This is a genomic window from Mesorhizobium sp. M0062, assembly GCF_040323125.1.
Taxonomy (GTDB): Bacteria; Pseudomonadota; Alphaproteobacteria; order Rhizobiales; family Rhizobiaceae; genus Mesorhizobium.
In genome coordinates, this window is sequence record NZ_JAMYUO010000028.1 from 1 (window position 1) to 57,148 (window position 57,148).

General features: G+C 63.9%; 51 protein-coding genes, 1 other RNA gene and 1 pseudogene (1 of these 53 cut by a window edge). 12 read left to right on the top strand and 41 right to left on the bottom strand.

The annotated features are described in order from the left end of the window. Positions 1-259: 259 nt before the first annotated feature. Positions 260-1,957: pseudogene (locus NKJ64_RS25375) on the top strand (ATP-dependent helicase); the annotation flags it as partial. Positions 1,958-2,275: 318 nt separating this feature from the next. On the opposite strand, the gene NKJ64_RS25380 reads toward NKJ64_RS25375, so the two are convergent. The 5 genes from NKJ64_RS25380 to NKJ64_RS25400 all read right to left on the bottom strand — a co-directional run bounded on the left by NKJ64_RS25380 (position 2,276) and on the right by NKJ64_RS25400 (position 7,263). Then, entirely contained in the window at positions 2,276-3,316 is a 1,041-nt protein-coding gene (locus tag NKJ64_RS25380; protein ID WP_352463534.1) for an ABC transporter permease, read from the bottom strand. Next, on the bottom strand, positions 3,313-4,110 hold the full coding sequence (locus NKJ64_RS25385) for an ATP-binding cassette domain-containing protein (protein WP_023668308.1): 798 nt from the start codon (positions 4,108-4,110) through the stop codon (positions 3,313-3,315). The genes NKJ64_RS25380 and NKJ64_RS25385 overlap by 4 nt, the downstream gene beginning before the upstream one ends. A gap of 86 nt (positions 4,111-4,196) precedes the next feature. Beyond that, positions 4,197-5,210: a substrate-binding domain-containing protein gene (locus tag NKJ64_RS25390; protein ID WP_023682113.1), complete on the bottom strand. Its 1,014-nt coding sequence runs from the start codon at positions 5,208-5,210 to the stop codon at positions 4,197-4,199. A 116-nt stretch (positions 5,211-5,326) separates the two neighbouring features. Then, positions 5,327-6,232 carry a sugar phosphate isomerase/epimerase family protein gene (locus NKJ64_RS25395; RefSeq protein WP_023744620.1) on the bottom strand — a complete coding sequence of 302 codons (906 nt, stop codon included), beginning with the start codon at positions 6,230-6,232 and terminating at the stop codon, positions 5,327-5,329. Further along, complete coding sequence (locus NKJ64_RS25400; protein WP_352463535.1) at positions 6,232-7,263, bottom strand: Gfo/Idh/MocA family protein; 1,032 nt, start codon at positions 7,261-7,263, stop codon at positions 6,232-6,234. The genes NKJ64_RS25395 and NKJ64_RS25400 overlap by 1 nt, the downstream gene beginning before the upstream one ends. A 194-nt stretch (positions 7,264-7,457) precedes the next feature. Between NKJ64_RS25400 and NKJ64_RS25405 the strand changes: the two genes are divergently transcribed. Then, positions 7,458-8,483, top strand: a complete 1,026-nt coding sequence (locus NKJ64_RS25405) for a LacI family DNA-binding transcriptional regulator (RefSeq protein WP_023697001.1) — start codon at positions 7,458-7,460, stop codon at positions 8,481-8,483. A gap of 161 nt (positions 8,484-8,644) precedes the next feature. Next, positions 8,645-10,120: an esterase-like activity of phytase family protein gene (locus NKJ64_RS25410; protein ID WP_023714765.1), complete on the top strand. Its 1,476-nt coding sequence runs from the start codon at positions 8,645-8,647 to the stop codon at positions 10,118-10,120. Positions 10,121-10,198: 78 nt separating this feature from the next. On the opposite strand, the gene NKJ64_RS25415 is transcribed toward NKJ64_RS25410, so the two are convergent. Next, positions 10,199-10,987 carry a L,D-transpeptidase gene (locus NKJ64_RS25415; protein WP_352463536.1) on the bottom strand — a complete coding sequence of 263 codons (789 nt, stop codon included), beginning with the start codon at positions 10,985-10,987 and terminating at the stop codon, positions 10,199-10,201. Between the two features lie 198 nt (positions 10,988-11,185). Between NKJ64_RS25415 and NKJ64_RS25420 the strand changes: the two genes are divergently transcribed. Then, positions 11,186-12,658, top strand: a complete 1,473-nt coding sequence (locus NKJ64_RS25420) for an MATE family efflux transporter (RefSeq protein ID WP_023712449.1) — start codon at positions 11,186-11,188, stop codon at positions 12,656-12,658. Positions 12,659-12,661: 3 nt separating this feature from the next. Here the strand turns inward: NKJ64_RS25420 and NKJ64_RS25425 are convergent, their stop codons facing one another. Then, positions 12,662-13,870 (bottom strand): MFS transporter, encoded by a 1,209-nt coding sequence (locus NKJ64_RS25425; protein ID WP_023712448.1) that lies wholly within the window; start codon positions 13,868-13,870, stop codon positions 12,662-12,664. Between the two features lie 153 nt (positions 13,871-14,023). Here NKJ64_RS25425 and NKJ64_RS25430 point away from each other — a divergent pair, with 153 nt between their 5' ends. After that, a complete protein-coding gene (locus NKJ64_RS25430) occupies positions 14,024-14,599 on the top strand; it encodes a TMEM175 family protein (RefSeq protein WP_023682120.1) in 576 nt (191 codons plus the stop codon). Between the two features lie 12 nt (positions 14,600-14,611). Here the strand turns inward: NKJ64_RS25430 and NKJ64_RS25435 are convergent, their stop codons facing one another. Beyond that, positions 14,612-14,893, bottom strand: coding sequence for a hypothetical protein (locus NKJ64_RS25435; RefSeq protein ID WP_023668298.1), 282 nt, complete (start codon positions 14,891-14,893; stop codon positions 14,612-14,614). Between the two features lie 131 nt (positions 14,894-15,024). Between NKJ64_RS25435 and NKJ64_RS25440 the strand changes: the two genes are divergently transcribed. Continuing rightward, on the top strand, positions 15,025-15,891 hold the full coding sequence (locus NKJ64_RS25440) for an SDR family NAD(P)-dependent oxidoreductase (protein WP_023682121.1): 867 nt from the start codon (positions 15,025-15,027) through the stop codon (positions 15,889-15,891). 26 nt (positions 15,892-15,917) lie between these two features. On the opposite strand, the gene NKJ64_RS25445 is transcribed toward NKJ64_RS25440, so the two are convergent. The 3 genes from NKJ64_RS25445 to NKJ64_RS25455 form a co-directional block, all read right to left on the bottom strand. Beyond that, positions 15,918-16,349, bottom strand: coding sequence for a low affinity iron permease family protein (locus NKJ64_RS25445; protein WP_023750938.1), 432 nt, complete (start codon positions 16,347-16,349; stop codon positions 15,918-15,920). A 382-nt stretch (positions 16,350-16,731) separates the two neighbouring features. Further along, positions 16,732-17,373 (bottom strand): LbetaH domain-containing protein, encoded by a 642-nt coding sequence (locus NKJ64_RS25450; RefSeq protein WP_023733062.1) that lies wholly within the window; start codon positions 17,371-17,373, stop codon positions 16,732-16,734. A gap of 60 nt (positions 17,374-17,433) precedes the next feature. After that, positions 17,434-17,952 (bottom strand): CreA family protein, encoded by a 519-nt coding sequence (locus NKJ64_RS25455; RefSeq protein ID WP_023753104.1) that lies wholly within the window; start codon positions 17,950-17,952, stop codon positions 17,434-17,436. A 182-nt stretch (positions 17,953-18,134) separates the two neighbouring features. On the opposite strand from NKJ64_RS25455, the gene NKJ64_RS25460 reads away from it, so the two are divergent. From NKJ64_RS25460 to NKJ64_RS25470, 3 genes are all read left to right on the top strand, one after another. Next, positions 18,135-18,710 (top strand): SCO family protein, encoded by a 576-nt coding sequence (locus NKJ64_RS25460; RefSeq protein ID WP_023697009.1) that lies wholly within the window; start codon positions 18,135-18,137, stop codon positions 18,708-18,710. A gap of 82 nt (positions 18,711-18,792) precedes the next feature. Beyond that, positions 18,793-19,665: a 50S ribosomal protein L11 methyltransferase gene (locus NKJ64_RS25465; RefSeq protein WP_352463537.1), complete on the top strand. Its 873-nt coding sequence runs from the start codon at positions 18,793-18,795 to the stop codon at positions 19,663-19,665. A gap of 105 nt (positions 19,666-19,770) precedes the next feature. Continuing rightward, the gene (locus NKJ64_RS25470; RefSeq protein WP_023753103.1) at positions 19,771-21,615 is read left to right on the top strand and encodes an aminopeptidase P family protein; all 1,845 of its coding nucleotides are present in this window, start codon (positions 19,771-19,773) and stop codon (positions 21,613-21,615) included. A 155-nt stretch (positions 21,616-21,770) separates the two neighbouring features. Here NKJ64_RS25470 and NKJ64_RS25475 read toward each other — a convergent pair whose 3' ends face one another. Together NKJ64_RS25475 and NKJ64_RS25480 are read right to left on the bottom strand one after the other, a co-directional pair. Then, on the bottom strand, positions 21,771-22,067 hold the full coding sequence (locus tag NKJ64_RS25475; protein ID WP_023826605.1) for an AzlD family protein: 297 nt from the start codon (positions 22,065-22,067) through the stop codon (positions 21,771-21,773). Next, complete coding sequence (locus NKJ64_RS25480) at positions 22,064-22,792, bottom strand: AzlC family ABC transporter permease (RefSeq protein ID WP_023668289.1); 729 nt, start codon at positions 22,790-22,792, stop codon at positions 22,064-22,066. The genes NKJ64_RS25475 and NKJ64_RS25480 overlap by 4 nt, the downstream gene beginning before the upstream one ends. A gap of 116 nt (positions 22,793-22,908) precedes the next feature. On the opposite strand from NKJ64_RS25480, the gene NKJ64_RS25485 reads away from it, so the two are divergent. Beyond that, positions 22,909-23,667, top strand: coding sequence for an SDR family NAD(P)-dependent oxidoreductase (locus tag NKJ64_RS25485; protein ID WP_023682129.1), 759 nt, complete (start codon positions 22,909-22,911; stop codon positions 23,665-23,667). A 22-nt stretch (positions 23,668-23,689) separates the two neighbouring features. On the opposite strand, the gene NKJ64_RS25490 is transcribed toward NKJ64_RS25485, so the two are convergent. The 21 genes from NKJ64_RS25490 to mraZ form a co-directional block, all read right to left on the bottom strand. Then, the gene (locus tag NKJ64_RS25490) at positions 23,690-24,382 is read right to left on the bottom strand and encodes a DUF2461 domain-containing protein (protein WP_023712440.1); all 693 of its coding nucleotides are present in this window, start codon (positions 24,380-24,382) and stop codon (positions 23,690-23,692) included. After that, positions 24,382-26,586: an NAD-dependent DNA ligase LigA gene (gene ligA / locus NKJ64_RS25495; RefSeq protein WP_352463538.1), complete on the bottom strand. Its 2,205-nt coding sequence runs from the start codon at positions 26,584-26,586 to the stop codon at positions 24,382-24,384. Before ligA ends, NKJ64_RS25490 begins: the two co-directional genes overlap by 1 nt. 111 nt (positions 26,587-26,697) lie before the next feature. Next, the gene (recN, locus tag NKJ64_RS25500) at positions 26,698-28,371 is read right to left on the bottom strand and encodes a DNA repair protein RecN (protein WP_352463539.1); all 1,674 of its coding nucleotides are present in this window, start codon (positions 28,369-28,371) and stop codon (positions 26,698-26,700) included. Positions 28,372-28,589: 218 nt separating this feature from the next. Continuing rightward, a complete protein-coding gene (locus NKJ64_RS25505) occupies positions 28,590-29,459 on the bottom strand; it encodes an outer membrane protein assembly factor BamD (protein WP_023668284.1) in 870 nt (289 codons plus the stop codon). 262 nt (positions 29,460-29,721) lie between these two features. Next, positions 29,722-30,669 carry a UDP-3-O-acyl-N-acetylglucosamine deacetylase gene (gene lpxC / locus NKJ64_RS25510; RefSeq protein ID WP_023668283.1) on the bottom strand — a complete coding sequence of 316 codons (948 nt, stop codon included), beginning with the start codon at positions 30,667-30,669 and terminating at the stop codon, positions 29,722-29,724. 271 nt (positions 30,670-30,940) lie between these two features. Then, positions 30,941-32,599, bottom strand: coding sequence for a cell division protein FtsZ (ftsZ, locus tag NKJ64_RS25515; protein ID WP_023699603.1), 1,659 nt, complete (start codon positions 32,597-32,599; stop codon positions 30,941-30,943). Positions 32,600-32,665: 66 nt separating this feature from the next. Further along, positions 32,666-33,973 carry a cell division protein FtsA gene (gene ftsA, locus NKJ64_RS25520; RefSeq protein ID WP_023688034.1) on the bottom strand — a complete coding sequence of 436 codons (1,308 nt, stop codon included), beginning with the start codon at positions 33,971-33,973 and terminating at the stop codon, positions 32,666-32,668. Further along, positions 33,970-34,911 (bottom strand): cell division protein FtsQ/DivIB, encoded by a 942-nt coding sequence (locus tag NKJ64_RS25525; RefSeq protein WP_023682134.1) that lies wholly within the window; start codon positions 34,909-34,911, stop codon positions 33,970-33,972. Before NKJ64_RS25525 ends, ftsA begins: the two co-directional genes overlap by 4 nt. Beyond that, positions 34,899-35,825 (bottom strand): D-alanine--D-alanine ligase, encoded by a 927-nt coding sequence (locus NKJ64_RS25530; protein WP_023668279.1) that lies wholly within the window; start codon positions 35,823-35,825, stop codon positions 34,899-34,901. Before NKJ64_RS25530 ends, NKJ64_RS25525 begins: the two co-directional genes overlap by 13 nt. A 302-nt stretch (positions 35,826-36,127) precedes the next feature. Next, on the bottom strand, positions 36,128-37,093 hold the full coding sequence (gene murB, locus NKJ64_RS25535; protein ID WP_031199085.1) for a UDP-N-acetylmuramate dehydrogenase: 966 nt from the start codon (positions 37,091-37,093) through the stop codon (positions 36,128-36,130). Continuing rightward, entirely contained in the window at positions 37,090-38,496 is a 1,407-nt protein-coding gene (gene murC / locus NKJ64_RS25540) for a UDP-N-acetylmuramate--L-alanine ligase (RefSeq protein WP_023668277.1), read from the bottom strand. The genes murB and murC overlap by 4 nt, the downstream gene beginning before the upstream one ends. Beyond that, a complete protein-coding gene (murG, locus tag NKJ64_RS25545; protein ID WP_352463540.1) occupies positions 38,496-39,620 on the bottom strand; it encodes an undecaprenyldiphospho-muramoylpentapeptide beta-N-acetylglucosaminyltransferase in 1,125 nt (374 codons plus the stop codon). Before murG ends, murC begins: the two co-directional genes overlap by 1 nt. 1 nt (position 39,621) lies before the next feature. After that, complete coding sequence (gene ftsW, locus NKJ64_RS25550; protein WP_352463541.1) at positions 39,622-40,773, bottom strand: putative lipid II flippase FtsW; 1,152 nt, start codon at positions 40,771-40,773, stop codon at positions 39,622-39,624. Further along, on the bottom strand, positions 40,773-42,173 hold the full coding sequence (gene murD, locus NKJ64_RS25555; protein WP_352463542.1) for a UDP-N-acetylmuramoyl-L-alanine--D-glutamate ligase: 1,401 nt from the start codon (positions 42,171-42,173) through the stop codon (positions 40,773-40,775). Before murD ends, ftsW begins: the two co-directional genes overlap by 1 nt. An 8-nt stretch (positions 42,174-42,181) precedes the next feature. Beyond that, a complete protein-coding gene (gene mraY, locus NKJ64_RS25560; RefSeq protein WP_023668273.1) occupies positions 42,182-43,264 on the bottom strand; it encodes a phospho-N-acetylmuramoyl-pentapeptide-transferase in 1,083 nt (360 codons plus the stop codon). Between the two features lie 18 nt (positions 43,265-43,282). Continuing rightward, the gene (locus NKJ64_RS25565; RefSeq protein WP_352463543.1) at positions 43,283-44,716 is read right to left on the bottom strand and encodes a UDP-N-acetylmuramoylalanyl-D-glutamyl-2,6-diaminopimelate--D-alanyl-D-alanine ligase; all 1,434 of its coding nucleotides are present in this window, start codon (positions 44,714-44,716) and stop codon (positions 43,283-43,285) included. Beyond that, positions 44,713-46,167, bottom strand: coding sequence for a UDP-N-acetylmuramoyl-L-alanyl-D-glutamate--2,6-diaminopimelate ligase (locus NKJ64_RS25570; protein ID WP_352463544.1), 1,455 nt, complete (start codon positions 46,165-46,167; stop codon positions 44,713-44,715). Before NKJ64_RS25570 ends, NKJ64_RS25565 begins: the two co-directional genes overlap by 4 nt. Before the next feature lie 54 nt (positions 46,168-46,221). After that, the gene (locus NKJ64_RS25575) at positions 46,222-47,946 is read right to left on the bottom strand and encodes a peptidoglycan D,D-transpeptidase FtsI family protein (protein ID WP_023690872.1); all 1,725 of its coding nucleotides are present in this window, start codon (positions 47,944-47,946) and stop codon (positions 46,222-46,224) included. A gap of 14 nt (positions 47,947-47,960) precedes the next feature. Next, a complete protein-coding gene (gene ftsL, locus NKJ64_RS25580) occupies positions 47,961-48,353 on the bottom strand; it encodes a cell division protein FtsL (protein ID WP_023682142.1) in 393 nt (130 codons plus the stop codon). 4 nt (positions 48,354-48,357) lie between these two features. After that, positions 48,358-49,374, bottom strand: coding sequence for a 16S rRNA (cytosine(1402)-N(4))-methyltransferase RsmH (gene rsmH, locus NKJ64_RS25585; protein ID WP_023714771.1), 1,017 nt, complete (start codon positions 49,372-49,374; stop codon positions 48,358-48,360). After that, positions 49,371-49,844 carry a division/cell wall cluster transcriptional repressor MraZ gene (gene mraZ, locus NKJ64_RS25590; RefSeq protein ID WP_352463545.1) on the bottom strand — a complete coding sequence of 158 codons (474 nt, stop codon included), beginning with the start codon at positions 49,842-49,844 and terminating at the stop codon, positions 49,371-49,373. The genes rsmH and mraZ overlap by 4 nt, the downstream gene beginning before the upstream one ends. A 402-nt stretch (positions 49,845-50,246) precedes the next feature. Here mraZ and NKJ64_RS25595 point away from each other — a divergent pair, with 402 nt between their 5' ends. Next, positions 50,247-51,362 (top strand): cystathionine gamma-lyase, encoded by a 1,116-nt coding sequence (locus tag NKJ64_RS25595; protein ID WP_352463546.1) that lies wholly within the window; start codon positions 50,247-50,249, stop codon positions 51,360-51,362. Between the two features lie 8 nt (positions 51,363-51,370). On the opposite strand, the gene NKJ64_RS25600 is transcribed toward NKJ64_RS25595, so the two are convergent. The 7 genes from NKJ64_RS25600 to NKJ64_RS25630 all read right to left on the bottom strand — a co-directional run bounded on the left by NKJ64_RS25600 (position 51,371) and on the right by NKJ64_RS25630 (position 55,352). Next, positions 51,371-51,664, bottom strand: coding sequence for a type II toxin-antitoxin system RelE/ParE family toxin (locus tag NKJ64_RS25600; protein WP_023668265.1), 294 nt, complete (start codon positions 51,662-51,664; stop codon positions 51,371-51,373). Then, positions 51,661-51,945: a type II toxin-antitoxin system ParD family antitoxin gene (locus NKJ64_RS25605; RefSeq protein ID WP_023688026.1), complete on the bottom strand. Its 285-nt coding sequence runs from the start codon at positions 51,943-51,945 to the stop codon at positions 51,661-51,663. The genes NKJ64_RS25600 and NKJ64_RS25605 overlap by 4 nt, the downstream gene beginning before the upstream one ends. 180 nt (positions 51,946-52,125) lie before the next feature. Beyond that, an RNA gene (gene rnpB / locus NKJ64_RS25610) (RNase P RNA component class A) lies at positions 52,126-52,523 on the bottom strand. A gap of 50 nt (positions 52,524-52,573) precedes the next feature. Beyond that, entirely contained in the window at positions 52,574-53,278 is a 705-nt protein-coding gene (locus NKJ64_RS25615; protein ID WP_352463547.1) for a lytic transglycosylase domain-containing protein, read from the bottom strand. A gap of 184 nt (positions 53,279-53,462) precedes the next feature. After that, a complete protein-coding gene (locus NKJ64_RS25620) occupies positions 53,463-54,230 on the bottom strand; it encodes an N-acetylmuramoyl-L-alanine amidase (protein WP_023753535.1) in 768 nt (255 codons plus the stop codon). Further along, entirely contained in the window at positions 54,227-54,946 is a 720-nt protein-coding gene (locus tag NKJ64_RS25625) for a J domain-containing protein (RefSeq protein ID WP_023699613.1), read from the bottom strand. Before NKJ64_RS25625 ends, NKJ64_RS25620 begins: the two co-directional genes overlap by 4 nt. A 208-nt stretch (positions 54,947-55,154) precedes the next feature. Then, complete coding sequence (locus NKJ64_RS25630) at positions 55,155-55,352, bottom strand: hypothetical protein (RefSeq protein WP_023668260.1); 198 nt, start codon at positions 55,350-55,352, stop codon at positions 55,155-55,157. A gap of 177 nt (positions 55,353-55,529) precedes the next feature. On the opposite strand from NKJ64_RS25630, the gene NKJ64_RS25635 reads away from it, so the two are divergent. Continuing rightward, positions 55,530-57,148, top strand: partial view of a hydantoinase B/oxoprolinase family protein gene (locus NKJ64_RS25635; RefSeq protein WP_352463548.1) — the start only. 2,341 nt of this gene lie beyond the right edge of the window; only the first 1,619 of its 3,960 coding nucleotides appear in the window; it begins with the start codon at positions 55,530-55,532; its stop codon lies beyond the right edge, outside the window.

Here is a 57,148-nt window from a genome sequence, read left to right on the forward strand (position 1 = left end):
CAACCCCTCCCGCGCGGGCGTGGGGGGGGGGGGCGCCGGGGGGGCCGCCCGGGGGGGGGGGGGCGGCCGCGCGGGCGCCAGTCACCCCGCCCCGCCGCTGCGGGGCGACCCTCCCCATCCAGGGGAGGGTAAAGCGCGATCGGCCGAAGGCCGCAAGCCCGACCGGGCGTCCGAGCCGTTGCGAGGCGACTCCCGCGACGCCGAAGGCGCGCAAAAAAGAGGGGGCGGAGGGCCCACGCCGGCAGGCGTGGAACAGCCCGTGAGCGTGAATATTTGCTGCGTCGGCGACGACGACCAGTCCATCTATGGCTGGCGTGGCGCCGAGGTCGACAACATCCTGCGCTTCGACAAGGATTTCCCGGGCGCCACCATCATCCGGCTGGAACGCAACTACCGCTCGACGGCGCACATCCTCGGCACCGCCTCGCACCTCATCGCCCACAATGAGGGTCGCTTCGGCAAGACGCTGTTCACCGAGAAGGTCGCCGAGGACGACGAGAAGGTGCATGTTCACGCCGCCTGGGATTCCGAGGAGGAAGCCCGCGCCGTCGGCGAAACCATCGAGACCTACCAGCGTGCCAAGCACAAGCTGAACGACATGGCCATCCTGGTCCGCGCCTCCTTCCAGATGCGCGAATTCGAAGACCGCTTCGTCACGCTCGGCCTCAATTACCGCGTCATCGGCGGCCCGCGTTTTTATGAGCGCATGGAAATCCGCGATGCGCTGGCCTTCTTCCGCGTCGTCGCGCAGGGCGCCGACGACCTCGCCTTCGAGCGCATCGTCAATGTCCCCAAGCGCGGCCTGGGTGAAGCCACCATCCGCCAGATCCACGACACGGCGCGTGCGTTGCGCATCCCGATGCTGGAGGCAGCCTCCAAGCTCGCCGAAAGCGATGAATTGAAGCCCAAGCCGCGCGCGGCCTTGCGCGAAGTGGCGGCCAATTTCGAGCGCTGGCAGAAGGCGCTGGAAACCACGCCGCACACCGAGCTCGCCGAGACCATTCTGGAGGAGAGCGGCTACACCGACATGTGGAAGAACGACCGTTCGGTCGAGGCGCCGGGCCGGCTGGAAAACCTGAAAGAGCTGATCCGCTCGATGGAGGAGTACGAATCGCTGCGCTCCTTCCTCGAACATGTCGCGCTGGTCATGGACGCCGAGCAGAACGCCGAGCTCGACGCCGTCAACATCATGACGCTGCATTCGGCCAAGGGCCTCGAATTCGAGACGGTTTTCCTGCCCGGCTGGGAGGAAGGCCTGTTTCCGCACCAGCGCGCGCTGGACGAAGGCGGCCGCTCCGGCCTGGAGGAAGAGCGCCGTCTCGCCTATGTCGGCCTGACCCGGGCCAAGAAGAACCTGCATCTGTGGTTCGTCTCCAACCGCCGCATCCACGGCCTGTGGCAGTCGACCATCCCGTCGCGCTTTCTGGACGAACTGCCGGAAGCCCATGTCGAGGTCGCCGAAAGCGGCAACTCCTATGGCGGCTACGGCAATTCCTATGGCGGCAGTTCGTTCGCGTCGGGCCGTGGCGGCCAGGGCGCAGGGCGGCAGAACCCCTACGGCGCCTCGCGCTTCGACAATGTCGGCGCGGAAAAATCCGGCGCCTTCTCCAACACCTATGCGACGCCCGGCTGGCAGCGCGCGCAGGCCAACCGCACCGAGGCGACCGACCGCAACTGGGGCTCGCGCTCCGGCCACCAGGTCGAGCGCATCGGCTATGGCGAGACCGACTCCGGCTACGGCGCCGGCCGAACCAGCGTCAAAGGCCGCACCATTGACGGCGAACTGGTCGCCAAATCCGTCGCCGACACGCCGTCACCCTTCAGCGTCGGCGACCGCGTCTTCCACCAGAAATTCGGCAACGGCAACATCTCCAACATCGAAGGCAACAAGCTGACCATCGACTTCGACAAGGCCGGCCAGAAACGCGTGCTGGACGGGTTTGTGGCGGCGGTGTGAGCGCCCGCTTGTCCTGTTGTCCTACAAGCGACCACATTGTTGTAGTCTGGCGGAGCCCTCCCCGCCTCGTCATCCACGGGCGGAGCAAGGAGCGTAGCGACGCAGCGTAGACCCGAGGATCCATCCCGCGTCTTCAACGCGTTGCCACGGTGCGGAATCCTGCGCAGCTGCACGCCAAGGTCGCGGAATGGATTCCAGGGTCTACGCGACGGAGCTTCGCTCCTGCTCCGCCTTAGAATGACGAAGCGACGGGCGTCTGCCCAGTCGTCGGGGCATGCGGTCCGCAACATGAGCGTCCCCGTCAATTTAGCCCGCCCCTCACCTGTACCGCGCCTGGTTCCACTTGTGCCCCAGCAGCGACAGGATGATGATCAGCCCGTTGAAGAACTGGACGTAGAAGCCGCTCAGGCCCGCCGCCACGACGCCGGTCTGGATGAACGACACGGTGACCGCGCCGATCGCTCCACCGGCAACCGTACCGATGCCGCCCCAGGTCGGCGTGCCGCCGACGAACACCGAAGCCAGCACCGGCAAGAGATAGCCGTCGCCCGCGGTCGGCCACCAGGTGAAGTTGATCATCACCGAAAACGTGCCGGCGATCGCGGCCCCGATGCCGGTGAAGATGAACACTTTCACCCGCACACGCTTGACGTCGATGCCCATTTGCTGGGCGCTGTCGGGGTTGTCGCCGACGACCCTCACCTGCGCGCCGAAGCGGTGCCGGTTGTAGAGCATTGCCGAAAAAATGACGAAGGCGAGTGCCCATAAGACCTGTACCGGAAAACCCCACACCTGACCGGAGAAGATGGTGTACGCCCAGCTGTCGCTGAGACCGGTCAATGCCGTCGATCTGCCCTCGTTGATGATCTGGATCAGTCCCCGCAGCAGGAAATTCATGCCGAGGGTGGCGATCAGCGACGACAGCCCGCCATAAACGACCAGGGATCCGACGAGAAAGCCGAGCAGCGTGCCGGTGAGAATCGCCGCTGCGATGCCGAGAAACGGATCGTAGCCGGCCTGCACCACCAGCGCGAACACCCAGGAGGCAAAGCCCATGGTTGCGGGAAACGACAGGTCGATCTCGCCGCAGGTGACGACGAAGACCAGCGGCACCACCGCGAACAGGGCAACCGGCAGCGTGGTCAGCACGGATCTGTAGAGATACCAGGTGGTGAACACGGTCGGGTTGGCGATCAGGAACGCCGCCATCATGATGATGAACACGGCGAGCGTGCCGAGCGCTGCGCGGTTGTCGATGACGAAACCGCGCAGCCAATGGTCGGACGGGTGCTTCCACTCAGGCCGGGCCGCCTTGCCGCCGAGCGGGCTCTGCAGATCGGGTTCCATGGTCTTGCTCATCGTGCTGCCCTCTCCGCGTCGCCGGCCTCGTGCAGCCCCGGCAATCCTCCGGGATGCGCAACGTCTTCCATGAAATTGATCAGCTCTTCGGCCGACTTGACCTCGGTGCGATCGGCGGTCAGCGCCACCTTGCCGCGGTCAATCACCACGAAGCGGTCGGCGATGTCGAAGACATGGTGGATGTTGTGGCCGATGAACAGGATCGAACGGCCGCTCGCCCGCACCTGGCGCACGAAATGGAAGACCTTGGCGGTCTCGGTCAGCGACAGCGCCGTCGTCGGCTCGTCAAGGATGATCAGCTCGGCCTGCTTGTAGATGGCGCGCGCGATCGCCACGCCCTGGCGTTCGCCGCCGGAGAGCTGGCCGACGATCGAATGCGGCGTGAACACTTTCGAGGTAAAGCCGATCTCGCGCATCAGACGGCTCGCCTCCTCTATCTCTTTATTGACCTTCAGAAAGCCCATGAAGCCGGTGAGTTCGCGGCCCATGAAGATGTTGCGCACGATGGTCTGCTGCACGGCCAGCGCCCGGTCCTGGAAGACCGTCTCGATGCCGGCGTCGCGCGAGCGTGCCGCACTCCAGCCGGTCACCGGCTTGCCGCGCACCAGGATCTCGCCGCTGGTCGGCTTGACGACGCCGGACAGGATCTTGATCAGCGTCGATTTGCCGGCGCCATTGTCGCCGATCAGGCCAACCACCTCGCCGCGGTCGACCGAGAGATTGACCCCGCCCAGCGCATAGACCTGGCCATAGGATTTGCTGATGTCGCGCAGTTCGATGATGCGTTCGGCCATGGCGATCCTCGCTCCTGTGGTATCATCCCGGCCTGGTGCCGGCGGTCCTGCCGGCCGGGCTTGCGCCCAGCCGGCAGTTTGGGAGGTCAGCGCAGCGCCTGCTTGGCGAGCTCGGCGACGATCTCGTAATTCTGCGGCGTGACGAAGCCGGCGCCAGTGTCGACATTCATCGGCGCCAGGCCCAGCACCACCTGCTGGCAAAGGCTGAGGATCGGCAGATAGCCTTGCAGAAACGGCTGCTGATCGGCCGTCAGTTGCACCCAGCCGCCCTTGAACGCCTCGACGATCTGCGGGCTGGTGTCGAAGCCGAAATTGAAGATGTCGCCCGGCTTGCGCCCCGCCGCCTGCATGTAGGTGGCGACGTTGCCCAGCATCTGGCCGCCGGGATAGCCGACCGCCTTGACGTCGGGATTGTTGAGCAGGGCCGCGGTGATCACCGGTATCGCCAGATTGGGGTCGGACGCCCATTCGCCGCTCGGCGGCGACGACAGCTGGATGACCTCGACGCCGGCTTCCTTGAGTGCTGCCACCGTGCCGCGCTCGCGCGCGCCGCGGGCCTCGTTCTCGAACGGGCCGATCATGATCGCCTTGTCGCCGGACTTGAGATTGCCGAGCTTGAACGCTTCGACGCCGAGCGCGCGGCCCTGCTGCTCCTGCTGGGCGCCGACATAGCCGCCGCCGAACGCAGCCACCACCGTCGGCACCGGCACGTTCTGGTACATCATCTTGATGCCGTCCTTGTGCGCCTGTTCGGCCAGCGGCATGATCGCGGCGTCGCCGGGATGGCCCATCATGGCAATGCCGTTGGGCTTCACGGCGACGGCCTCGCGCAATTGCTGAACCATCTTCTCGACGTCCCACTGCGAGAAGATGTAGTCGACCTTGGGTCCGAGATCGGACGCCGCCTGCTTGGCGCCATTGTAGACGATGGTGCCGAAAGCGTCGCCCTCGGCGCCGCCGACGAAAAAGCGGATGTGGACATCCTTGCACCACTGGGCGTCGAGCGCCTGCGCCGGCAGAGTGGAGATGGCAGCGCACAGCGCCGTGGCGGCGGCCACGACGGTCGAGCGCAGAAGTGTCGTTCTCATTGCGATGCTCATGCACGTTCCTCCCTTTTGTCCTCGGTGAGCCGAGGGGTTTCGTCGTTCGCCTGTCGGCAGTGCTTGTCGGCAGTGCTTGGGAATCTGTCAGGCCGGCTCCTCCCACCGGCCCTCGGTCACGCCGGGTTCGGCAGGTAGGTCGCTCCTCCCCGGCATTGCTTGAGGTATTCCAGCCCGCGCACCTGGCCTGTGATTTCGAGGTCGCCGCGATAGACCGGGTCGTGCCAGCCCTCGATGTCGATGGCGCCCTTGTAACCGGCCAGCCGCAATTCGCTGATCACCCGCGTCCAGTCGCTGTCGCCAAACCCGGGCGTGCGCATCTGCACGAAGGGCAGCTTGCCGAACACGCCGTGCTCGCGGATCACATCCCAGCGCACCGTCGCGTCCTTGCCGTGGACATGGAAAATGCGCGGCGCCCATTTGCGGATCTGCGGCATCGGGTCGATGAGGTAGACAAGCTGGTGGCAGGGCTCCCATTCGAGGCCGAGATTGTCGTCGGGCAATTCGTTGAACATCAGCTCCCAGGCGTCCGGATTGTGGGCGATGTTCCAGTCGCCGGCGGCCCAGTTGCCGTCCATGGCGCAATTTTCGAAGGCAATGCGCACGCCCTTGTCGGCGGCGCGTTTGGCCAGCGGCCCCCAGACCTCACGGAAGCGCGGCAGGCTGTCGGTCAGCTTCTTGCCGCGCAGGCGGCCGGTGAAGCCGCTGACCGTCGAGGCGCCGAACAGATGCGCATTGTCGATCACCGTTTCCCAGGCCGCGAGCACGCCGCGATCGACCTCGCCATCCTCCAGCGGATTGCCGAACACACCGATCGACGACACGACGACATCGGCATCGCCGATCGCCTCGCGGATCTCGCCGGCGAGCCGCGGCAAATCCTTGCCGCCCAGCGTCTGCCAGAAGAAGGGCTGGATGCTCTCGAAGCCGAGCGGCAGAATCTCTTTGATGTAGGCGGCCGGGTCTTCGAGATTGGCCCGCACCATGGTGCCGATCCGGATGTCGAGAAGCGGGTTTGGCATCATGATGCTTCCTGTGTGATTGCGACGCGCCGTCCGGTCTCGGCGCTTTCGATGGCGCCAAAAACCATGGCCAGGCTTTTGATGTTGTCGCTGCCACGGGTTTCCGGCTCGCTGCCGGTCTCGATGGCGTGGATGAAATCCTTGATGATGCCGAGATGACCGCCGACGCGGTCGGCGGAATCGAGCGGCGGTACTGTGATGGGCTGGGTCAGGTCGAAGAGGCCGTCGCGGACCGACAACACAACCTCGGCCTTCAGTCCGTCCTCGCCGTCCCAGACCAGGCTGCCGTGCTCGGCGACGATGCGCCACGTGCTCTCCCAGCTGGTGCGGAAGCCCGCCGCGCACCAAGAGCCTGCGTAGGTGAACACCTTGCCGCCGCCGAGATCGAAGATAGCGGTGGCCGACGAGCCCTGCCGGTACCAGGAATTCGCCGGATCCCATTCCTGGCAATAGACGCCGGCGGGATCGCCTGCGACCATGTAGCGGGCGGCGTCGAATGTGTGGATCGCCATGTCGAGCAAGAGCACATGCGCCATCTCCTCGCGAAAGCCGCCGAAATGCGGCGCGACGAAGAAGTCGGCATGGATGCTGGTTGGCTTGCCGATGGCGCCGGAGTCGAGAAAGCGCCTTATGCGCCGGACATTGGCGACATAGCGGCGGTTCTGCACGACCGCATGGACGCGCCCCGCGTTACGCGCCGCATCGACGATGGCGCGCGCATTTTCCGGAGTATCGGCCAGCGGCTTTTCCGTCAGCAGATGGCAATTATGGGCAAAGGCGGCAAAGGCGACATCACGCCGGGCGGCTGGAACCACGACATCGAACACCGCGTCGGGCCTGGTCTGGTCGAGCACCGCGTCGAGGCTGGTGCCGATTACCGCGCCGTCGAGCCCGTATTCGTGCGCCCTCGCCTTCGCCCGTTCGGCGTCGAGATCGACAAGGCCGACAATGGCCAGCCCGTCGATCTGCCTCGCGGCATCGAGCCAGGCCTTGCTCATCGCACCACAGCCGACGAGGACGGCATTCATCATCCGGCATTCCTCCCGTCCGGTCCCTCCAGACCGAATGTCACGGCATTTCCGGCATCACCGTAAACGTTTCTCCGTAAACGTTTACGAGAACACACCCGATGGCGTAGAATGTCAATCGGCTGCCAGCGAAAATCATCCCGAAGCCTTGGCCTGGGCGGCAGCCGGTGCTAGCCAAGACAGGGGGAGAACTGTCCTTGGCGTCCAGCATCCATGACCTTGCGCGTCACCTGAACATTTCGATCGGCACCGTGTCGCGGGCGCTGAACGGCCGCGCCGACGTCAATGCCGACACCCGCCAGCGCGTGCTCGCCGCCGCCAAGCAATTGAACTATTCGCCCAACCAGTCCGGCCGCAGTCTGCGGCAAGGCACCACCCATTCGATCGCCTTCATGCTGCAGCCGCATCCGGGCGACCAGCAATATGGCGAACCGTTCTTCATCCCGTTCCTGATCGGTCTGCAGGGCCGACTGGCCGAGGATGACCTGGATCTGATGGTCGTCATGGGCGAGCCCGGCCAATATCAGCAGGAGAGGCTGCGCCGCGTGGTTGAGACGCGCCGAGCCGACGCGGTCGTGTTGGCCAATACACGGCGGGAAGACGATCGGATCGACTATCTCAGCAAGGCTGGCTTTCCCTTCGCCACGCTTGGCCGAAGTCAATCCGGCGACGACACCTATCCTTCGCTCGATATCGATTTCGAGAGGGCGGGTGATGAAGCCGTCGACCGGCTGGTCGCGCGCGGCCACCGCCGCATTGCCGCCATCCGCCCTTCGCTGGATCTCAACTTCGGCTACCTGTTCCTCGACGGCTACCGCAAGGCGCTGGGGCGGCATGGCATCGAAGTCGACCCCGGCCTGATCGCCGACGGCTTCATCAACGAGGCCGGAGGCTACCAGGTGACGCCGCGCGTGATGCTCTCCAAGGACCGGCCCACAGCCATCATCTTCAACAATGACGCAATGGCGCTCGGCGGCTGCAAGGCACTGGCCGAGATGGGCATCAGGCCCGGCCACGACATCGCGGTGATCGTCATCGTCGACACGCCGCTCTGCCGTTATTTCTCGCCGGCGCTGACCGCCTTCCGTCCGTCGCTGGAGCCGATGGGCCGGCGGCTGGCCGAAATGCTGCTGGCCTCGCTTCCCGCCTTTGCCGGCCCGGAAGGTCCGCGCATCATCCGCGAAGTCTGGCCGCTGGAACTGATCGCCCGCGACAGCGATTGATCATTGCGCTCTTCCCTCTCCTACAAGGGAGAAGGAAGAGGCCCTCTCTGTCACGCAAGTATCATGTTCGCGTCCTAGACCGCTTTGCGAGAGGGCGACATCGTCGATGCGATGCGGTGGCCCCTTTGCGCCGCTCAAGGCTTGTCACAAAAAGGATCTCCATGAAAATCTCGCACCGAACCGTGTCGCTCGGCGCCGCGCTGGCGCTGTTTACCGCCCTGACCCCTGCCCTTGCCGACAGCACCGCCACCGTTGGCGGCTTCGTCAACAAGGGCCTGGTCGGCGTCGGCCGCATCCCGGCCGATCAGAAGGACAAGTTCGGCGAGACCTTCGGCTCCGGCTCCGGCATGTCCATCGACGCCGCAAGCTGGACCCGTGGCGCGGACGGCTACAAGGGCTCGCTCTGGTTGCTGCCGGACCGTGGCTACAATGTCGTCGGCACCACCGATTACCGGCCGCGCCTCAACACTATTCATATCGAATTCACGCCGACCGCACTGGGCGCCACGCCCACCTCCGGCCAGGAACAGACAGGCGTCAAGGCGACGCTTGCCGATTCCCTGCTCCTCACCGACGACAAGGGCGCTGACGCCACCGGCCTCGATCCGCTCAACGGCGTGCGCGCGGCCAATGGCGACCTGCCGATCCTGCCCGAGGCCAATGGCAAGCTGGCGCTCGACAATGAGGCGATCGCGCGGCTGCCCGACGGCACCATGTTCATCTCTGACGAATACGGCCCCAACATCTACCGCTTCTCGGCCGACGGCCATCTGTTGTCGGCAACGCAGCCGCCCGCCGCTTTGGTGCCGATGCGCAAGGGCGCGCCGAACTTCGCCTCCGACAATCCGGGCCCCGGTGCAGCCGAACCCGATCCGAAGGATCCCGAAACCGGCCGCCAGAACAATCAAGGCCTCGAAGGCATGGCGCTGACGCCGGACGGCAAGTCGCTGATCACTGTGCTGCAGTCGGCGCCCCGCCAGGATGGCGGCGATTCGCCCGCGACGCGCCAGAACACCCGCGCGCTGGTCTACGACGCCTCCGACCCGGCCCATCTCAAGCTGGTGCATGAATATGCCGTGCCGCTGCCGGTGTTCAAGGACGCCAAGGACAAGACCAAGGTCGCCGCGCAGAGCGAAATCGTGGCGCTGTCCGACAAGACCTTCCTGATGCTGGCGCGCGACAGCGGAAACGGCCAGGGGGTGAAGGGCGATACTTCGCTGCTGCGCCAGATTTTCGTCGTCGACGTCTCTGGCGCCACCGACATTGCCGGCGGCGCCTTCGATGCCGCCGACAAGCCGCTGGCGCCCAAGGGCGTGCTCGACCCCTCGGTGACCCCGGCCAAGCTGACGCCGTTCATTGACATCAACGACAACAAGGAACTCGGCCGTTTCGGCCTGCATGACGGCAAGCCGAACGACAAGAACAATCTCTCGGAGAAGTGGGAAGCAATGTCTGTGGTCAGCCTGCTCGATCCGGCGCTGCCCGACGACTATTTCCTGTTCGTCGGCAACGATAACGACTTTCTCACCCAGGACGGTTTTCAGGTCGGCGCGCCCTACAAGGCCGACGACGGCGCCGATGTCGACACCATGTTCCTGGTCTATCAGGTCACGCTTCCGGGCCTCGCCAAGAAGTAGCCGTTTACGGAAAGGCGGACGCGCCCGGCGCGTCCGCCTCTAAACGTTTGTCGGCGATCAGCGATGCCGTGAAGGCACCTATTTCAAAATCTCCGCATCCCTTGGCACGCCGGCATCGATCGGCTCGGCGGTCCGGCTCGACACGGCCATGATCTTGCCTGCGGCCGACAGGTTCGGGCGCACATAGACCTGGGCTAAGCCGTTGACCCGGCTGTAGAGGTCGATAATGTCCTGGTTCATGAAGCGCACGCAGCCCGACGACGCGTTCTTGCCGATGGAATCCCATTCCGGCGTGCCGTGCAGCCGGTACATCGTGTCCTTGCCGTCGCGGAACAGATAGAGCGCACGCGCGCCGAGCGGGCTCTGCGGTCCCGGCGGCATGCCGTCCTTATATTTCGCCAGTTCCGGCCGGCGCTGGATCATTTCGGGCGGCGGCGTCCACACCGGCCATTTCTTGCGCGCCTGGATCACGGCGCTGCCGGTCCAGCCAAACCCGGCCTTGCCGAGGCTGACGCCATAGCGCATTGCCTTGCCGCCGTCGCGCACCAGATAGAGAAAATGCTCGGATGTATCGACGACGATCGTGCCGGGTTTTTCGCCGGTCGGATCGTCCACGATCTGGCGCACGAACTTCGGATCGAGCTTGGCCACGGGGATTGCCGGCAATGAAAAGCCCTCATCGACGCGCGCCGAATACATGGTGGCGGCATCGCCCAGAGCCGGTTCGGGCGCCGGAGCGGGCGTTGGCGGCACCACGACGTCGGTCGTGGTGCAGGCTGAAAGCGCCATGGAAGCGGCACCCAAAGCGGATATTCCAAGAAACGCGCGCCGGTTCAGGCGCTCGGAAAAAAGCGGATTGTCGGACATGATCCCCCCAGCCTATTCATCATATCCAACAGGATATGCGACCCCACGCGGCGACGACCCATATCCCATTCCGAATGTTTTGAGAACTGATTAGCTTGAAGCCGCCAGGTGGCATGTTCCAATGCCGCATCGACCTTGTCCGTCAAATCGGCGATCATTGCCGGGCGGACTTTGAGATGAACCTTCGCCGAACAGCCCATGGACGAAAAAATACCACCGCGCCGGCGCACCGGCGACCTGACCAGCGGCCCGATTCCGCGCACGCTGCTTTTGTTCGCTCTGCCGGTGCTCGGCTCCAATGTGCTGCAGTCGCTCAACGGTTCGATCAACGCTGTCTGGGTCGGCCGCTTCCTCGGTGAATCGGCGCTGACCGCCACCTCCAACGCCAATCTGGTTCTGTTCCTGATTCTTGGCACCGTATTCGGCATCGGCATGGCCGCCACCATCCTGGTGGCGCAATCGGTTGGCGCCCGCGACCTGCCCGAGGCGCGGCGCATCGTCGGCACCAGCGCCAGCTTCTTCTTCCTCGTCTCGGCTATCTTCGCCGTCTGCGGCTGGATCTGGGTCGACGCCATCCTCAACACACTGGGCACCCCGCCCGATGCGCTGCCGCTGGCGCGCTCCTATCTGCGTATCATCTTCGTCGCCGTGCCGATGATGAACCTTCTGTCCTTCGTCATGACGGTGCTGCGCGGTGCGGGTGATTCGCGCACGCCATTCTTCTTCATGGCGCTCGCGGTCGTGCTCGACATCATCCTCAATCCGCTGCTCATTCGCGGCATCGGCCCCTTCCCCGAACTCGGCATCGCCGGCTCCGCCACCTCGACGCTGATCGGCCAGACGGTGAGCGTGATCGCCATCCTCGTCGTGCTTTATGCCAAAAAGCATCCGTTGCGGCTCGCCGGCGCGAACCTCGCTCTGCTGCGGCCGGATCCGGCGCTGCTCAGGATCGTCGTCTTCAAGGGCGTGCCGATGGGCCTGCAGATGATCGTCATTTCGGCGGCGGCGCTGACCGTGATGGGCATCGTCAACTCCTACGGCTCGCAGGTCGCCGCCGCCTACGGCATCGCGGCGCAGCTGTGGACCTATATCCAGATGCCTGCACTGGCGATCGGAGCCGCAGTCTCGTCGATGGCGGCCCAGAATGTCGGCGCCGGGCGCTGGGACCGCATCGGTCGCATCGCGGCGTCCGGCGTCGGCTTCAACCTGGTGCTCACCGGCGCCCTGGTGGCGCTGCTGTTCCTCTTCGACAGGCCGGTGCTCGGCCTGTTCCTTAGCCGCGACAGCACCGCAATCGACATTGCAGCCCACATCAACAAGGTGGCGTCCTGGTCGTTCATCCTGTTCGGCGTCACCATCGTGCTGTTCGCCACCGTGCGCGCCACCGGTGCCGTGATGCCGCCGCTGATCATTCTGGTGATTTCCGTGCTGGTCGTGCGTACCGGCTTTGCCTACTTCTTCAGGAGCTACATCGGCGAGGAAGCGCTGTGGTGGAGTTTTCCGGCGGGATCGATCACCTCGCTGGTGCTGGCCGCCGCCTATTATCGCTTCGGCCGCTGGCGCACCATGCACATGATCGAGGACCGGCCGGCCGCCGGCGAGCCGCCCGACACCGGCCTCGGCATCCCGCGCGGACGGGCAAACATGGCGCCCGAGACGCCAAACGGGTGAGGCTCAGCGCGCGTATTTGACGCCGAACCCCAGCGCTACGACAGAGAACAGCGTGATCATGCCGGCGAAGGCCAGGCTTGCCGTCGTCGGAGTGGCCCAACTCGACAGCAGCCCAATGCCGATCACCGGCAGCGCATTGCCGCAGAAGCAGCAGATGAAGAACGCCGACACCAATTCGGCGCGACGCTCGGCAGGTGCGATCTGGCTCACCACCTGCAGGCCGCCGCGATAGCCGAGCGCCGCCGCCACGCCGCACACAGCGGTGGCGGCAACCATCAGGGACATCGACGCGAAAAACTGAGCAGCAACCATCAGCCCTACGGCCGGGATCATCAGCGCCAGCGCGGCCAGCATGCCGGCGCGACTGGACAGTCGGGTCGTGGCCAGAATGGTCGCGGCCGCAACGATCGACAGTTCAAAGAACAGCCCGCCGGCCTCGGCATGGTTGGCCACATGCAGCTGCTGCGCCAGGATGCTCGGCGCCAGGGCTGCATAGAAGCCGACCAGCGCCATGGCGCCGAAGCCGGTGACGGCCGGCGCCACGAAAGCGGCGCGGATATCAGCGGGCACCGACAGCCGCGGCCGCAGCGAAACGTCGACCAGCCTTCCCGGCCGCGAAACGGTTTCCCTGGTGCGCCAGATCAACAGCGTCACCACCACGAGCAAGGCAAGATAGACCGCAAACGTTAGTCTCAACGGCCAGGGCGCATATTCGGCGAGCAGGCCCGATGCCAGCGCGCCGAGGCCAAGGCCAACGAAGTTGGTGCTGGTGGCGATGATTGCCGCGCGCGATTTGTCCTTACCCTCGATCAATTCGGCAAGCCAGGCCGTGCCGGTTCCCGCGCCGACGCCGATGCCAAGGCCGCTCAATATGCGGGCGACATCGAGCCATGCGACGTTCTCGGCCAACAGGAACACCAGCGCGCTGACCACCGCTATGGCCATCGACGCCAGCGCCGCAGGACGGCGGCCAATGCCGTCGGACAAGCGCCCGAACATCAGCAATGCGCCGAGATTGCCGACGACATAGACGGCGTAGACCAGCGTCAGCGTGATCTGCGAGAAACCGAAGGCCTGCTTGTAGATGACGTAAAGCGGCGTCAGCACCGTGCTGCCGGCGAACAGAGCGGCGATCATGGCGGCAACCGCGGCCATCGCGGGCCGGCCATCGAGTCCGTTGTCGCGCGTTATGGTCTCGGCATAGCTGGTCATGGCAACCTCCGGCCAATCGCCCAACGCCCAATTGCGCCCCAACGTCCATGTAAGGATGGCCGTTCCACGCGCCGAACTTCATCCTGACAACCTTGTCAGGATGGTCTTGCCCGAAATCCTCGCTTAACGTCTTTCCATCGAGAAGGAGAATCCATGGGAAAAGGCAGAGTCGAGGCATTCACCGATGGGGTGGTCGCCATCATCATCACCATCATGGTGCTGGAGCTGAAAGTGCCCCATGGGGAGGATTTTTCAGCGCTTCTGCCGCTGTGGCCGATCTTTTTCAGCTATGTCTTGTCGTTCATCAATGTCGGTATCTACTGGAACAATCTGCACAACATGTTCCACACCGTCCAAAGGGTCGACGGCCGCGTGCTGTGGGCCAACCTCAACCTTCTGTTCTGGTTGTCGCTGATGCCGGCGACGACGGCCTTCATGGGCGAGAACCATTTCGCGCCGGTCCCCGTCGCCGTCTATGGCATCGACCTGGTGCTGTGCGCGGTCGCCTACACCTTTCTCGCCACCAAGCTGCACCATTTGCACGGCAACGACACCGCCTTCGCCAAGGCGCTGGGCAATGACCGCAAGGGCAAGATCTCGGTGGCCCTCTACGCCGCCGCCGTCCCGCTTGCCTTCGTCAACCAATGGATCGGCGTTGCGATCTTCGTGCTGGTGGCCGCCGTCTGGTTCGTTCCGGACACGCGTTTTTCGCGGGTGCTGGAAAAGTAGCGTAGGACGCCTCTACTTGCGCATCGCCTTCAGCTTTTCGGCAACCGACGCGGCTAGGTCGGCATAGCGCTCCTCCAGCCGCTCGGCCGCCTTGATGATCGAAAAATCATGGCCGAATTTTTCCAGCGCCATGCGCAATTTCTCGACGAACTCGGCCTGTTTTTCGAGTGCCGAAAACAAGGTCTTCACCTGCGCTTCGCTTATGTCCGGATTGGCAAGCATCTGTGGCACCTCGCGGCCCATCTGGTCGCCGGTGGCGGTCTGCTCCTTCAGGATCGCAACCCAGTCGGTCAATCGGCAGTCTCCTGTTCAGCCGCAGCATGCACAGCCGCCGTTGATGCGGTCAACCCGAACACGCGGGACGGCCTTGCACGATGCGCGTCCCGCGCTAAGTTCGGCGCCACCCGAACCCTAGGAAAAAGATCATGACCTCCGACGCCGAAATCCAATCCGCTTTGCCCGCCCTCAGCCGAGGCAACGTCGCCGTCATCACCGGGGGCGCCAGCGGCATCGGGCTTGCCGCCGCCAAAAGGCTGGCGGCTATGGGCATGAGACTGGTGCTGGCCGACATTGGCGGCGCGCGCCTCGATGCGGCCCGCCAGGCAGTCGCCGCGATCGCCGGCGAGAATGCCGTGCTTGCGGTCGCCACAGACGTCTCGAAGGCCGACGAACTCGGCCGGCTGGCGGAAAAGACGCATGCCGCTTTCGGCGCCGTATCGCTGCTGATGAACAATGCCGGCGTCGGCAACAATCCGGGAAAACCGTGGGAGAACGGCGACGCCTGGAAGCGGCTGATCGACATCAATTTCTGGGGCGTCGTACATGGCGTCGAGGCCTTTGCGCCGGCCATGCTGGCCTCCGGAGAGCCGGGCCTGATCATCAACACCGGCTCCAAGCAAGGCATCACCACGCCACCCGGCAATCTCGCCTACAACGTATCCAAATCGGCATTGAAGACGTTCACCGAAGGCCTGGCGCACGCATTGCGCAACGAGCCGGGCGCGAAGGTCGCGGCGCATCTTCTCATTCCCGGCTTCACCTTCACCGGCCTCACCGAAGGAGCGGTCGAAAAACCCGCTGGCGCCTGGACCGGCGAGCAGGTGGTCGACTTCATGCTGGCTTCGCTGGCGCGCGGGGACTTCTACATCCTGTGCCCCGACAATGAGGTGATGCGGCCGACCGATGAAAAGCGCATGGCCTGGGCGATCGGCGACATCATCGAGAACCGGCCTGCTCTCTCGCGCTGGCACCCCGACCATAAGGACGCTTTCGCGGCCTTTATGGGAAACTGATCGTCGAACTCAGCCAAAGCCGAGACTCAGGCGGGCGCGCGTTTTTTCGCGGTGCGCTTTTGCGCGACGGCCTTCTTGCCCGCCAGTTCGGCGAGCTCGTGGTCATGGCGTTTTGCCGCCCGCTCGCATTTGTCTCTGATCTCCTCGACCTCGGATTCGGTCAGGTGCTCGATGCCGATGAAATGATTGTGGCCCTCGCTGACGCGGATCAGTTCGTCGAGCTTGGCCTGAACCGCGGCGCCGTCGCGGTTCTGGGTGTTCTGAATCAGGAACACCATCAAAAAGGTGATGATCGTCGTTCCCGTGTTGATGACGAGCTGCCACGTATCGGAGAAGCCGAAGAATGGCCCGCTTACCGCCCAGACGATAACGATGGCGCAACAGGCGATGAAAGTCGGCGGCAGGCCCGCCAAGTGCGAAACGGTGTTGGCGATTCTGGTAAACAGCTTTTCGATCATTCACATCCTCAACCGTTCAAAGCGCGACGAGCTGACCAAGGCCGCATTCATCGCTCCAACAATAAACAACCGGCAGCCGCTTCCGGTTCCCTGTCGCAGAGGGCATCGCTGGTGCAATTGTATGCACGCCAAAGGCGCAGCGCCGTGAAAAGCCGCCTTATCGGTTTGTTGCCATTAGTCACCATGCAGGCCAAAACCTGTTCGTTCCGCTTCACGGCGGATTTGTCTCCAAGCCCCTTCCGCTGCGCCACCCCCGCATGGCGGAAGGGGTCCGTTGCGTTGCCGCAGACCGGCGGAACTCTTCCCGACACGTGCCGTTCAGAATTTTGGCGCCAGGATTTCGGCCAGCCAGTCGATGAAACCGCGCACGCGCGGCGAGCTCTCAGGAATGCTCTTGCTCCCAACGATCGAGGAAATCCTCAATCGGCAAGGCCTGCATGTCGGGAACCGCTTTGGCGAGTTTCTCCGGCGGCCAGTCCCACCAGGCAAGGCTTTCGATCCGCGCCGCGATCTCGGAGGGAAAGCGCATGCGCAACGGCTTCGCCGGTACGCCGGCGACGATTGTGTAGGCCGGCACATCCCGCGTCACCACCGAATTGGCGCCGATGATGGCGCCATTGCCGATGCTGATCTCGGGCATGATGACGGCGCCATGGCCGATCCAGACATCATTGCCGATGCCGACCGCCTTGGCCTGCCGCCGCGCGCGGAACGCCGCGTCGACGCCCAGCCAGCGGAAATACTCGTTCGGCCGGTAGCTGAGCTTGTGCTGCGTGATCCGCTCGATCGGATGCTCCAAGGCATTGATGCGGCTGTTGGCGGCGATCGAGCAGAATTTTCCGATCGTCGTGTAGATCGCCTCGGCGTGGCGCTCGAAATAGGAGAAATCGCCGACATTGACCTCGCGCAGCACCACCCGTTCGCCGATCGAGGCATAGCGGCCAAGCTTGCACGCTTTCAGCTCCGCGGTCGAATGGATGCGCGGCTCGGGATCTTTCAGGACGAGGTTTTCGGTACGGTCCATCTGGCGGATTTACCCCCGCGCAATTGCGGAAGCAATTGTCGCGTTGCGCCCGGAGGATCGTTATTTCGGCTTGCCGCCGGTCCACACCACGTTCTGGCCGAACAGCGGCACGGTCGTCACCGACATTTTCGCCGAGCCGTCCTGCACTTGGCGCGAATGCGAGAGATAGATCAGCGTCTCGTTCTTCTTGTCGTAGATGCGGTTCACCACCTGCTTCTTCCAGATCAGGCTGATGCCTTGCTTGAACACCTCTTCGCCGCCCTCGCTCATGTCGATGTCGCCGATGGTGATCGGCCCGGTCTGGCGGCAGGAGATCGAGGAATCAGACGGATCCTCGAACCAGTTGCCCTTGTGCAGCCGGTCGATGACGCTGCGGTCGAAATAGGAGACATGGCAGGTCACGCCGTCGATCTTGGGATCCTTGATCGCCTCGACGATGATGTCGTTGCCGACCCAATCGACGCCGACCTTGCCGACTTCCTCTGCCGCTGCGGCACCGGCGCCAAGGGCAATGCATGCGGCCAGCGCGCCGCCGATCAGTTTCTGCCCAATCCGTCTCTGCCCAGTCCGTCTTTGCAAGGGAGCCTCCTCAGGTTCAGTTTGCCGGTCTCAGGTGGGATAAGGGCCAGCTGTTTGCAAGGTAGCGCCCAGCCCGGTTGCGGCAACGCGGCATCTTTGCCTTGCCCCCTGCGACCGGCTAAGACTGCCGGCAGAGAGGCGCCGATCCGGCGCTCGATGATTTCTGCTACGGACAATTCCTGATGATGCGTTCAATTCTGGTCGGCATTCTCGTTCTGATGGCGGCGGGCATCGGCTGGCTCACCTTTGACTTCTATCGCGGCCACTATGGTGGCGAACCGTATGGCGCGCCATTCACGCTGGTCGACCAGAAAGGCGCGCCAATCACCGAAGCCGCCTTCCGGGGAAAACCCAGCATCGTCTTCTTCGGCTTCACCCATTGCCCGGAAGTCTGCCCGACCACTTTGTTCGAAATGGCCGGCTGGCTGAAGACGCTGGGCGACGACGGCAAGAACCTCAACGCCTACTTCGTTACCGTCGATCCAGAGCGCGACACGCCGCCTGTGATGAACACTTACGTCAGCAATTTCTCCGACCGCATCGTCGGCATATCGGGCGATCCCGACAAGGTGCACGCCATGGCGAAGTCCTTCAACATCTACTGGAAGAAGGTCGACACCGGCGACGGCGATTATACGATGGACCACACCGCCTCGGCGCTGCTGCTCAATGCCAAGGGCGAGTTTTCGGGCACCATCGCCTATGGCGAAAGCGCCGATACCGCGATTGCCAAGCTGAAGCGGCTGGCAGCAGGCTAGGCATGATCCCTAAATGTGGAATCCGGTTTTCTCGGACAGAAAAGTGTTGTCCAGAGATCATGCTCAAGCAAGAGACCAACTGATGGGTCAGACCAGGCTCCACTTCATCGCTGGGAAGATCGACGCCGACCGCATCTTTGCCGCGCTCGAGCCGGCTTTCGAGGATGAAGGCCTGCCGATCGCCGTGCTCGAAGTCGATGAAGACCGCGACATCTATGAGGTTTCGCTCTACACCGACGGCAATGTCGACGCGGTTGAGGCGCGGCTAAAAGACAGCCTTGTGGGACTGTCCCTGTCGAAGCCGATCGAGCGCGAGGTTTTGCCCGACATCGACTGGGTGGCGCGCTCGCTGGAGGGACTGAAGCCGGTGCGCGCCGGACGTTTCTTCGTCCATGGCGCGCATGACCGCCGGAAGCGCCACAGCGGCGAACTCGCCATCGAGATCGAGGCCGGCCTTGCCTTCGGCACCGGCCATCACGGCACCACGGCCGGCTGCCTCGAAATGCTGGAACGGGTCGTGCGCCGCGAACGTCCCAGGAATGCCCTCGACCTCGGCACCGGCAGCGCGGTGCTGGCAATCGCCGTCGCCAAACTGGCGCATATTCCGGTGCTGGCGACCGACATCGATCCGATCGCCGTCAGGGTCGCCGCCGCCAATGCCCGCCTCAACCACGTCAAGGCGCTGGTTGAAACGGTGACGGCGCCCGGCTTCCACCACCCGATCTTCGGCAAGCGCGCGCCTTTCGACCTCATCGTCGCCAACATATTGGCGCGGCCGCTGATGCGGCTGGCGCCTGAGATGGCCAGGCACATCAGCCTCGGCGGCTCGATCGTGTTGTCCGGCATCCTCGAGCGCCAATGCAATGCGGTGATCTCGGCCTATGTCGGCCAGAATTTCCGGCATGTCAGGACCTTGCATCGCGAAGGCTGGGTGACGATCCACCTGAAGCACTGAGACGCAACGCGCTTTGGACCAATCCGAGCCTGTTGCGATTGGCGAAAATCGATTCCGGTTTTCCGGGTCATGCGCTACGGTCGCGCCCGATACAGGAGGCATACCATGTTCCAGACCTTCGATTCCGCAGGCGACCCCAGCGTCGGCAAGCCGCGCGTGACGTTGCTGCGGCGATGGCTGGCGGATAATGGCCTCGACGGTTTCCTGGTGCCGCGCGCCGACGAGCACCAGGGCGAGTATGTCGCCGATCGCTCGGCGCGGCTGAAGTGGTTGACCGGCTTCAGCGGCTCGGCGGGCGTAGCACTTGTGCAGCGTGACCGCGCCTTCATGTTCGTCGATGGCCGCTATACCTTGCAAGTGCGCCACGAGGTCGATCTCGACATTTTTGCGATCGAGAGTCTCGTCGACAACCCGCCGGCCTCCTGGATCAAGGACAATCTCGGCAAGGGCGCCAGGCTTGGCTTCGACCCGTGGCTGCACACGATCGCTGAGGTCAAGGCGCTGAAAACCTCGGCCGAGCAATCCGGCGCGACGCTGGTGCCGCTCGACAGGAACCCGATCGACATCATCTGGAAGGATCAGCCGGCGCCGCCCGTGGCGCCGGTCGAAATCCACCCGATCGGCTTTGCCGGGGAACTCGCCAAGGACAAGCTGGCGCGGCTGGTGGCGGCAATCGGCAAGGAGGGCGCGACGCACGCCGTGCTCACCGACCCCTCCTCGATCGCCTGGGCCTTCAACATCCGTGGCGGTGACGTGCCGCACACGCCGCTGGCGCTCGGCTTCGCGATCCCTGCCGCCGACGGCAAGCACCAGCTGTTCATGGACCAGCGCAAGTTTTCGCGCACGGTCGCCGCCTATCTCACCCAACTCGCCGATCTGCACGAGCCCGGCGAATTCGAGGCGGCGGTCGTTACCCTTGCCAAGGGCGGCGCCAAGATCGCGCTCGACCCGGTGCTGGCGGCGGAGAAGCTGAGAATGCTGGTCGAGGACAATGGCGGCGCATTTGTTTCAGCGGCCGATCCCGCCCGCATTCCGCGCGCCACCAAGAACCAGGCGGAAATCGCCGGCAGCCGCGCCGCGCACCGCCGAGACGGGGCGGCCGTGGCGAAACTGCTGTGCTGGCTGGAACGGCAAAAGCCGGGCACGCTCGACGAAATAACCGTTGTCACCAAGTTGGAGGAGGTGCGCCGGCAGACCGGCGAGGAAACGCAGATGCCGCTGCGCGACGTCTCCTTCGACACCATTTCAGGCAGCGGTCCGAACGGCGCCATCATGCACTACCGCGTGTCGCGCGCCACCAACCGCGAGCTGGCAAAGGGCGAGCTGTTCCTGCTCGATTCCGGCGCCCAGTATCAGGACGGCACCACCGATATCACCCGCACGGTGCCGATCGGCCAGCCGACCGAGGAGATGCGCGAGCGCTTCACACTGGTGCTGAAAGGTATGATCGGCATTTCCACTCTGCGCTTTCCCGCCGGCACGCGCGGCTCGGAAATCGACGCGGTGGCGCGCATGGCGCTGTGGAAGCATGGCTGCGACTTTGCCCACGGCACCGGCCATGGCGTCGGCTCCTATCTGGCGGTGCACGAAGGGCCGCAGCGCATCGCCCGCACCGGCACCGAAAAGCTGCTGGCCGGCATGATGCTGTCCAACGAGCCCGGCTATTACAAGGAAGGCTCCTACGGCATCCGCATCGAGAACCTGATCCTGGTGACACCGGCTGAACAGGTGGAGGGCGGCGACATCGCCATGCACGGTTTCGAGACGCTGACGCTGGCGCCGATCGATATCAGGCTGATCCGCACCGACCTGTTGACGCGCGAGGAGTTGCACTGGCTGGATACTTACCATGCCTGGGTGCTGGCCGAGATCGGCCCGATGCTCGACGGCGAGACGCTGGCTTGGCTGGAGAAAGCGACAGCGCCGCTGCCGCACGACGCCAAGATCTGAAATGAGCTTCTTTCTCCCCGTCACTATACGGGGAGGTGAGGAGCGGTCCGCGAAGCGGACGAAAAGCCAATTGCTTGGCTTTTCGAGTGACGAACGCCCGCCAGGGCAATGAGCGGCGGCGCCGACAGTTCGAAACTGTTCCGCGCGCAGGCGCCCTATGCCACAAACTGCCGCGCGAGGACCAGCACCACCGCCCCGGCCAGAAACATCGCCATCAGGCCGCCGCGCAGCGAGACCACAGCGGCGACGACCAGCGCCGCCCATTCCGCCGGTCCGGCGCTAAGTGCGGCGGGCGCCACCAGCGTCGTCAACACTGCGGCCGGCACGGCATTCAAACCCGCCTCGACGCGTGGATGGATGTGGTCGAAGCGCGAGATCACCAGATGGCCGCCGACGCGGGTGAGATAGGTGGCGATCGCGCCGGCAATGATGATCCACAAGTTCGCGCTCATCGTTTTGCCTCCACACCGCTATGGTGCGGCGGCAGGATGACGGCCAGAAGCACGCCTGCAACGGCGCCGATGGAGACGTGCCATGGCGATCCCACAGTTTTGTAGGCAATGATCGACGCCGCGGCGCTGGCGATCACCACCGGCAGCCACAGTGGCCGGTTGCGAAAGCCCATGACCAGCCCGAGGAAATAGATCGGCAGCAGGAAGTCGATGCCGAGCGCATGCGTGTCCGGGATCAGCTTGCCGAACACCGCGCCCAGCGCGCTCTCGATCCCCCAGAACACATAGACCGGCAGGCCAAGCCCCATGTACCAGGCAAAGCCAACGGTCTCGCCGGCTTCGGCCTTACGCTCGGCCACCGCGAATTGCGGATCGGTGAGCACGAAATAGCCCAGCGCTTGGCTGATAACCGGCCAGTGCGCGATTCGCCGGCCGATGCTGGCGGAGTAAAGCACGTGACGGAAGTTTACGGCGAAGATCGACAGCACGATCAGCCATGGCGCGACATGCTGGCCGAACAATTCGATGCCGACCATCTGGCTGGCGCCGCCGAAGATCAGCGCGCTCATCAAGAAAGCTTCGAGAACGGAAAAGCCGTTGTCGACGGCGATGGCGCCGAACAGCAGCCCAAATGGCGCCGCGGCGACAACCACCGGCATCGACAGCCGCACGCCGTCCCAGAAGTCGCTGGCCACGGAATTTTCGCTTAAGGTCTCTGCCGACATGTCACATTCCCATCTCGCGCTGCTATGTAGGAGCCGGCGTTTGAAAAGTCAGACGAATTCGCTTGAGCCAACAAATCAGCGAAACTGATGTTGTAAAAACAAATGAGGGGGTTCGGATGATCGCTTATGACTTCACCGGCAGGCACGCGGTCGTCACCGGCGCCGGTGGCGGTATGGGCGAGGCGATCTCGCTGGCGCTGCTCGATGCCGGCGCCTCGGTCACCGCCATCGACGTCAAGCCGCGTCCGGCGTCGCTTGCCGCCTATGACGACCGGCTCACCTTTGCCCAGGGCGACCTCACCGACGCCGCCTTCGTCGAGCAGACCATCAATGCCGCGGGCCGCGAGCGCGGCGGCATCGATTATCTCGCCAATGTCGCAGGCGTGCTCTGGTTCGGTCGCGACAAATCGGCCCTCGAGATGGACCTCGATGTCTGGGATCAGGTCTTCAACATCAATCTGAAATCCTTCGTCCACACCGCGCGGGCGGTGGTTCCGCATATGCGGGCCGGCGGACGCGGCGGCGCCATGGTGCACTTCTCCACCATCCAGTGGTATCGCGGCGATCCGACCCCGCAGGATGCCTACCAGGCATCGAAGGCCGGCGTCTGTGCGCTGTCGAAGTCGCTCGCCATGCAGTTGGCGGGCGATGGCATCCGCTCCAATTCGATCTGCCCGGGAATGGCGTTGACGCCGCTGCAGGCGCGCTGGGACACCGAAGAGAAACGCGCGGCCGTTGCCAATTATGCGCCGCTCGGCCGCATCGGCACGCCGCAGGACATGGCCAATGCCGCGCTATTCCTGCTTTCCGATGCGGCAAGCTACATCACCGGCATCGAACTGGCAGTCGACGGCGGTCTTTTGATGCGGATGTAGCCGTGCAGTGCGCCGGGCTGATTTAGCTCCGCGGTGCCGTGCCCTGGATCGCCCTGCCCCAGTCAAGCAGCGGCTTGGCGCGCAAGGCGAAATCGACAAGCTCGTCGACCAGCGTCGGCGCGTGAATTCCAGCCGGATCGATCATGTGCTGGACATAGAAGTGCCGGTTGCGGATGGCGTCGACAAGATCGGGTTCGTTGACCTGCTCGAAGCCGCGCGGCGTGCGCTTCATGCGGCCCTCGGTTTCAAGTTCGAAGCCGTTTTTCTTCAGCGTTGAGAGCAGTTTTCGGAACTCGGCCGGCCGGGCGACGATCGCCTTGCGCATCGCCAGCAGCAGGGACGGCTCCGGATTCCACCAGGCGACATCGGCAAAGCAGCGGTCGATCCCGACATAGACGAAGAACACGCCCTGCTCCATCTTGGTGCCATCCGGCGACAGCATGGCCGACAAATGCTGGTTGTAGGGCCGCTTGTCCTTGGCGAAGCGCACGTCGCGGTTGATGCGAAACAGTGACTTCTTGCGGTCTCCGCGCAAGCCCAGACCCGCCGCCGCGAAGCGCTCGGTCAGCGTCTCGACCAGATCGCAGAACGGCTCATGCAACTCGCTGTCGTAAAGCGCGCGGTTTTCCTGGAACCATTCGCGGCTCTGGTGGAAGTCGAGCGCCTTGAGGAACGGGATGGCTTTTTGCCCGAACCCTTTGAACGAACCGGCCATCACGCCTTGCCGACCCGTCGCAGCCAGGTGTCCTCGTCGATGACTTCGACGCCGAGTTCACTGGCCTGCTTCAGTTTGGAGCCGGCGCCCGGCCCGGCCACCAGCAGATCGGTCTTCGCCGACACCGAACCCGCCACCTTGGCGCCGAGCCGTTCGGCCATCGCCTTGGCTTCGGAGCGTGTCATCTTTTCCAGCGTGCCGGTGAAGACGATGGTCTTGCCGGCAACCTCGCTATCGGCCGAAACGGTGACGACATACGGCTTCGGCTTGACCTGTTCGAGCAGTCTGTCGAGCACATCGTCATTGCGTTCATTGCCGAAGAAATCGCGCAACGCGTCGATCACCGTGTCGCCAATGCCGTTGATGGAGGGGAAGACGCTGTGCGGATCCTCAGCCGCCGCCGTTTCCTTGCCGACGCGGATCAGCTCCTCGATGGTCGAAAACGTCCGGGCAAGCACGGCCGCCGTCGTTTCGCCGATATGGCGGATGCCGAGTGCGAAGATGAAGCGGTCGAGCTCCGGCGCGCGGCGCGAATCGATGGCCGCGAACAGCTTGTCGAGGCCTTCATAATTGCGGTCCTCGACACCGCGCACATTCTTGCGCGCCTTGCCCGATGCCGCCTCGCGCTGCCTAGCCTGCTCCTCGCGCCGCTCGGCCAGCGCCCTGGTGACGGCTGGGCGGCGATCCCTGAGGGTGAAGATATCGGCGGCGGTCTTGACCAGTCCCGAATTGAAGAACAGGTCGATATTCTCGGCGCCCAGCCCCTCGATGTCGAGCGCGCCGCGCGACACGAAATGACGCAGCCGCTCCACGGCCTGCGCCGCGCAGATCAGCTCGCCGGTGCAGCGCCGGCGGGAATCCTCCTTGCCGGTCTTCTCGTTGATTTCGCGCGTCGCCGGCGAGCCGCAGACCGGACAAATGTGCGGGAATTCGTAAGGCACCGCATCAGCCGGCCGCTTGTCGACGACCACGCTGACGATCTGCGGAATGACATCGCCCGCCCGTTGTATGACAACCGTGTCACCGATGCGGACATCGATGCCGTCGCGAATCGGCAGGCCGTTGCTGTCGAAGCCCTTGATGTAGTCCTCATTGTGCAGCGTGACGTTTTCGACCACCACGCCGCCGACCGTGACCGGCGCCAGCCGCGCCACCGGCGCCAGCGTACCGGTACGGCCGACCTGGATGTCGATCTTCTGCACCGTCGTCATCGCCTGTTCGGCCGGGAATTTATGCGCAACCGCCCAGCGCGGCTCGCCGGTGACAAAGCCCCAGCGACGCTGCAATTCCAGCTGGTCGACCTTGTAGACGACACCGTCGATGTCGTAGCCGAGCGACGAACGCAGCTCCTCGATCTTGTGGTAGTGCGCGATCAGCTCCTCGACAGACTTCGCCCGCACCATCAGCGGGCTGACCTTGAACCCCCATTCGGCGAATTTCTGCACCGAATCGTATTGGGTCGGCGCCGGATCCGCTGTCGTGTAGCCCCAGGCATAGGCAAAAAATTTAAGATTGCGGCTGGCGGTGACGGACGCATCCTTCTGTCGCAAGGAGCCCGCTGCCGTGTTGCGCGGATTGACATAGTCCTGGCCCCCCACCGCCGCCGAGCGGGCCTTCAGTGCCTCGAATTCCGCATAGGTCATGTAGACTTCGCCGCGGATCTCGATGGTCTCGGGCCAGCCCGATCCTTTCAGCTTGGCGGGGATGTCGGCGATGGTCCTGAGATTGGCGGTGATGTCCTCGCCGACAGTGCCGTCGCCGCGCGTAGCACCCTGCACGAACACACCGCGTTCATAGCGCAGCGACGCCGACAGGCCGTCGATCTTCGGCTCGGCCGTAAACGCGATGTCGAGGTCCTTGTCGCGGTCGAAGAAGCGCCGGCCACGCTCGATGAAATCGGTGACGTCCTCGTCTGTGTAGGCCTTGGCGAGGCTGAGCATCGGCACCGCATGGCGCACCTTGGCAAAGCCTTCCGCCGGCGCGGCGCCGACCCGCAGCGAGGGCGAATCCTCGCGCACCAGACCGGGAAACCGCTCCTCGATGGCAAGGTTGCGCCGCCGCAACGCGTCATATTCCGCGTCCGTAATCGTCGGCGCGTCCTCGGCATGATAGCGCCTGTCATGACCGGCGATCTCCTCGGCCAGCCGCTGGAGCTCATCCGCGGCTTCGCTTTCGCTCAACGATTCGACTGGTTTTTCAGACATGCAGCGGTCCCTGGACAGTGGCGCGACACCATAAATCAGGATTTCGGAAAAAGCATTCCTGAACAGCGGGATGGGGCCATATCCTGACTCAGTCCGAAAGCCTTGCGACGACTACGCTGCAGCAATATTCTCGCGCAGCAGCCGTTCCGCGGCTGCGCGCGCCTCGTCGGTGATGGTAGCGCCGGCCAACATGCGCGCGATCTCTTCCTGGCGCGCCGCCCGGTCCATTTCGGCGATGCCGGTGGCGACCTTGTCCGAGCCGCCGGATTTGGAGATCAGGAAATGCGTCGCAGCACGTGCCGCCACTTGCGGAGCATGCGTGACCGACAGCACCTGCACGCGCTTCGACAGCCTGGCCAGCCTTTGGCCGATCGCATCGGCCACGGCGCCGCCGACGCCGGTGTCGATCTCGTCGAAGACCAATGTCGGCGCCGAGCCACGGTCGGCCAGCGCCACCTTGAGCGCCAGCAGGAAGCGCGACAGCTCGCCGCCGGAGGCGACCTTCATCATCGGCCCAGGCCTGGTGCCGGGATTGGTGCGCACCCAGAACTCGACCTGGTCGATGCCTTCTTCCATGCGGTTCTCGCCATCGCTGGCCAGTTCGACGATGAACTCAGCCCGTTCCAGCTTCAGCGCCGGCAATTCGGCCATCACAGCCTTGGTCAGGCCGACCGCGGCCGCATGGCGAAGGGCGGAGAGCTGGGCTGCGGAAATATCGTAGGCTTCGCGCGCCGCTGAGGCCTGCTTTTCCAAGAGATGCAGGCGCCCCTCGCCGGCATCAAGATCGGCGAGATCGGCGGACATGGTGTCGCGCAGTTGCGCCAGATCGTCGACGGCCACACTGTGCTTGCGTGAGGCCGCACGCAGCGAAAACAGCCGCTCCTCCGCCTTCTCCAGCCGCTGCGGGTCGTATTCGGTAGCGCGCAGTGCCGCCTCGACGCCCGATTGCGCCGCATCCAGCGACAGCATCGCCTCGTCCAGCGACTTCACCACATCCTCGAGCAGTCCCGGCGCTTCGCTGGCCTTGCGCTGCAGGCGCCTCAACAGGCTGGCCAGTTGCGGCAGCGGCGAGGACGGGCCTGACAGCACATCCTGTGCGTCGTGTATTTCCGAGGCGATCTTTTCCGCCCGCATCATCGTTGCACGCAACTCCGCCAGTTGCGTATCTTCGCCGGGCTGCGGATCGAGCTTTGCCAGTTCCGCCACCGAGGCCCTGAGGTAATCGGCCTCACGCGCCGCTGCCTCGACCTTGGCGCGGTGCCTGACGAACTCCTGCTCGGCGCCACGCCAGTAGCGCCACGCCTCGCCGGTCGCGCGGGCAGCGCCCAGATGGCCGCCAAAACTGTCCAGCAATTCGCGATGCGCGCCGGGGTCGACCAGAGCCCGCTCGTCATGCTGGCCGTGGATCTCGACCAACGCATGGCCGATGTCGCGCATCAGGGTGACGCTGGACGGCTGGTCGTTGACGAAGACGCGGGTGCGGCCATCCGCGGTCTGCAGCCGGCGCAGGATGATGTCGCCGTCATCCTCGATGGCGTTTTCGGCCAGCAGCGCGCGCACCGGGTGGTTGCGCGGCACATCGAAGACGGCAATGACCTGGCCTTGAGCCGCGCCGTGGCGCACCAGCGAGGCGTCGCCGCGCGCGCCAAGCGCCAGCGACAGCGCGTCGAGCAGGATGGACTTGCCGGCGCCGGTTTCACCGGTCAGCACGGAAAGGCCGGGCTGGAAGTCGATATCCAGCTTCTCGATCAGGACGATATCGCGGATCGACAGTCTGGAAAGCATCAGAACCCGGACCTCAAGCAATTCCAGGAAAAGTGCGTAGCGGTTTTCCGTCCGGAATTGCGTAGAACAAAAAGTTAGGACGGTTCAGCGCCTCAATCAAACCGCTGAACCGCTGTGAAGCGGCATGCGACCGATGGAGTCGCAGCGCCGCACTATCTTTTTGTTTGAGCGTCGGATCAATCCGAAAAGCGCGTTCCGCCTCAGTCGATGCTCGGGCGTCAGGCGCCGGTGATCAGCTTGCCGGCCTTGGATATCCACGATCCGGCATTCTCGCGCGGCTCAAGCCCGTTGCTCTGCAACAGCTTGTAGGTATCCTTGTACCATTGGCTGTCGGGATAATTGGTGCCGAGCACAGCAGCGGCGGTTTGCGCTTCCGAGGTCAAGCCCATGGCGTAATAGCTTTCGGCCAGACGCGCCAGCGCCTCTTCGACATGGCGGGTGTTGGAATAGTTCTCGACAACGTTGCGGAAGCGCTTGACGGCAGCAATGTATTCGCGCCGCTCGAGATAATAGCGGCCGATCTGCATCTCTTTGCCGGCCAGCTGGTCGTTGGCGAAACGGATCTTTTCCTTGGCGTCGTCGACATATTCCGACGTCGGCCAGCGCGTCACCAGATCCTGCATCGTCTGCACGGTCTGGCGTGCTTCCTTCTGATCCTGGGTGACGTCCTTGATCTGCTTGTAGTAGCTCAGCCCGATAATATACTGGGCGTAAGCCGCGTCGTCGGTCGACGGATAAAGCGTCAGATAGCGCTTTGCCGAGCCGATCGCTTCGTCATAACGGCCGGCGCGGTAGTCGGCGAAGGCGCCCATCACCATCGACTTGCGGGCGAATTCCGAATAGGGGTGCTGGCGGTCGACGGCGTCGAACTTCTTGCTCGCCTCATCCAGGCGGCCGGCATTGAGATTGGCAAGGCCTTGATTGTAAAGGACGTCGGCCGGTTCGGTCTGGTCGACATAGGTCGACAGGTCGACGTCTTTCTCGGACGACATGCAGGCCGAGAGGAACAGCGATGGCACAACCACCGAAAGCGCCAGGAAAACAGCCCGATACGGCGCTTTCGATTGACCAACTCGCTTGAAGAACATGATTGGATTGCGCCCTTTCGGCGTTAGTTCAATGCCTTTCGCATGGCGTTCCCTCAAAACTGATCCCCACTTTTGAGCGACATGCGCCTAACAGACGGCAGCAGCCATAAACCATAACTGCCTTGCCCAGCAACGCTATGTCTAGCCAATCGCACATTTTTGTGGCGGCTTGGTGTTGCCCGGAAAGCTATGCACTTTCACCGCCGGTGATGCATCCGTGCAACACCGGCCAGCGTTCAGAAAGCCAGAAATACGTTAAGAATCAGATCACCCAAGGTGCAAAGACAGGGCCGGTGACGGCGCTCATCTCGGCGGTGCGGCCGCGCTCGCGGCGCGTGGTCTCGACGACCTCGAAGGCCGAACGGTCGGACAGAAGCCGCCGCAAAGCAGCCGCATTCATCCGGTGACCGCCGCGATAGGAGCGGAAGCAACCGATGAAACGGGCGCCGGCCAGCGCCAGGTCGCCCATGGCGTCCATCGTCTTGTGGCGAGCGAACTCATTGGGATAGCGCAGGCCACCCATGTTGATCACCCGGTTGTCGTCGCCGATCACCAGCGAGTTCTCCAGCGAGGAGCCCAGCGCATAGCCGGCCGCCCACAGCCGCTCGACATCCTTCATGAAGCCGAAGGTGCGGGCGCGCGCGATATCCTGGCGAAAGATGTCGGGGTTGATGTCGGAGGCGAATAGCTGGCGGCCGATCGCCGGGCTTTCGAAATCGATCTCGACCTCGAAGCGCGTGCCGCTATAGGGCCTGAACTCGGCCCAGGACGCGCCATTCTCGATGCGGACGGGCTTGACCACCCTGATGTAGCGGCGCTTGACCGCCAGCGTCTCGATGCCGGCTTGGTCGATGGCTTCCACGAACGCCACCGCACTGCCATCGAGGATCGGAACCTCATGACCGTCGATCTCGATGACGATGTTGTCGATGCCGAGCCCGAAAAGCGTCGCCATCAGATGTTCGACGGTGGCGATATGCTCGCCTGCCGGATCGCCGAGCATGGTGCAGAGATCGGTCGCGCCGACTTCAGCAACCAGCGCGCGGAACTCGCGGCTCTCGCTTCCGTTCGAAAGGTGGAAGAGCACGCCGGTGTCGGCGTCCGCAGGGAGGAAATTGACGGTGACCGGTTTGCCGCTGTGAACGCCGGTACCGGTCAGCGTTGCACGCGATTTCAGTGTCGTCTGATAGTCTTGCAAGACAAACCCCATAGCCCAAACGCCTAAGTCCGCTTTAACCCAAAAGGCGCGGCTCTTTTTTATCGGCAGGCAGGGCCACTTCCCCGAATCCCAGCACACCGAAAGTGCTGCGGCAAAGATAATGGTCTGTCAGGGAGACTCCAAATCACGGTTTCTTACTCTGTGTAACCGCGACAGACCTTGAGCGTCACATCGTAACGCCTTGTTATTAAACCACTTTAAACGTTAACAGGCAGACAATCTCTCGTCTGCCTGTTAACAAGTGTTACATACCGTTAACGGCTCAGTTGGCCTGGCGGCGCAGGAAAGCCGGTATCTCCAGCTGGTCGTCTTCCTGGGTCGACCTGGTCTGCGGCGTCAACCGGCCCTGATCGTCGAGCTGGCCGCGGCGCGGCGCGTAAAGCTGCGGATCCTGGCTGGCAAGGCGGCGCATTTCCGGCGCCGCCTGGCGCAGTTTCGGTTCGCGCGGCTGAGCCGGCTGCAACCGGGCCGGCTCTTCTTCGCGGCGCGTCAGCCCGTTGGTCAGCCGCTTGAGCAGCCCCATCGGCCCGCTGTTTTCATGGTCGGCCGGACGGCCCTTGGCTTCCACCTCGGCCCGCACCACCGGCGGAAAATCCTCCACCCGCGGCATGCGCTGCGGTGCGGCAGCCACCGGCTGCGGCATTTCCCGGATCGGCGCCGGTTGCATCACCTGCTGCACGACAGGCTGCGGCTGGGCAGGCGGGGCTTGGAAGATCTTGCTCTGCGGGCGGAAATCTTCCGCCTGGGCCATCGGCGCCGGACGAGCCATTGCCGCCGCATTGGCCTCGGCGAGCTGGATCGCCTCGGCCACCGGATCGGCCGCGCGCTGCTCATAGGTCTGCTGCTGGACCGGTGCCGGACGGCCTTCCGCCCCCGGAGCCGCTGGGCGGCTGACCGGCTTCTGCTGCGGCGGTACGGCCCGGATCGAGATCGGCGCCGCGGCAATTTCAGCTGCCGATTTGTCGATGCCGGTGGCGACCACCGAGACGCGGATGACGCCTTCGAGTTCCTCGTCGAAGGTGGCGCCGAGGATGATGTTGGCGTCCTGATCGACTTCCTCGCGGATGCGGGTCGCGGCCTCGTCGACTTCGAACAGGGTCAGGTCGCGGCCGCCGGTGATCGAGATCAGCAGGCCCTTGGCGCCCCTCATCGAGGTCTCGTCGAGCAACGGATTGGCGATCGCCGCCTCGGCGGCGGCCATCGCGCGGCCCTCGCCCGAAGCTTCGCCGGTGCCCATCATCGCCTTGCCCATTTCGCGCATCACCGAACGCACGTCGGCGAAGTCGAGATTGATCAGGCCTTCCTTGACCATCAGGTCGGTGATGCAGGCAACACCGGAGTAGAGCACCTGGTCGGCCATGGCGAAGGCGTCGGCAAAGGTGGTTTTGTCATTGGCCAGCCGGAACAGGTTCTGGTTGGGGATGACGATCAGGGTATCGACACATTTCTGCAGCTCCTCGATGCCGAGATCCGCCGTCTTCATGCGGCGCTGGCCTTCGAAATGAAACGGCTTGGTGACGACGCCGACGGTGAGGATACCCCGTTCGCGCGCCGCGCGGGCAACCACGGGAGCCGCACCGGTTCCGGTGCCGCCCCCCATACCGGCGGTGACGAAGCACATGTGGGTGTTGGAGAGATGATCGATGATCTCATCGATGCACTCTTCCGCCGCCGCACGGCCCACTTCAGGCTGCGAGCCGGCGCCGAGCCCCTCGGTGACATGCGCGCCGAGCTGGATCAGCCGCTCGGCCTTCGACATGGTCAGCGCCTGTGCATCGGTGTTGGCCACGACGAACTCGACACCGCGCAAGCCCGCGGTGATCATGTTGTTGACGGCATTGCCGCCGCCGCCGCCGACACCGAATACGGTGATCCGCGGCTTGAGCTCGGTGATGTCCGGCTTTTGCAGATTGATCGTCATTGTCTCCGTCCTTTGCCTTTCCCGCCGCTTCGCCGCCGCGGCCGCCTATGGGGCTGTCCCCGTCAATTAGAAACTGTCTCTCAACCACTGACTCATGCGATGCAGTTTTCCGCCCGTCCCGGTCATCCTGAGACCGGAAATTCCTTTCGCCGGATGGCTCTCGAAGCTCGCCATCTGCGGGTAGATCAGCAGCCCGACCGCCGTCGAGAAAGCCGGCCCCTTGGCAGCTTCCGGCAGGCCCGCCACGCCGAGCGGGCGTCCGATGCGCACATTGCGTCCCAGAATGCGGCGCGCCGCCTCGGGGAGACCCGCAAGCTGGCTGGCGCCGCCGGTCAGCACGACGCGTTTTCCCACGGCATTGCCGTAGCCCGACTTGTTCAGCCGGTCGCGCAACAGCTCCAGTGTCTCGTCGATGCGGGCGCGGATGACTCGCGTCATCACCGAGCGCGGGATCTGCAGTGGCATCTCGCCGTCTTCGCCGATCGGCTGGATCGAGACCAGGTCGCGATCGTCGGCACTGCCGGGCAGCGCCGAACCATGCATCACCTTCAGCCGCTCCGCGGCGTCGAGCGAGGTCGACAGGCCCTTGGCCATATCGAGCGTCACATGATTGCCGCCGATGGCAATGGCATCGGCATGGACGAACTTGCCTTCCGAAAACACCGAGATGGTCGTCGTGCCGCCGCCCATGTCGATGCAGGCCGCACCCATTTCCAGTTCGTCGTCGACCAGGGCCGCAAGCCCGCTGGCATAGGGCGTCGCCACCATGCGCTCGACCGACAGATGCGAGCGGTTGATGCAGAGCTCCAGATTGCGCAGCGGCGCGGCATCGCCCGTCAGCACATGCATGTCGACGCCGAGCTGGTCGCCGACCATGCCGCGCGGATCGCGCACGCCGCGCTCAGCGTCCAGCGAAAAGCCGACGGGCAGCGAATGGATCACGTCGCGTTCGGCCTTGAGTGCCTGCTTGGCGCCGGCGGCAAGCACGCGCTTGATGTCGGCTTCGTCGGCCTGATGGCCACCGAGATTGATCGTGGCCGAATAGGTTTCGCTCTTCAGCCGGCCCGCCGTCATGTTGACGATCAGCGAATCCACGGTCAGTCCCGCCATGCGTTCGGCGGCGTCGACGGACAGGCGAATGGCGTGCTCCGCGCGGTCGAGATCGACGACCACGCCCGACTTCACGCCTTGCGATTTCTGGTGGCCGATGCCGATCACCTGGATGCGGTGCGAGCGGCCGCGCAACAGCTTGCCGTCCTCGCGCGGCTTCAGTTTCGCCACCACGCAGCAAACCTTGCTTGAGCCGACATCCAGCACGGTGAGCGTGCCGGAACGCCGCGAAGAGGCATCGCTGTTGCCGCCAAGCCAGCTCATATCTTCGTCCCCGACTTGCGCTTCAGATTTTGCGGCTTTTCATTGAGCGCGGCCTGGCGCTGCGTCGCCGCTTCCGGCGTCAGCTGCACCACCAGGCGATCGGAGATGCGCATGTCGACGGCGGCGATGTCCCGCGTCAGAAGCCCGTTGTCGTGGTCCATCCGAACCAGATCGGCGATCGCCTGATCCTCGCCATCCTCGGGCAGCTTGATCGTGATGCCGTTTTCCAGCTTAAGGTCCCAGCGCCGTTCGCCGATGCGGATATAGCCTTTGACCCGAGCCGCGAGCTCGGGAAATTTGTTGATCTTGGCCACGAAGTCGGGGGCCTTGGCCGGCGCGCCGGTGCCGATGATCAGCGGCAGCAGCGCCTGCTTGCCGCCGGAGAACGGCGCGATCACCGCGCCAGAGCGTTCGATGACCGAAAGCTCCGCGCCCTGCTGCCAGAGCGCGAAGGGCTCGCGCTCCTCGACACGCACTTCCAGCGTATGTGGATAGACCTTGCGCACCGCCGCCACCTCGACCCAGGGCAAGGTATCAATACGTTCACGCGCGGCCTCGGCATCGAAGCCGATCAGTGACGTCCAGCCGTCGAGCTCGAGCCGGTCCAGTATGTCGATCTCCGAAGTCTGGCGGTTGCCGACCACTTTGATCTGGTCGACGGCAAAGCCGGTCCGGGCGGTGATGCTCTGGACGATGTCGTCGGCATGACCGCCGAGAATGGCGCCGTAGAGGCTGCTCGATGCAATGAGCGAAGCCGAAAGGATGGCCGCGGAAAAGCGCGGCGCGACGAAGTCGCCGCCGCCCAGGCGCGCCAGCACGCGCACCGGCCGGCGCAGCACGCGCGGCAGCACGAAATGGTCAAACGACAACGACATGCCGAACAGCGCCGGCCCGGCGCCGCCCCTGCCCTTGTCCTGTCCCCATTTCAACGCAGACACGAAGCGTCCTCCACCATCCAACTCAACAATTCGCCAAACGAGTGCCCGGCCTGGGCGGCGATTTCAGGCACCAAAGACGTCGGCGTCATGCCCGGCTGAGTGTTGATCTCGAGCCAGACAATCTCGCCGTTTTCGGAGTGACGGTCGTCATAGCGGAAGTCCGATCGGGAAACGCCCCGGCAGCCGATAGCCAGATGTGCCTTGAGTGCCAGTGTCTGTATTTTTTGGTAAATATTTGATGAAATTTTAGCAGGGATTTCGTGTTTTGATCCGCCGGCGACGTATTTTGAATCATAGTCGTAGAAGGAATGGCCGGTCGGAATGATCTCGCAGACGCCGAGCGCCACGTCGCCCATGACGGCGCAGGTCAGCTCGCGCCCATGGATGTAGCGCTCGACCATGACGGTCTCGCCATATTTCCATTCGGACGAGCCGATGACCTGCGGCGGATGCGACTGGCCTTCATGCACGATGACGACGCCGAAGCTTGAGCCTTCATTGACCGGCTTGACCACGTAGGGCGGCTTCATCGGATGCTTGTTCTGGATGGCAAAGCGGCTGGCAACCTTCGATTCCGCCACCGCGATGCCGGCAGCCTTGGCGACCTTCTTGGCTTGCTCCTTGTTCATGGCGAGCGCCGAGGCGAGCACGCCCGAATGGGTGTAGGGAATGGCCAGATATTCGAGGATGCCCTGGATGGTGCCGTCTTCACCGAACGGGCCGTGCAGTGCGTTGAAGACGACATCGGGCTTGAGTTCGGTGAGCACGGCGCCGACATCGCGCGCAACATCGACGCGGGTAACCTGGTAGCCTTCATTCTCAAGCGCATCCGCACACGCCTTTCCCGAAGACAGAGACACGGGCCGCTCGGACGAGAATCCGCCCAGGAGGACAGCCACATGCTTGTTCTTCATATCCCGTCATCCCTCTCACGGCGGGCCCGCAACCACGCATTCAGCGACCAGATTGAGTCCGAGTCTCCCGGCAGGTTGCCCCCCAGACGGAAAACGCGGTCGACGCGTCGAACGACTCAAATCAGGAAACGCTTTAAGGCAGAGAATCAGAGAGTTGATTCGCTGGCAAGTGCTTATGATTCCGACAGTTTCACTTTCCGCGAAAACGGCCGGAAAAAGCGTGTTGTGAGTCTTTGGAGCAACGGTGGCGCTGTTGTTTCAGACCGTTTGAAGTTCAAGCATCACATGAACTTCAGCTTGCGCTAAAGAAGCTGTCCGAGGAATTCCTGCACGGCATGGCCGGGGCGGAAATTGCCGAGCCGCTTGATTTCCCACTGCAGGCGGATGCCTGAATTTTCAAGCACGCGGGCGCGCACCGTCTCGCCGAGATATTCGAGGTCGTATCCGGTCGCTGTTCCGGTGTTGATCATGAAGTTGCAGTGCATCGGCGACATCTGCGCGCCGCCGATCATCAGCCCGCGGCAGCCGGCCTTGTCGATTTCCTTCCAGGCCGAGGTGCCTTCCGGATTCTTGAAGGTCGAGCCGCCGGTCTTCTCGCGGATCGGCTGCACCGTCTCGCGATGCGTCTGGACGGCGTCCATGGCCGCCTTGATCGCCTCCGGGTCTTCCAGAACACCTTCGAAAACGGCGGAGGTGAAGATCAGCCCGGCAGGTGCGGCCGAGTGACGATAGGCATAGCCCATGTCGTCATTGCTGAGGGTGTGGAGATTGCCCTTGCGGTCGAGCGCCCGCACCTCGACGACACGTTCCCGCGTCTCGACGCCATTGGCGCCGGCATTCATCCTCAGCGCCCCGCCGATGGCGCCGGGAATGCCGTGATAGAAATGAAAGCCGCCAATGCCGGCCTCATAAGCGACGGCCGCGACGCGCTTGTCGGGCGTCGCAGCACCGGCCTTGATGACGGTCGGCGAAACCACCTCGGCCTCGCCAAAGCCCTTGGCCGAAAGCCGGATGACGAAACCTGGAATGCCGCCGTCGCGCACCAGGAGGTTGGAGCCGATACCGACGATGGTGAGCGGGATGTCCTCCGGCACGGCGCGCAGGAAGGCAGCCAGATCCTCCTCGTCGGCCGGCTGGAACAGGGCGTCCGCCAGACCGCCGGCGCGGAACCAGGTGATCTTGTCCATCTCGGCATTGGGCGTGATGCGGCCGCGCAGGCCGGCAAGCCGGTCGCCAAGTTTGTCGAGCAGGTCCTGGCCGCGCATCATGAGACGGTACCGCCGAGTTCCCCAGGCAGCGCATAGGCCCATTGGGTGATGTTGCCGGCGCCCAGGAAGATGACGAAGTCGCCCGGTTTCGCCAACGCGCGGATGACGGGCGAAATCGCGGCAGGGGTTTCGACGTAGCGCGCATCGCGATGGCCGCCGGAGCGGATGCGCGACACCAGCGCCTCCGAGGTCACGCCGTCGATCGGCTCCTCGCCCGCCGCATAGACCGGCGCCACCATCACCGTGTCGGCATCGTTGAAACAGACCGAAAATTCGTCGAACAGATCATGCAGCCGGGTGAAGCGGTGCGGCTGCGCAATGGCGATGACGCGGCCCTTGGTGGCGCTGCGCGCCGCTTTCAGCACCGCCGTGATCTCGACCGGGTGGTGGCCGTAATCGTCGAAGATGTCGACGCCGTTCCACGAGCCGGTGTGGGTGAAGCGCCGCTTGACGCCGGCAAAGGACGACAGCCCTTTCTTGATCGCTTCGGCCGACAGGCCGAGTTCATGCGCGACCGCAATTGCGGCGGTGGCGTTGGAGACGTTGTGGCGGCCGGGCATCGGCAGCCGCAGATCCGATATCGTCGTCTGGCCGCCGGTCTTGCGGTCGCGGATCACCACGTCGAATGCCGAGACGGCACCGGCCATGCGGTGGTTGGTGAAACGCACATCGGCCTGCGCGTTCTCGCCATAGGTGATGACGCGGCGGTCCTCGATACGGCTGACCAGCGCCTGTACTTCCGGATGGTCGGTGCACATCACGCCAAAACCGTAGAACGGCACGTTCTCGACGAATTGCCGGAACGCCTCGCGCACCTTGTCGAAACTGCCATAATGGTCCAGATGCTCGGGATCGATGTTTGTGACGACGGCGATCTCGGCCGGCAGCTTGAGGAAGGTGCCGTCGCTTTCGTCGGCTTCGACCACCATCCACTCGCCATCGCCCATGCGGGCATTGGTGCCATAGGCATTGATGATGCCGCCATTGATCACCGTCGGGTCGAGCCCGCCGGCATCGAGCAGCGTCGCCACCATCGACGTGGTTGTGGTCTTGCCATGCGTGCCACCGATCGCGACCGCCTGGCGGAAGCGCATCAGTTCGGCCAGCATCTCGGCCCGGCGGACAATTGGGAGCAACTTCTCCCGCGCGGCCTTCAGCTCGGGATTGGATTTCTTGATCGCGGTGGAGACGACCACCACTTCGGCCGCGCCGATATTCTCGGCCTTGTGGCCGACAAAGCATTCGATGCCCTTGTCGCGCAGCCGCTGGACATTGGCGCTGTCGGCCTGGTCCGAACCCTGCACCTTGTAGCCGAGATTGTGCAGAACCTCGGCGATGCCGCTCATGCCGATCCCGCCAATGCCGATGAAATGCACAAGGCCGATGGTCTGCGGCATCTTCATCAATGCGTCCCTTTCCTGAAATCCGAAACGGTTTTTCTGGACGCAATAGCCTCTGTGAGATCAGCGAGCAACCGTGCCGCGTTCGGCCGGCCAGCCGACTTCGCTCCGGCAGCCATGGCCGTCAGCCGCTCGGGAGTGTCCATCAGCCCGCCAATGAGAGCCGCGATGCGCTCCGGCGACAGTGACGATTGCGGATGCACCTCGCCGCCGCCCGCCGCGGCAAGGGCGGCTGCGTTCGCCGCCTGATCGTGATCCAGCGCATAGGGATAAGGCACCAGCAGCGCCGGCCGGCCGATGACGGCGATCTCCGAAACCGTCGAGGCGCCGGAGCGCGAGATCACCAGATGCGCCGCGCCCATGCGCTGTGCCATATCGGTGAAGAAGGGCGAGACCTCGACATGGACGCCGAGTGCCGCATAGCCAGCCTTCACCCGCGCCACGTCGTCGGCGCGGGCCTGCTGGGTGATCACCAGCCGCTTGCGCTGCGCCTCCGGCAGAAGTGCGATCGCCGCCGGCATGGCATCGGAAAAGAACTGCGCGCCCTGGCTGCCGCCGAACACCAGGAGCCTGAACGGATCCGCCCCTTTGGATGCGGTGTAGGGCGTCTTGGCCGCCTCCAGGATTGGCGGCCTGACCGGATTGCCTGTCGTCACCGTCTTGGCGCCTGTGGCACTTTCATCTTGCGGCAGGAAGCCGCCGGCAATGGCATCGACGCGCCCGGACAGCGCCCGGTTGGCGCGGCCCATCACTGCGTTCTGCTCATGGATCAGCGTCGGCAGCTTGCGCCGCGTCGCGGCATAGAGCGGTGGCAAGGTCGGATAACCGCCAAAGCCGACGACCGCATCAGGCTTGATCCTGGCGATGACGGCGGAGGCCTGGCGCACGCCGCGCCAGATCTTCCAGAACGCGCCAAGCAGCGCGACAGGGTTTTTCGAGCCCATCGTCGCCGACTGGATCGGATGGATGGCGGTGGCCGGGAAATGGCCGGCAAAGCGCTCGGCGCGGTCGTCCGTCGCCAGATGCACGCCCCAGCCGCGCTCGATCAGCTCATGCGCCAGCGCCTCGGCCGGAAACAGATGTCCACCGGTTCCGCCAGCCGCGAGAAGGATGACACCCCGCGCCATATCACTCCGCCGGCAGGGCGCGCTGCGACAGGGCAAAGCCCATCTGCTTGCGCTTTTCCGGTCGCTTGCGCGTCAGCGCCAGCACCATGCCCATCGAGATGGCAATGGCGATCTGCGAGGAGCCGCCATAGGAGATGAAAGGCAGCGTCATGCCCTTGGCCGGCATCAGCTGCAGGTTGACGCACATGTTGATGACCGACTGCAGGCCGAACACGGTGACGAGACCGCCGACGGCGTAGCGGGTGAAATCATCATGTTCCTTCAGCGCCGTGCTGAGGCCGCGCAGCACGATGAAGGCGAAGATCGACATGATGAAGAAGCACATGATCAGCCCGAACTCTTCGCCGGCGACCGAAAAGACGAAGTCGGCATGCGCGTCGGGGATGACGCGCTTGACGGTGCCCTCGCCCGGGCCGACGCCGAACCAGTGGCCGTTGATCAGCGCCTCGCGGCCCATGTCGACCTGGAACGTGTCGCCTTCGCCGGTCAGGAATTTGTCGATGCGCGCGGCGACGTGCGGGAACACCGTATAGGCGGCAAACAGGCCGCCGGCGCCGGTGGCGCCAAGCGCGATGATCCATAGCCAGGGCAGGCCGGCCATGAAGAACATGACGCCCCAGGTGCCGGTCACCAGCAGGGTCTGGCCGAGATCGGGCTGCGCCACCAGAAGCGAGATGACCAGGATCAGCAGCAGCATGGCAAACAAATTGCCCGGGATGTCGGGCTGGCGCTTGTGTTCGGCGAACAGCCAGGCGCAGACGATGACGAAGGCGGGTTTCAGAAATTCCGACGGCTGGATCGACATGCCGACAAACGACACCCAGCGCCGCGCGCCTTTCACCTCGACGCCGATATAGAGCACGGCCACCATCAGCACCAGCATGATGCCCAGGATGATCAGCGCCATGCGCCGGATCTGCCGCGATTCCAGGAAGGACACTGCCAGCATCACGCCGAGCGCCGGCACGGTGAAGATGATCTGCCTGGTGGCAAAGTGGAAACTGTCGAGGCCGATGCGTTCGGCCACCGCCGGGCTTGCCGCAAAGGACAAGACGATGCCAAGCCCCATCAGCGACAGGAACGCCGCCAGGAACCAGCGATCGATCGTCCACCACCAGGTTGCGACCGGGCTTTTGTCGAGACGGCTTTGCATTATCGTGCCCCTCCGATGGGTTTCACGCCCTCGATAGCATTCGCAGCTTGCCTGAAGGCTTCGCCGCGAACTTCGAAATTCTTGAACTGGTCGAAACTGGCGCAGGCCGGCGACAGCAGCACCACCGCCTCGCCGCTGTCATCCTTGGCCGCGTCTTTCGCGGAATGGTCGACCGCGGCGGCCAGGGTGCCCGAGATTTCATAGGGCACGGCTTCGCCGAGCGTCGCCGAGAACGCGGGCGCCGCCTCGCCGATCAGATAGGCCTTGGCGATGCGCGGGAAGAAACCGCGCAGCGGCTCGATCCCGCCTTCCTTGGGCAGTCCGCCGGCGATCCAGTAAATGCGCGAAAAACTCGACAGCGCCGGTGCCGCCGCATCGGCATTGGTCGCCTTGGAATCGTTGACGAACAGCACGTGGTCCTTCCGCCCGACCTGCTCCATGCGATGCGCCAGGCCCGGGAAGCTCTCAAGTCCTGCCTGGATCTCGCCGAGGCTCAAGCCGACCTTGAGGCAGGCGGCGACCGCGGCAAGCGCGTTCTGCGCATTGTGCTGGCCGCGCAACGAACCGATGCCTTCGAGGAAGGCGACGCGGCTGTAGCGGCCATGCACGGCTTCCATCAGATCGGAGCCGTCGGCGAAATAACCGTCGGTCAGCGGCAGCCGCTTGGAGATGCGGATCACCTGTCGGCCCGCCCTCTCCAGCCGGTCGGCGATCTGCGCGCACCAACTATCGTCGACGCCGACAATGGCTGTCTCGCTGCCGGCGACCAGCCGCTCCTTGATCGAAGCGTAGTGCTGCATGGTGCCGTGGCGGTCGAGATGGTCGGGCGTCAGGTTGAGCAGGATGCCGGCCGTCGGATTGATCGAGGGCGCGAGATCGATCTGGTAGGACGAACACTCGACGACATAGTGCCCGTCAGCCCGCGGTGGATCAAGCGTCATGATGGCGCGGCCGATATTGCCGCCCATCTGTGTGCCGCGCCCTGCCGATTTGAGGATATGCGCGGTCAGCGCCGTGGTCGTCGACTTGCCGTTGGTGCCGGTGACGGCGATGAACGGCGCATCAGGCGCGCGCGCAATCCGCTCGCGGCAGAACAATTCGATATCGCCGATCACTTCGACGCCGGAGCCACGCGCCAACTCCACCGTCCAGTGCGGCTTGGGATGCGTCAGCGGTACGCCGGGTGAGAGCACGAAGGCCGAGAATTTCGACCAGTCGGCGCCGCGCAGATCGGCGGTCGCAATGCCTTGGTCAGCAGCCTTGGCGACGCTATCGGGATTGTCGTCCCAGGCGAGCACGTCGGCGCCGCCCTCGATCAGCGCGCGCGCCGTGGCGATCCCCGAGCCACCGAGCCCGAAGAGCGAAACGCGTTTGCCCGAAAAGGATGCGGCGGGGATCAAGCGGGTTCCTATCTCAGCTTGAGGGTCGACAGGCCGACCAGCGCCAGGATGACGGCGATGATCCAGAAGCGGATCACCACCTGGCTTTCGGTCCAGCCGAGCTTTTCGAAATGATGATGGATAGGCGCCATCAGGAAGACGCGCTTGCCGGTCATCTTGAAGTAGCCGACCTGGATGATGACCGACAGGATTTCCACGACGAACAATCCGCCGACGATGACCAGCACGATTTCGTGCTTGGTGGCGACCGCGACCGTACCGATCAGGCCACCCATGGCCAGCGAACCGGTGTCGCCCATGAAGATCGCTGCCGGTGGCGCGTTGAACCAGAGGAAGCCGAGGCCGGCGCCGATGACGGCGCCAAGCACGACAGCCAGCTCGCCGGTGCCGGGCACGAAATGAATCTGCAGATATTCGGCGAACACCGCATTGCCGGAGAGGTAGGCAATAACGCCGAAGGATGCCGCCGCGATCATGATCGGCACGATCGCCAGCCCGTCGAGGCCATCGGTCAAATTCACCGCATTGCCGGCGCCGACAATGACGAAGCAGGAGAACGGCACGAAGAACCAGCCGAGATTGATGATGAATTCCTTGGCGAAGGGGAAGGTCAGCGACGACGAGAACGGCGCCTGGCCATTATGCATGATCGCCCAGGCGGCGATGCCGGCGATGACGAATTCCAACGCCAGCCGCGCCTTGCCGGAAAAGCCGAGATGCGACTGCTTGGTTACCTTGAGATAGTCGTCGTAAAAGCCGATCGAACCGAAGCCCAGCGTCACCAAGAGCACCACCCAGACATAGATCGAGGAGAGGTTCGCCCATAGAAGCGACGAGCCGACGATGCCGCACAGGATCATCAGCCCGCCCATCGTCGGCGTGCCGGCCTTCTTGAAATGCGTCTGCGGGCCATCGGCGCGGATCGGCTGGCCCTTGCCTTGCCGCAGCCTAAGCGAATTGATGATGGTCGGCCCGAAGATGAAGACGATCAGCGCCGAGGTGATCAGCGCACCGCCGGTGCGGAAAGTTATGTAGCGGAAGACATTGAAGACCGAGACCTTGTCCGCAAAATCGACGAGCAATGTAAACATACGATTCCGTTCCCCGGACTAGTTCTGTTTCGTGCCTGCGGCTTCCGCCGGATATTTGCCGAGCAAGGCCTCGACCAGCTTTGAAAAGCCGATGCCTTTCGACGATTTGATCATCACCACGTCGCCGGCCTTCAGCGTCGACAACAGCAGCGGCTTCAATTCCTCGGCGCCGGCGCGGTATTCCGTTTTGATCTCGTCGGGCAGGATGTCTGCCAGCGCCCGCATTTCCGGGCCGCCGAGAAAGACCGTGTGCGTGCCGGTCCCGACGATCAGTTCGGCCAGGGCTGCATGCAGCTTGGCCGAATGGTCGCCGAGTTCGAGCATGTCGCCGAGCACGGCGATGCGCCGGCCCTCGCCCGTGACAGGCGTCGCATTGAGCAGCGCCATGGCAGCAGCCATCGAGGCCGGATTGGCGTTGTAGCTCTCGTCGATCAGTGTGATCAGTCCCTTGGGATGGCGCAGCACATGGCGCTTGCCACGGCCGCGTTCGGCGGAGAGATCGGCCAGCGCTTCCGCCACCTTTGCGATGTCGGCTTCAACGAGATGCGCCGCGCCAAGAACGGCGAGCACATTCTGTACCATGTGGCGGCCGGGCGCGCCGATCCGGGCAACGACATCCTGCCCGCCGATCCTGGCGGCAATGTCGGAATGATCGGCATGCAGCTCGCATCTGGTGAGCTTGTAGGTCGAGCGGGCGTTCTCACCGAAGCCAAAGACATGTTCGACGCCGGCGGCCCGCGCCATCTTGTCGAGCAGCTTCCAGCGCGCATCGTCGCGGTTGAGCAAGGCCGCACCGCCGGGCTCGATGCCTTCGAAAATCTCGGCCTTGGCCTTGGCGATCTCGTCGAGATTTCTGAAGAAGCCGAGATGCGCGGCGGCAATCATCGTGACGATGGCCACATGTGGCCGGACCATCTTGACCAGCGGCCGGATCTCGCCGGGATGGTTCATGCCAATCTCGAACACCGCATAGTCGCAATCGTCAGGCATGCGCGCCAGCGTCAGCGGCACGCCCCAATGATTGTTGAAGGACTGCTCCGAGGCATGCACCGTGCCGACGGCCGACAGCACATGGCGCAGCGCCTCCTTGGTGGTGGTCTTGCCGGCCGATCCTGTCACCGCGATGATCTTTGCATTGGACCGGGCGCGGGCGGCAACACCGAGTTTCTCCAGTGCTGCCAGCACATCCTGCACGACGATCATCGGCGCCGTCAGCCGCCCAAGCGACGGCAACTTGCCCTCGGCAACGACCAGCACGCCGGCGCCTGCCTTGATCGCCGCGGTCGCGAAGTCATGGCCGTCCATCGCCTCGCCCTTGATGGCGAAGAAGGCGTCGCCCGGCTGCAGGCTGCGGCTGTCGATCGAGATCCCCGAAATTCCCTCCGGCATCGGCCCGAGCGGCCGACCGCCCATCGCGTCGACCAGCGCCTCGGAAGTCCAGAGCACGCTCATGCGGCCCGCTCCCGCAGCGCCGACCGGACTTCCTCGTGGTCGGAGAACGGAAATGTCTCGGCGCCGATGGTCTGGCCCTCTTCATGGCCCTTGCCGGCAACGATCAGCGTATCGCCCGCTTTGAGCATGGCGACCGCTTTGTGGATCGCCTTGCGGCGGTCGCCGATTTCAATGGCGCGGGGTGCGGCTGCCAGGATCGCGGCACGGATCGTTTCCGGCACTTCCGAGCGCGGATTGTCGTCGGTGACAATGACGACATCGGCGAGCCGCGTGGCGATCTCGCCCATGATCGGCCGCTTGCCCCGGTCGCGGTCGCCGCCGCAGCCGAACACAACGATGACGCGGCCGGTGGTGAACGGGCGCACGGCGGCCAGCACATTTTCCAGCGCATCCGGCTTGTGGGCATAGTCGACATAGACGGGCGCGCCATTGGCGGTGGCGCCGACAAGGTCGAGCCGTCCCGGCGCACCCTGGAGTTTCTCCAATGCCATCAAAGCTTTGGCCACCGGCGTTCCAGTGGAAATGGCCAGTCCGGCCGAAACCAGGGCGTTGGCGATCTGGAAGTCGCCGGCGAGCGGCAGGTCGATCTCGTAGAGCACGCCGTCAGCTTCGACCTCGGCGCGCTGGCGGTGGCGCTCGTGCTCGACCCGCTTCAGGCGCAGGAAATCGCCATGGCGGCCGACAGTCAGCACATTGAGCCCCGCGGCCTGCGCAGCCTGGATGGTCGGCGCCGACCACGGATCGTCGGCAAAGATGACCGCCGGCGCGCCTTTCGGCAGCAGCGTGTCGAACAGGCGCAATTTGGCGCGATGGTAGTCCTCGACCGTCGGATGATAGTCCATATGGTCGCGGCCGAGATTGGTGAAACCGCCCGCGGCGAGCTTGACGCCATCGAGACGGCGCTGGTCGAGACCATGGCTGGAAGCCTCCATCGAGGCGTGTGTGACGCCGGCCTCCGCCAATTCCTTGAGCAACTGGTGCAAAGCCACCGGATCGGGCGTGGTCAGCGAACCGTAGTCGTTGCGGCCCGGCGCCACCACGCCGGTGGTGCCAATGGACGCGGCGGCAAAGCCGGCCTGCTCCCAGATCTGCCTGGTGAAGGCGGCGACCGAGGTCTTGCCTGCGGTGCCGGTAACCGCGACCATGGTCTCCGGCTGGCTGCCGAAGAAACGTGCCGCGCTCAGCGCCAGCGCCAGGCGTGGGTCGTCGACGCTGAGCACCGGGACGGACAGGCCGGAAACGGCGCTGGCGTTGCCAACGACAACCGCCGCTGCGCCGCGCTTTGCCGCATCGGCGGCATAGGCCGAACCATCCGCCTTGCTGCCGGCGAGCGCGAAAAAGACCACGCCGGTCTTGACCGTGCGGGAATCCGACGAAATCCCGGTTACCTCCACATCGCGGGAAGATGTTCCCTCGACAGGCAGGATACCGGCTAAATCTCTCAGGTGCATCGAACCCCGTTTATCTCAACAAAATGGCGCGCAGTTGCCGGCGCGCCCTAAGAATCACTGATAGGAAACCAGCGTTGCGCCATTTTCATGGCTGAAATCTGGCTTCACGCCAAGCATGGCGGCTGCCCGCCTGATGATGTTTCCGGCCATGACACCCGCATTGTTGGCGGCAACGTCGGTCATTCCTGGCTTTTCCGGGTGCGGAGCGTCAGCGATCGTAAACACCAGATATTGCGGATCGTCCATCGGGAAGGCGGCGACGAAGGTGTTGAAATTCAGTTCCTTCGAGTAGCGGCCATTGATGACCTTCTCGGCGGTTCCGGTCTTGCCGCCAACGCGGTAGCCGGGGGCCCTGGCGTTTCTGGCCGAGCCCTTCTCGGCATTGAGCGTATAGAGGTAGCGCATGCCCTCCACAGTCTTTTCGCTGACCACTCTCTTGGCCGCCGCCATGGCATCCTGCTCGCTGCGGACCAGGAAAGTCGGCGGGATCAAATAGCCCTGCATCAGCGCCGCGCAGCCGACGGCCGCCTGCAGCGGCGTCGTCGACACGCCATGGCCGAAGGCGATGGTGAAGGAGTTGACCTGCTTCCAGACCTTCGGTTCGGTCGGGCGCGCGACCTCAGGCAGTTCGGTCTGCATCCTGTCCAGAAGGCCAAGGCGATGCAGGAATTCGCGGTGCCCCTCGATGCCGACCATTTCGGCCTCACGCGCCGATCCGATATTGGAGGAGTAAAGGAACACCTCCGGCAATGACAGCACGCGGTTCTTGCCGTGGAAATCGTGGATGGCCTGATGGCCGACCCGGATTGGGTGCGAGGCGTCGAAACGGCTGTTCATATTCGCCTTGCCGGAATCGAGTGCCATGGCCGAGGTGAAGCTCTTGAAGGTCGATCCCATCTCGTAGAGGCCGGCCGACATGCGGTTCAGCCGATCCTTGTCCTGCGCATTGAAGGGATTGTTCGGATCGAAATCCGGCACCGAGGCCATCGCCACCACTTCGCCGGTCTTGATGTTGAGCACGACTGCGCCGGCGCCCATGGCGCGATAGCGCTCGAGGCCGGCGGCAATCTCGTCGCGCACCACATGCTGGACGCGCAGGTCGATCGACAGCTGAACCGGCTTCAGATCCTTGGCGATCGCCAAGCCTGAGGCCTGCAGGTCGCTCAGGCCCTGCTCGTCAATGTACTTCTCCATGCCGGAGATGCCCTGATTGTCGATGTTGGTGAGGCCGACAATGTAGGACGAGGTCACGCCGGCAGGATAGAAGCGGCGCTTTTCGGTGCGAAAGCCGATGCCGGGAATGCCGAGCTGCATGATGTCGGCCTGCTGCTTGGGTGTCAGCTGCCGCTGCAGCCAGACGAAGCCGGCGCCGCTCTTCAGCTTGTGATAGGTCTGCTCGGGGTCGATATCTGGCAGAATGGTCGACAGCTTTTCGATCGCCTCGTCGGCATCGACGATGCGGCGCGGCTCGGCAAACAGCGATGCCGTCTTGATGTCGGTCGCCAGCACCTCGCCGTTGCGGTCGACGATGTCGGGACGCGACGCCGTCACCCGGCTTTGCGGCCCATTCGACATGTCGGGGGACTGGAAACCGAGATAGACCAGCCGCCCGGCGATGGTCGAATAGATGCCGAAGAACACCGCCATCGTCATCACGATGCGGGTCTTGGCCTTGCCGCCGGTCGCCTTGCGCGCGCCTTCGACCACGATGGAGCCGTCCTCGCCGGTCCGTGCGCGGCGCTTCAGCAATTTGCCGACCGACGGAAGTTTGGCGCGCATTGGAAATCCAGCGATCATTGGACGATGGCTCCGGTGACCACGGGATCCTTGTCGGCTGGTCCTTTGCCGGAATTGTCGGCCATGCCGCCAAGCCGTTGCGACGACAGGTCCTCGATGTTGAGCGGTTTTGCCGGCAGGTCGTCGAGCCCGACGATCTGCCGCGCATTGACCGGCTCGAGTGCGAGCTGCGATTTGTAGATTTCAGCCAGCTTCTGCAGGCGCGACGGCTGGGTCAGCAGGCTCCAGTCGGCCTTGAGCAGGTCGATCGTGTCCTCCTCATAGCGGATCTGCGCCTCGATCTTCTGCACCGAAGCCAGCTGTTCCTCGGCCTCGCGCTTGGCCTTGTAGGTCAGGGCCGCGGCCGAGACCATGACGGCGATCAGGACTATGTCGCTGGTTCGAAACACGTATTCACCTCTCTCGCGGCGCCTGGATGCCGGGAAGCTTTGGAAGGCCGAAAATGGTGAGATCACCGGCGCGCGCCGGCGCCTCGGTGCGGATGGCGGTACGCAGCCTGGCCGAGCGCGCCCGCGGATTGGCAGCGACCTCGGCATCGCCTGCCGTCACGCCGCCACCAGCCTTGCGGAAGGTCGCAGTGCGCGCGTGCGCCTCGGGCAAATGACGTGAGCCGGTGGCGACGTCGGCGCGGTCGGCGATGAACCGCTTGACGATGCGGTCTTCCAGCGAATGGAACGTCACCACGGCAAGCCGCCCGCCGGGCTTCAATACCCGCTCGGATGCCATTAGGGCTTTGGCCAATTCGCCCAGCTCGTCATTGACGAAAATGCGCAGCGCCTGGAAGACGCGGGTGGCCGGATGAATCTTGTCCTTCGGCGCGCGGCCGATATGCGTTTCGATGGCGTCGGCGAGATCGAGCGTGCGCTCGAACGGACGTTTTTCGCGGCGTGACTCGATCATGCGGGCAATGCGGCCGGCATTCCGCTCTTCGCCGAGGAAGCCGAAGATGCGGGCAAGGTCGCCTATCTTGAACGAATTGACGACGTCGGCAGCACTCAAGCCCGCCTGCGCCATGCGCATGTCGAGCGGCCCGTCGGTGCGGAACGAAAAGCCGCGCTCGGGCTGGTCGACCTGCATGGAGGAAATGCCGATGTCGAGGACAACGCCGTCGGCGCTTTCGACCTGCTCGTCCAGCGTCGAAAATGGCGCCTGCACCAGCCTTAGCCTGCCGCCGGATTGCTGTTCCAGGCCGCGCCCGGCGGCAATCGCATCGGGATCGCGATCGATCGCCACCACCGAGGCGCCGCTCGCCAGGATCGCCTTGGTGTAGCCGCCGGCGCCAAACGTGCCGTCGACGATCACATCGCCGGCTTTGGGTGAGAGCGCCTCCAGCACTTCGGCGAGGAGGACCGGAATGTGGCGGACCGGTCCGCCAACGGCGCTGAGATCATCGCCGTGATCCGCCATCATTCCGGCCGCTCCCCAGCCTTGGCCTCGTGAGCCTTCGTCCCCTGCCGAAGCTGCAAAAGCCGAGCGCGCGCCTGCGCCCCATAGGCGGCCAGCCGTCCAGGCTCCCAAACTTGAAAGAAATTGCCACGGCCGACAAAGGCCACTTCGCTCGTGATGCCCGTATGCTGGCGGATGAAATCGCTCATCGTGATGCGGCCATCCTGATCGAGCTTCAGGAACGTCCCGTCGCCATGGCAGAAGAACGACATATCGTCCGCCGTCTGCAAAAAAGGGTCTTCCAGCGCGATGCGCTGCTCGTAGCGGTCGAGCAGATCGAGCCCGCCGACATCCATCGCAGGCACGTCCAGTCCGCGCAGCGCGTAGAGCTCCGAATAGCCGCGTTTCTGCACGACAGTGCGGAAATGCGCCGGAACGGAGACCCGCCCCTTCGCATCGATCCTGTTCACCGCGCTTGACAGAAACCGGTCCATTACACGCTGCAGCCGCTTCCGCCGCCGCACCCCTCTCCATGTTTTCGTCCGCGCCGAAGCGCGTCCCCTGCCGAAAATCCGCTTCGATCCCAGCGGCAAAACCCCGCAAACGCACAGCCGCCGCGGCTGCCCGATTGGCGTACGCTTTACCCTGACGCGGAACGAAGGCTTTGGTATCGAAATGGGATATCATGGGGCACTATGGGCGTCAACGGGAACAGGCTTCACAAACGCGCGCGCCACAACCGGTGAGAGCAGCTCTGACAACACTCCCGTCTTTATCTCCCATTAAGCCTAACGAACCGTTTAGAGCGGGCTGGCCCAAGCGGAAGCGGCTTGCCGCGCATCACTGCCGCGAATAGCGTCGTCAGTCTTTTCGCTGAGCAACAAGGTCAGAAATCCATGTCCGAAACAGCCAGGTCCCGCGCGGCCTCCCTTGCCCATCTGCGTCGCGACGGACTTGCCAAAGGCGACCCCATCCCATTGCCGCTGACCATGGCCGCTATTTTCCACAACCCGGGCGACGGCGCCGGCTACAGTCAGTACGGCCGTTACAGCAACGCCACCTGGGATGCGGTCGAGCACATGCTGGCGCATCTCGAAGACGCGCCATGCGTCGGCTTCCCCTCGGGGATGGCGGCGATCTCGGCGGTGTTTTTCGGCCTGTTGAAATCCGGCGACCGCGTGCTTTTGCCCTCCGACGGCTATCACGCCACAAGGGCGCTGGCCGAGCGTTTCCTCAAGCCGTTCGGCGTCATTTATGATCTGCGGCCGACATCTACATTCCTCGACGGCGGCTTCGACGGCTACCGCCTTATCTACATTGAAACCCCGTCAAATCCGCGATTGGACATTTGCGACATCACAGCCGTCGCCGAGGCGGCGCACCAAGCGGGCGCGATCGTCGTCGTCGACAACACCACGATGACGCCGTTCGGCCAGCGTCCGCTCGATCTCGGCGCCGACATTGTCGTTGCTGCCGACACCAAGGCGGCCAATGGGCATTCCGACGTGCTGTTCGGCCATGTCGCCAGCCGCAATCCAGATATCATCGCGGCCGTCACCGGCTGGCGCGAGACCGCGGGCGGCATTCCCGGCCCGTTCGAGGCTTGGCTGGTGCATCGCGGCCTGGAGACGCTGGAGGTACGCTTCGACCGCATGTGTTCTTCTGCCGAGGTGATCGCGAAGCGCCTGAAAAACCATCGCGCCGTTAGCGGCTTGCGCTACCCCGGGCTGGAGGGCGACCCGTCGCACAACCTCGCCCGGGCGCAGATGGAGCGCTTCGGCTTCCTCATGTCCTTCGAACTCCTCTCCCAGGAAAAGGCCGAGGATTTCATCAACAACTGCACGCTGATGCAGGCGGCAACGTCGTTCGGGGGTGTCCACACCTCCGCCGAGCGGCGGGCCAAGCGAGGAGATTCGGTTCCGCCCGGCTTCGTGCGCCTGTCGGTGGGCTGCGAGCCGGTGGAAGAACTCTGGCAGGCGATCGAGGCATCGCTGGACAACATCGGCATCTGAGCTGGCGGTTAGGTCACCAAGTCGTCGGCGCCAATATCGCGCCTGCCGTGCAAAACGCGGACGATCTCGATCGCGTCTTCGCCCATGCGATACAGAGTGACATATTCGCCGACGATCAGATGACGAATGCCGGGCGCGATATCATCGCGCGGCGCACCTGAGAACGGGTGCAAGGTGAGCAGTGTCCAGCGCCTCTCCAAAGCGTCCACAAGGCGCATGGCTCCCTTTGGGCTATGTTCCGCAATGTAGTCACCGATGCCTTCGACATCTGATATCGCCTGAGGAAGCAGCCGATATTTCACTCTTCCGAGCCTGCAGCTTCCGACATCCTCTGATATTTGGCTCGCAGCCGGTCCATGAAGGGCTGGCCGTCCACCGCCGGTCCGCTGTCGATCCCCTCCTGAACCAGCCTGCGCAATTCCTCGACCGTGTAGCCGAGAAGATCGCGGCGGTCTTTCCATTGCCGCAGCGCATCACGGATGACTTCGCTGGCCGAGGCATATTCGCCGGCGGCCACGACATCGTCGACCGCCGCCGCCAGTTCCGGCGAAAGCGTGATGCTGCGTTTGTCGACGTGACCCATGATGCGCTCCTGATCAAACCATGACAATCATGGTACGATTAAATCGTACCAGCTTCAAGGATGCGTTTGTCTCGACCCCAGCATGCGTACTTGATTCAATCGCTCAAGCACCTGAATCGTCAGCTGCGCCCGAAGGCGCAGACTGCTGATCCCAAAGGATTAATCGCGATATGGGGAGAAATTGCCAGCTGGCCTGTAAGCCGGGTTTTGTATGGCCCTCGCCCCTTTCGGGGCGAGAACGTGGCGGCCATTCATCTTGGGCGCATGTTGCCATGCGCCTCACGCAACCTACCCGGACGGTGAGCCGGAAACAGCCCTCGAAGGTTTCCCCTCGCACCGTCCCTATTCGGTCTTGCTCCCGGTGGGGTTTACCGTGCCGCTCCTGTTGCCAGTCGCGCGGTGGGCTCTTACCCCACCCTTTCACCCTTGCCCCGATAAATCGTGGCGGTTTGCTTTCTGTGGCACTTTCCCTGGGGTCGCCCCCGCCGGCCATTAACCGGCACCGTGTCTCCATGGAGCCCGGACTTTCCTCACCCGCAGCCTTTCGGCTTTGCGGGTGCGGCCGCCCGGCCAGCTGGCAGAGCGTATAAAGGGGTTCACGTTCCAAAACGCAAATGAAAAAGCAGACTTATGCCGGCGATCCCAATGCCGCCAACTGCACCTTGACCTTGCCGCAATACGCCGCCGACACCGGGTTCATCCGCGTCGCGGCATGGCCGGCATTGTATTTCAGGATCGTGCCGCAGGTGGTGCCGCCGCCGAGATTGCGCGCCATGGCAAGGTACTTCATGCCGTATTTGATGTTGGTGTCGGGATCGAACAGACCCTTGGCGGAGCCGCTATATCCCATCATCCGCGCTGTTGCCGGCTTGATCTGCATCAGGCCGATTTCACCCGCGCTGCCGACGATGTTCGGCCGGTAGTTGCTCTCGATCTTGATGACCGCCTGGGCCAGCGACACCGGCACGCCTTCGGCCGCGGCATAGCGGGCAATGATCGCCGAATACTGGCCGCCAAGCGCGGCTGCCGCAGTCGACTCCGCAGCGGTGCTTGGGCGGATCGATGCGGTCGTCGTCAGGTCGACGCTCTTCCTGTTGCGCTTAAAATGCCTCTTGGCCGTTGCTTTTCTGGCTTTCACCACGGCTGCTTTGCGCACTTTCGCGGTGGTTGCCCTTTTTGTTTTTGGGTTTGCCTTCGTCATGGTGGCTTTGGCGGGTGCGGCGATGAAGCCCTGGTCTGCCCTCTGGCTCAGTGGTGCGGCATCGGCCGTGCTGAAGGTAAAAGTCATTACGCCGGCAGCAATAGCTGCCGTTACAACGGTCAATTTCTGCATGTGGTCCCGTTCTGTTTGGCCGCGCGAAGATCTTCACGCAGCAACGCCTAATCAATATCGGAGCATCCGGGGGGCTGGAGGTCCGATAACTTGCACGAACTGCCTTTGAGGGCGGAATTTGTGTCGAACAAGGCGAGGCAATTCACTTTCAGTGACAGGCTGTAACTTGAATATCAGGAAACGATTATTTAGACGCAACTGACCTAAGGGAAGTCAGCAGGCTTTGCAGCGTGCTAGACGTAGAGCCGTCGGCGACACCATCCACCAGGCGCGGTCGGAAATGCCGTTGAAAAGCTTCGACGACGATTTCGGTCTGGCGGTCGAAGACACCTGATATCTCGACGCCATAGCCATAGAGCGCCAGCATCGACTGCAGTGTCTCGACCTCGGCGCCGGTATCGCCGGCTTTCAGCACCGCGCCGCGCCGGACCGGCGCCGCAGGCACGAGATGGCCGACCCCGGCCGCAAACAGCGCCTTCCAGGGGAATTTCTCGCCCGGGTCGATCTTGCGCCCCGGCGCTATGTCGGAATGGGCAAGCACCCTTTGCGCCGAAATGCAATGGCGTTCGATGATACCAAGGCAAAGCCCGATCACCGCTTCCACCTGCCGCTTGGGAAAGGCCGAATAGCCGAGCGAATGGCCGGGATTGACGATTTCGATGCCGACCGAACAGGAGTTGATGTCGGTACGCCCGAACCAGGAACTTGCACCGGCATGCCAGGCGCGGTCGCTTTCGCGCACCATCTGGATAATGCGACCGTCCTCATGGACGAGGTAGTGCGACGAGACTTCGCTTGCGGGGTCGCACAACCAGGCTTCCGCGGCAGCACCAGTCGCCATGCCGGTATAGTGCAGCACGATCATGTCGGGCCTGAGGGTTTCGCGCCGCGGGCCGAAATTCGGCGATACCCTGACCTCCGCGCTTGGCTCGTCGGGCGGGAAGCCGCTCATGCGTGCCTGAGGCCCCGCTCGATCATTTCATAGGCCGCGTTGATCGCCGCGACCCTGGTCGTTGCAATCTTGATGAATTCCTGCGGCAGGCCGCGCGCGATCAGCCGGTCCGGATGATTGTCGGAGACCAGCTTGCGGTATCGCTTCCTGACCTCCTCGAACGGTTTCCCGCGCTCAATGCCGAGCACGATATAGGGATCGCCGGCGCCGAGATTGACGTGCCTGGCCAGGATGGCCTCGTAGTGCACCTCGTCGATGCGGAAAATCTCGGCAATACGGTGCAGGAAAATCCCTTCGCGCTCATGCACCAGCCCGTCCGCCTTGGCGATATGGAACAGACCGTCGAGTATGTCTTCCAGCATGACGCAGTTCGAATGGCCCGAGCCGCACATCTGCGCCATACTCTCGGCATAGGTCTCGAACCCGGCGACGTCGCGCTTGGCCAGATCGTAAAGCCGCGCCACATTGCGGGTCTGTTCTCGCGGCACCTCGAATATTTCCTGGAACGCGCGAACCTCGTCCTGGGTGACGATGCCATCGGCCTTGGCCATCTTGGCTGACAGCGCAATCATCGCCACAGAGAAGGCGACGCGCCGGCGCAGATCGGCGTCACCGGAGAAAACCGTGCGCACGGCCTCGACCACATCGGCGACGCCGGACGTGGCTGAAGATGAAACGCGGGTGATGAAGTCGCCGAGGCGATCCCAAATCGACATGAGCGCTTATTAGGGCCGCCGGCCATTGCTATCAAGCCAAGACAGCGCCGCAGAGTGGATCGATTTACGCAAGCAACCGACGCGCCAGATCCCAAACCGTAGGAAAGAGCCGGTTCAAGGCCCTTGAGCCCCCGAATCGCCTAAACGCAGGAAGGCCGGCGCGAAGCCGGCCTCCTCTCTCGTCACGTCAAAGTGACCGAGACTGCTGCTACTGCGCGGGGGCAGGAGCAGGTGTTGCCGGAGCCGGTTCTGCAGGCTTCGGTGCATCCGGCGTCGCCGGCTTCATGGGCTCGGCGGCTGGCGGATTGGTGCTCTGGGTGGTGGTGTTATCCGTACCGCTGTCGCTGCAGGCGGCAACGCCGAACAGGGCCAGGGCGGAAACGGAAGCAAGAATCAGCTTTTTCATGACATCTCTCCTTCAACACACGCTCACGTTGCGGTGAACGGTCGAAGGCAAAATGCATCAAACGGTCATGAGTTTCGTAACGTTGCGTTTCCTGATGTAACATCCGCGCACTACCGATTGCGGGCCGGGCGATGCCGAACTAACAGTCTGGACCCAAATGCAATGCCGGAGTTCTGCGTGGACAAGAAATGGGATTTTTGGATCGACCGCGGCGGCACCTTCACCGACGTGATCGGACGTGATCCGCAAGGCGGTTTGCATCCCAGGAAATTCCTGTCGGAAAATCCCGAAGCCTATCCCGATGCGGCCCTAGCCGGCATCCGCGAGCTTTTGGGGCTGAAATCCGGCACCGCTATTCCTCCGGGCCTGGTCGGTGACGTCAAGATGGGTACCACCGTTGCCACGAATGCGCTGCTGGAGCGCAAGGGCGACCGTGTGCTTTTGCTCATCACCAAGGGCTTTCGCGATGCGCTGAAGATCGCCTATCAGGCCCGGCCGGACATCTTCGCCAAGGAGATCATCCTTCCGGAACAGCTCTACGAGCGGGTCATCGAGATCGACGAACGCGTGCGCGCCAATGGCGAGGTCGAGCGCTTGCTCGACATCGCCGCCTGCCGCCCCGCCATCGAACAGGCGAAGGCTGACGGCATCGATGCGGTGGCCATCGTCTTCATGCATGCCTGGAAATATCCCGACCACGAGAAGGCGGTGGCGAAAGTCTGCCGCAAGATCGGGTTCAGCCAAGTCTCGGTCAGCCATGAGGTCTCGCCGCTGATCAAGCTGGTCGGCCGCGGCGACACCACCGTGGTCGATGCTTATCTGTCGCCGATCCTGTCGCGCTATGTGCAAAGGGTGGCGGGAGAACTGGGCGCGATGCCAATCTCCCCACTTGTGGAGGGTGAGGAGCGGTCGGCCAAAGGCCGAGAAAAAGCCGACGATTTGGCTTTTTCAGCGACGAACGCCCGGAGCCATAGCGAAGGGCAGTCGGCAAAGCCGACAGAGGGGGTTCTCTCAGGAGGCACCACCAAAGCGTCGAGCACTGCCGCGGCGACCCCACCCGGCGGCTCCGCCGCCACCCTCCCCTCGAGGGGGAGGGAAAACCCTCGCCTGATGTTCATGATGTCGTCGGGCGGGCTCACCGCCGCCGACATGTTTCAGGGCAAGGACGCGCTGCTGTCCGGCCCGGCTGGCGGTGTCGTCGGCATGGTCGAAACGGCGAAACTCGCCGGTTTCGAGAAAGTCATCGGCTTCGACATGGGCGGCACCTCCACCGATGTCGCCCATTATGACGGCGAGTATGAGCGCGCCTTCGACACCGAGGTCGCCGGCGTGCGCATCCGCGCGCCGATGATGCGCATCCATACCGTCGCTGCCGGCGGCGGCTCGATCCTGCACTACGAAGCCGGCCGTTTCCGCGCCGGCCCGGATTCCGCCGGCGCCAATCCTGGCCCCGCCGCCTACCGGCGCGGCGGCCCGCTGGCCGTCACCGACGCCAATGTCATGCTGGGCAAGCTGCAGCCCGATTTCTTCCCGGCAATTTTCGGCCCGGGCCAGGACCAGCCGCTCGACGTCGCCGCCGTGCATAAAAAATTCGCTGCGCTCGCCGCCGAAATCGGCGATGGCCGCACACCGGAAGCCGTCGCCGAAGGGTTCGTCACCATCGCGGTGGAAAACATGGCAAACGCCATCAAGAAGATCTCCGTGCAGCGCGGCTACGATGTCACCGAATATCTCTTGAACTGTTTTGGCGGCGCCGGCGGCCAGCATGCCTGCCTGGTTGCCGACGCGCTCGGCAT

Bases quoted from the DNA above. Each gene is read 5' to 3' on its own strand.
- NKJ64_RS25380 (WP_352463534.1), bottom strand. From the start codon at position 3,316: ATGAGCAAGACCATGGAACCCGATCTGCAGAGCCCGCTCGGCGGCAAG.
- NKJ64_RS25385 (WP_023668308.1), bottom strand. From the start codon at position 4,110: ATGGCCGAACGCATCATCGAACTGCGCGACATCAGCAAATCCTATGGC.
- NKJ64_RS25390 (WP_023682113.1), bottom strand. From the start codon at position 5,210: ATGAGCATCGCAATGAGAACGACACTTCTGCGCTCGACCGTCGTGGCC.
- NKJ64_RS25395 (WP_023744620.1), bottom strand. From the start codon at position 6,232: ATGCCAAACCCGCTTCTCGACATCCGGATCGGCACCATGGTGCGGGCC.
- NKJ64_RS25400 (WP_352463535.1), bottom strand. From the start codon at position 7,263: ATGATGAATGCCGTCCTCGTCGGCTGTGGTGCGATGAGCAAGGCCTGG.
- NKJ64_RS25410 (WP_023714765.1), top strand. From the start codon at position 8,645: ATGAAAATCTCGCACCGAACCGTGTCGCTCGGCGCCGCGCTGGCGCTG.
- NKJ64_RS25415 (WP_352463536.1), bottom strand. From the start codon at position 10,987: ATGTCCGACAATCCGCTTTTTTCCGAGCGCCTGAACCGGCGCGCGTTT.
- NKJ64_RS25420 (WP_023712449.1), top strand. From the start codon at position 11,186: ATGGACGAAAAAATACCACCGCGCCGGCGCACCGGCGACCTGACCAGC.
- NKJ64_RS25425 (WP_023712448.1), bottom strand. From the start codon at position 13,870: ATGACCAGCTATGCCGAGACCATAACGCGCGACAACGGACTCGATGGC.
- NKJ64_RS25430 (WP_023682120.1), top strand. From the start codon at position 14,024: ATGGGAAAAGGCAGAGTCGAGGCATTCACCGATGGGGTGGTCGCCATC.
- NKJ64_RS25440 (WP_023682121.1), top strand. From the start codon at position 15,025: ATGACCTCCGACGCCGAAATCCAATCCGCTTTGCCCGCCCTCAGCCGA.
- NKJ64_RS25445 (WP_023750938.1), bottom strand. From the start codon at position 16,349: ATGATCGAAAAGCTGTTTACCAGAATCGCCAACACCGTTTCGCACTTG.
- NKJ64_RS25450 (WP_023733062.1), bottom strand. From the start codon at position 17,373: ATGGACCGTACCGAAAACCTCGTCCTGAAAGATCCCGAGCCGCGCATC.
- NKJ64_RS25460 (WP_023697009.1), top strand. From the start codon at position 18,135: ATGATGCGTTCAATTCTGGTCGGCATTCTCGTTCTGATGGCGGCGGGC.
- NKJ64_RS25465 (WP_352463537.1), top strand. From the start codon at position 18,793: ATGGGTCAGACCAGGCTCCACTTCATCGCTGGGAAGATCGACGCCGAC.
- NKJ64_RS25470 (WP_023753103.1), top strand. From the start codon at position 19,771: ATGTTCCAGACCTTCGATTCCGCAGGCGACCCCAGCGTCGGCAAGCCG.
- NKJ64_RS25475 (WP_023826605.1), bottom strand. From the start codon at position 22,067: ATGAGCGCGAACTTGTGGATCATCATTGCCGGCGCGATCGCCACCTAT.
- NKJ64_RS25480 (WP_023668289.1), bottom strand. From the start codon at position 22,792: ATGTCGGCAGAGACCTTAAGCGAAAATTCCGTGGCCAGCGACTTCTGG.
- NKJ64_RS25485 (WP_023682129.1), top strand. From the start codon at position 22,909: ATGATCGCTTATGACTTCACCGGCAGGCACGCGGTCGTCACCGGCGCC.
- NKJ64_RS25490 (WP_023712440.1), bottom strand. From the start codon at position 24,382: ATGGCCGGTTCGTTCAAAGGGTTCGGGCAAAAAGCCATCCCGTTCCTC.
- ligA (WP_352463538.1), bottom strand. From the start codon at position 26,586: ATGTCTGAAAAACCAGTCGAATCGTTGAGCGAAAGCGAAGCCGCGGAT.
- recN (WP_352463539.1), bottom strand. From the start codon at position 28,371: ATGCTTTCCAGACTGTCGATCCGCGATATCGTCCTGATCGAGAAGCTG.
- NKJ64_RS25505 (WP_023668284.1), bottom strand. From the start codon at position 29,459: ATGTTCTTCAAGCGAGTTGGTCAATCGAAAGCGCCGTATCGGGCTGTT.
- lpxC (WP_023668283.1), bottom strand. From the start codon at position 30,669: ATGGGGTTTGTCTTGCAAGACTATCAGACGACACTGAAATCGCGTGCA.
- ftsZ (WP_023699603.1), bottom strand. From the start codon at position 32,599: ATGACGATCAATCTGCAAAAGCCGGACATCACCGAGCTCAAGCCGCGG.
- ftsA (WP_023688034.1), bottom strand. From the start codon at position 33,973: ATGAGCTGGCTTGGCGGCAACAGCGATGCCTCTTCGCGGCGTTCCGGC.
- NKJ64_RS25530 (WP_023668279.1), bottom strand. From the start codon at position 35,825: ATGAAGAACAAGCATGTGGCTGTCCTCCTGGGCGGATTCTCGTCCGAG.
- murB (WP_031199085.1), bottom strand. From the start codon at position 37,093: ATGATGCGCGGCCAGGACCTGCTCGACAAACTTGGCGACCGGCTTGCC.
- murC (WP_023668277.1), bottom strand. From the start codon at position 38,496: ATGAAGATGCCGCAGACCATCGGCCTTGTGCATTTCATCGGCATTGGC.
- murG (WP_352463540.1), bottom strand. From the start codon at position 39,620: ATGGCGCGGGGTGTCATCCTTCTCGCGGCTGGCGGAACCGGTGGACAT.
- ftsW (WP_352463541.1), bottom strand. From the start codon at position 40,773: ATGCAAAGCCGTCTCGACAAAAGCCCGGTCGCAACCTGGTGGTGGACG.
- mraY (WP_023668273.1), bottom strand. From the start codon at position 43,264: ATGTTTACATTGCTCGTCGATTTTGCGGACAAGGTCTCGGTCTTCAAT.
- NKJ64_RS25565 (WP_352463543.1), bottom strand. From the start codon at position 44,716: ATGAGCGTGCTCTGGACTTCCGAGGCGCTGGTCGACGCGATGGGCGGT.
- NKJ64_RS25570 (WP_352463544.1), bottom strand. From the start codon at position 46,167: ATGCACCTGAGAGATTTAGCCGGTATCCTGCCTGTCGAGGGAACATCT.
- NKJ64_RS25575 (WP_023690872.1), bottom strand. From the start codon at position 47,946: ATGCGCGCCAAACTTCCGTCGGTCGGCAAATTGCTGAAGCGCCGCGCA.
- rsmH (WP_023714771.1), bottom strand. From the start codon at position 49,374: ATGATGGCGGATCACGGCGATGATCTCAGCGCCGTTGGCGGACCGGTC.
- mraZ (WP_352463545.1), bottom strand. From the start codon at position 49,844: ATGGACCGGTTTCTGTCAAGCGCGGTGAACAGGATCGATGCGAAGGGG.
- NKJ64_RS25595 (WP_352463546.1), top strand. From the start codon at position 50,247: ATGTCCGAAACAGCCAGGTCCCGCGCGGCCTCCCTTGCCCATCTGCGT.
- NKJ64_RS25605 (WP_023688026.1), bottom strand. From the start codon at position 51,945: ATGGGTCACGTCGACAAACGCAGCATCACGCTTTCGCCGGAACTGGCG.
- NKJ64_RS25615 (WP_352463547.1), bottom strand. From the start codon at position 53,278: ATGCAGAAATTGACCGTTGTAACGGCAGCTATTGCTGCCGGCGTAATG.
- NKJ64_RS25620 (WP_023753535.1), bottom strand. From the start codon at position 54,230: ATGAGCGGCTTCCCGCCCGACGAGCCAAGCGCGGAGGTCAGGGTATCG.
- NKJ64_RS25625 (WP_023699613.1), bottom strand. From the start codon at position 54,946: ATGTCGATTTGGGATCGCCTCGGCGACTTCATCACCCGCGTTTCATCT.
- NKJ64_RS25630 (WP_023668260.1), bottom strand. From the start codon at position 55,352: ATGAAAAAGCTGATTCTTGCTTCCGTTTCCGCCCTGGCCCTGTTCGGC.